This is a genomic window from Mycobacterium sp. MAA66, from assembly GCF_041261665.1.
Taxonomy (GTDB): Bacteria; Actinomycetota; Actinomycetes; order Mycobacteriales; family Mycobacteriaceae; genus Mycobacterium.
Window position 1 is genome coordinate 1 of the sequence record NZ_JBGCCC010000012.1, and the last position, 56,458, is coordinate 56,458.

Genomic DNA, 56,458 nt, shown 5'->3' on the forward strand with positions numbered 1-56,458 from the left:
ATGCCGACCCGCAGCCGGACCCGGGTGCAGGAACGCTCAGCGAAAATCCTGGCCGAACGCCACGCGAACCAGGAACGCCTCGACGAACAACGCCACCACGAACAACTCGCCGCAGCCAACGCCGAACCACCACCATTCTGATGGCCCACTCAAGTTCGGATGTGCAGCCGCTCGCCGTGCGGGCCGAAGATGGCAATGGCTTCCACCGGACCGTCGACGGTTCCGAACCAGTGCGGGGTCCAGGTCGAGAATTCCACGGCCTCACCGGGTTTGATCACAAAGTCGCGCCCGCCAAGAATCAGTCGCAATCGGCCGGACAACACGTACAACCACTCTTGGCCGTCATGCACCGGTAGTTCGGCAGGTGGGTTGCGGCGGCGCGCGCTGACCCGGATCTTGAAAGTGTGCAAGCCGCCTGCCGGGCCGCCTCGGGTCAGTGGCCAGTAGGTGATGCCGTCGCGGGTGTGCGAGGCGCCCCGTACCCGTGGATCGTCGGCCTCGGGTGTGCGCATCAGTTCGTCCGTGCTGATCGACAGTGCGGCGGCAAGTCGGGGCAGGTGGTCGAGGGCGAAACGGCGCTTGCCGGACTCCAATCGGCTCAACGTCGAGACGTCCATATCGGCCGCTCGCGCAACATCTTCCAGCGTCATGCCTCGCTGAGTGCGCAGCTCTCGCAGCCGCTGTCGTACTCGCGACTCGATGTCGTCGGCGGCATCGGCATTTGCCTGCATGGCAAATTAGCTTGGCATTCTTGAGCGGTGCAGGCAAGCTCGACGGCGTGGAGAACGAATGGGAATGCATCGTGATCGGCGGCGGCGCGGCTGGATTGAGTGCGGCGCTGGTGCTCGGTCGGGCCCGGCGCCGAACCTTGGTGGTCGATGCCGGCGAACCGAGCAATCGTGTGACGCATGGGATCGGCGGGCTGCTCGGCCAGGACGGCCGACCGCCGCAGGAGTTCTATGCGGCAGCTCGGGACGAACTTGCCAGATACGAATCGGTGCAGATCGTCGCAGGGCAGGTGACCTGCGCACTCGCAGAAGGTGATTCGTTCCGCCTGGAACTGACCGACGGCGCCGTTCACGGTGCCCGGCGGGTGCTGCTGGCCACCGGTATGCGGTACGAGTATCCCGATGTTCCCGGTCTGGCAAGTCTGTGGGGCAATTCGGTGTTCCACTGTCCGTTCTGTCACGGGTGGGAATCCCGGGATCAGCCGCTGGCTGTGCTCGCCGACGGTGACCGTGCGGTGCACATGGCCCTGCTGCTCACGGGCTGGACCGACGACATCGTGGTCCTGACCAATGGTCGCAGCGGTCTCACCGACGATCAACTTCGGCTGCTGATGGAGGCCGATGTGTCAGTCGACACCCGTAAGATCGCCGAATTCGTCTCTGCCGGTGACATATTGACCGCGGTCGCATTCACCGACGGAACCGAACTGAAACGCAGTGGCGCGCTGGTGGCCAGCAGCTTGCATCAGCGATCCACGCTGGCAACACAACTCGGGGTCCAGATTGCGCCGCCGGGTCCGGTCATCGCCGACGCCGTGGTGGTCGATCAGCTGTACCGCACCTCGGTGCCCGGCGTGTTCGCCGCCGGAGATGTCTGCGCGCAGATGCCGCAAGTCGCTTCCGCGATAGCGAGCGGTTCCACTGCGGCCGCGGCGATGGTGCAGAGCTTGCTCAGTGAGCGGGTCGGGCTACCGATTCCGTCATGGCCGACCGCACAGGAGAGAGAGACCGCGCATGCACACGGATGAAACGCCGCAGCAGCACTGGGAGGGCCGCTACGCCGAGAAAGATCGGATCTGGAGCGGACGGGTAAACGCTCACCTGCCGGGGGTGGCCGCTGGGCTGGTACCGGGCCGGGCGCTGGACCTGGGTTGCGGCGAGGGTGCCGACGCGGTCTGGCTCGCCGAGAACGGCTGGCAAGTGGTGGCGGTCGATATTGCCGAGACCGCGTTGGGCCGGGCGCGGGAGGCGGCTGAACAAGCGGGTGTCGAGGGCCACATCGATTTCCAGCAGCACGACCTGTCGGACAGTTTCCCGGGTGGCGGCTTCGATCTGGTGTCGGCGCAGTTCCTGCATTCCACCGTCGGGTTGGAACGCCCGCTGGTTCTGCGGCACGCGGCGGCCGCGGTGAATCCCGGCGGCACGCTGCTGATCGTGGACCATGGCGAGGCGCCACCGTGGGCCGGCGAGCACGTACAGCACCACGCTTTTCAGCCTGCTCACGAGGTTGTCGCCGAACTGGAACTGACCGATGAGTGGCGGCAGGAACACGCGGGCCCGGTGACTCGCGACACCGTCGGTCCCGATGGTCAGAAGGTGACGCTGATCGACAACCTGATCATCCTGCGGCGGCGCGCAACGGCGTAGTAGCCGATCGCATGGTCAGGTGGCACCACAATCCAGTACGGTGATCGGCGCGGACGAGTTGGCCGGGCGGCCGCGGCACTTCACGGTGTCGAGGAAAGTCCGGACTTCACAGAGCAGGGTGATTGCTAACAGCAATCCGAGGTGACTCGCGGGAAAGTGCCACAGAAAGCAGACCGCCGCACTGAGCTTTCGGGCCCAGGGCGGTAAGGGTGAAACGGTGCGGTAAGAGCGCACCAGCATTCCGGGTGACCGGAGTGGCTAGGTAAACCCCACCCGAAGCAAGGCCAAGAAGGCCACGCGAAAGCGTGGTCGCGCAGGTGCTCGAGGGCTGCTCGCCCGAGCTTGCGGGTAGGCCGCTTGAGGTACCCGGCAACGGAGTACCCAGATGGATGGTCGCCGCCTCGCCACCAGTCATGGTGGCGAGGAACAGAATCCGGCTTACAGGCCAGCTCGTCCGCCCCTACTTCGCCCGCCGCACCGCGTGGGCCAACCCCTTCAATGAATCGTCCAACTGGAGCCGTGCATACCCGGCGATCTCGGACTCCTGCTGGTACAGCACGCCATAGGTGAAGGTGTCCTCGCCGGCGGCGTGGGCGGCCTCGGCCTGGGTCAGCAGATGGGTTCGACTGACGTGGCTGTCCTGGTGATCGCCGAGCAAGGTCTGGATCTCTTTGGCCCGGTCGGCTACCCGCGACGCACCGGTTGCGGCGGCGGTGTACCGAAGACGCTTGGCGCTCTTGCGAATCCGATGCAGCGTCTCATCGGCATCCTCGGCGCCGGCATCCTCGGCGGCATGTGCTCGCTGCACCGCCTTGCGGACCCGGCGATAGGTGGCCTCGACGGTCACCGATTCCTCGCCCGCGGCCGACCATCCGGGATCGGCGACGATCGCGTCCAGTTCGTCGAGCAACTGGAAGTACCGTGCGGAGCGCATCGCGGTCACCGAACGGCGCAGCCCGGCGTCGTAGCGCCGCTGCGAGCCGTCGACCAGTCGCTCACGCACCGGTCCGCGGACCAGTTCGGGCGCCAGTCCGGACAACGCCTTCTCATAGCGTTGTGCGAGCACCTCGGCGTCGCGCGCGGCCCCGAGCACCCCGGCCAGCAGCTTCAGTTCGTCCAGCACCCAGGCCCGCTCGCCCAGTCCGCCGGTTTCTTGCAGCAGGCTGCGGATCTTGCGGATGGTCACCCGCATCTGGTGCACCGAGTCGAAGGTGTCGGAGCGCACCGCGCGGTCCCACTCGATCAGTTCGTCGACGTGTGCGGCGATGGCCCGGTGCACCGCGTCGGTCGGTTCGGGATTGGCCGCCTCGGGCTCGGCGGGCCGTCCCGCGGCGAGCACCTTGGCCAACTTCGACCCGTGCCCCGCAGGCCGCGCGCCGGCGTCGAACAACCGGTGGGCCAACCGGTCCAACAACTCCTCGTCGCTGACTCCGGGAGCCAGTTCCAATTCCCACTCCCGCCAGTTCTGCTCGGCGTCACCGGCCGAGGCCGTAACTCGGTCGTCGCAGAACTCGGCCAACTCGTCAGATCCGAACAGCGTCACCACGGTGCGCTGGGTCTCGATGCGGGCAACCGGCGCCAGCGGTTGGTCCCGCACGATCGCCAGCACGATGTCGCGCAACTCGTCGGGCACGCCCTCGCCGGCACCGTTGAGGGGCAGGCGCACTTCGGTGCGGGCGTCGGCGCCGGCCGGCAACTTCAGGTGCCAGCCCGCGTCGGTGCCGCCGGTGCGCCGCCGCAGGGTGATCTTGTGGGCCGCCAGGTCATGGCCCGCGGTGTCGAAATACACCGCGTCGAGGTGAGCAACCGGCGACTGCTCGACCCGCGTCACCGCCGACAGCCCGTCGAATGACGGCGACACCGTCTCATCGTCTACCGCGAACTTGCGCTCGATCTCGGTGTGACGGGACGGTTTGCGCTTATCGGCTGCCATGCCACAAGAATTCCATACCTGTGAGTGGCCCGGCGTTAGCTGGTGCGGCTGAGTTCGCCGGCCGCGTCCCACGCTGCCCGCTCGGCGCCGAATGCCTCGGACTGCTGCGCCCGGAATGTCGCGATTCCTTCGGCGTTTGCCGCCAGAAAATCCTGATAGCCGGCCAGCGAGAACTCGCCATCGGTGATCTCGACGTGGCCGCGGCCGGCGGCCATGTCGGCCCGCAGATCGAGCAGCTCCGCGGCGCTGACCGGATAGAAGTTGATCCGGTCGAAGAACCGCAGCAGCCAGGGGGTGCCCGGCTCGAAGGCGGCGGCGTCGGCCGGATGACAGTGGTTCCACACCTGTGTGGTGCGGCCGACGAACTGGTAGCCGCCCGGGCCCTCCATGCCGTAGATGCACATGTATGCCCCGCCGATACCGACCGAATTCTCCGCGGTCCAGGTGCGGGCCGGGTTGTATTTGGTGGTGACCAGCCGGTGGCGTGGGTCCAGGGGAGTGGCCACCGGTGCGCCGAGGTATACATCACCCAGGCCGAGCACCAAATAGTCTGCGCGGTAAACGGTTTCGTATACCTCTGACCGGTCGGCCAGACCGTTCACCCGGCGGATGAACTCGATGTTGTCCGGGCACCACGGGGCATCGGCACGCACTCCGTTCATGTACCGCTCGATGGCCTCATGGGTCGCTGGGTCGTCCCAGGACAGCGGCAGCCGAACAGCTCTGCTGGGCACCACGAGTTGATCGGAGGCCGGCAGATTCTGGTCGGTGACGGCGAGCAGTTCGACCATCTCGGACATGCTCAGCACCTCAGGATCGAACTGCACCTGCAGCGACCGCACACCCGGGGTCATTTCGGTGATACCTGGGATCTGATCGGCCTGCAGCTGCTCGTACAGCACGTGTACGCGGGCGCGCATCGCCAGGTCGAGCACCATCGGCCCGTACTCGACCAGGACGCCGCCGTCACCGGCCCGGCGCAGCGTGACCGCGGTGCCGTCGGCCGAGATAAATTGCGAGAGCACGCCGTCGTCACCGTCGCCACCGGTGGAGAAGACCTTGCCCAGCGAGGCCCGGCGGTCGTGGTCGATGGTGCGTGGTGACGGTGCCCGGTCGGCACGCACCGCGACGAATCGCACGGTGTCGCCGGGTGCCATCTGGCCCAGCTTCCACCGGTCGGCGCGCGCCACGGTCACCGGGCAGACGAATCCGCCGAGGCTGGGGCCGTCCGGCCCGAGCAGGATCGGGGTGTCTCCGGTGAAGTCAAGGGCACCAACGCAATATGCGTTGTCATGGATGTTCGACGGGTGCAGGCCGGCCTCGCCACCGTCGGTGCGGGCCCACTGCGGCTTGGGTCCTTCCAGCCGCACGCCGGTGCGGTCGGAGTTGAAGTGCACGGTGTAGTGCGTGCGCAGGATGGTGTCGATGTCGCTGCGAGTGAAGAATTCCGGGGCGCCGTGGGGACCTTCGGTCACGGCCACCTCCCAGTGGGTGCCGATGGCCGGCAGTTCGTCGATTGCCGCGCGCGCATCACGGTCCGGCCGCATCTGGTGCGGTCCACGGTCGGTGCCGGCGGTCAACACATCACCGCCGGCGAGCTTGCGGCCGTGGTGCCCGCCGAAGGCGCCCATGGTGAAAGTCGAAGTGCTGCCCAGATATTCGGTCTCGAGGAGTCCGCCGGCGACCAGCACATAGCAGCGCATGCCGGGCCCGTTGACCATCCCGACGTCGAGCACCCCACCGGCCGGTACGGTGATCGACTGCCACTGCGGAACGGGCACCCCGTCGACGGTGACGGTGACCGGCGCGCCTGAAACGCAGACGCGTCCGCCGTCCGGAAAGCGCAGGGCGGGGCCGCCTTTGGTGCACTCGAGACCGGCGGTGCCCTCGGGGTTGAGCAGTACCCGGTTGCCGATCCGGAAGGACAGGTCGTCCATCGGCCCGGACGGTGGGACGCCGATATTCCAGTAGCCGACGCGTCCGGGCCAGTCCTGCACGGTGGTCAGCATGCCGGGGCGCAGCACCTCGATCTGCGTCATCGGGAGATGACCATCTGCACTGGCGTCGGGTTGAAACCGTTGCACGGGTTGTTGATCTGCGGACAGTTCGACACCAGCACCAGGGTGTCGACGTCGGCGCGCAGGGTCAGGGATTTCCCCGGCGCCGACAGCCCGTCGACGATGCCAAGGGTGCCGTCCTGCTCGACCGGGACGTTCATGAAGAAGTTGACGTTCGGCACGATGTCTCGCTTACCCATACCCCACTTGATGGCTTCGGCCAGGAAGTTCTCGGCACACGCGTGCTGGTGCACGGTGTGGTGGCCATAGCGCAGGGTGTTGGATTCCTTGGAGCAGGCGCCGGCGATGGTGTCGTGGTTACCGACCTCGTCGGCGACGATGGTCATCAACGCAGTGCCGTCGGTGCCGCGCAACACCGATCCGGTGGTCAGGAAGATATTTCCCTGTGCCGCAACGGTGCTCTGGTAGTTGTACCGCAACAGTGGGTCCGGCCGGTCGTTGCGCACGCCCCAGAACAGGGTGTCGACGGCCTGGTTGCCGTAGGTGTCGATGATCTGCAGGGTCTGCCCGGCGCGCACGATCGCCGACCACGGTACGCAGGCAGCGACCGTCTCATCGGCGACGACGCGGGTGATGACGGGGTTGTTGTTCACGCTCAGGCCTTTCCGTTTTCGCTTGCCGCCCAGGTGCTTTCGGTGTTGAACAGGGCCCGCAGGTATTCGGGGTCGTCGTTGACCGGCGTGGTCAATTCGTCGTCTGCGCGCCAGGCCAGCACGTCCAGGTCGGTGTCGCCGGGGCTGGGGTCCAGCGGGTGGGCACCGTTGGCCAGCACCACGATCGCCGGAAGATGGATCAGCAGATCCACCGACGTGCCGGCGCCGGCCGAACCGGTGAACTGCAGCCCGCCGTCGTCGGCCACCTGCACCCCGCGGAAGAACGACACCGATGGGGCGACATCGCGGACATCCAGGCCGTGTTTGTGCGCACCGAGCAACAGCTTCGCGGCCACTTCGCGGCTGAAGCCGCACAAGGTGTCATGTCTGCCTGAGCTGTCGGCCACGATGGTGGCCAGGACGCGGCCCTGGTCGGTCAGCAGCGGATGGCCGGTGCCCAGGTATGCCTGCCAGGGCACCTTCATGGTGTCGGCGACGTTGAGGCGTTCCCATGGCGCGTCGGCGCGGAACAACTGCAGGTGTGCGCATGCGCTGCCACCGGTGTCGGTCAGCCGTAACCGGGTGCCACGGCCCAGCACCTTGGTGGCATACGAGCCGGCGGGGATGGCTTCGGCCCAGCGCAGCTCGGCCACGCCGTCGGGGGTTTGTGGTACCCGAAATTGGGCGCCACCGGCCTGTGCGCGAGCGTGGGACCGGGCGCCGTCCGTCGAGTTGGTGCTGGACATGTCGTCCTCTCCTGCGGGTGAATAACTTTCAATTGAGAGTTTTTAGGGGGGTCGTTTTCTGCTGGTGTCGCCGTTGTTACGGCTGAGTGACATTATCTGTCAGTCGATAGATAATAGGCCTGCGAAGAGTTCGGCCGCCAGTGCAGAATGGGCCCATGGCTACCGAAGGCCGGGGACGTCCCAGGCTGGAACAACCCCGGCGCCCCGGCGGCACCGCCCGCGAACAGATCCTCGACGCCGCCGCCGAACTGTTCACGACGCAGGGCTACGCCAACACCTCGACCCGGCGCATCGCCGAGGCGGTCGGGGTGCGGCAGGCGTCGCTCTATCACCACTTCGCCACCAAGGACGACATCCTGGACGCGCTGTTGGCCGGCACCGTGGACGAGCCATTGCGCCTGGCGGCCGAGCTGCTCGCAGAATCCGGCCCGGCGCCGCAGCGGCTGTACACCTTGGTGGTTGCCGACGTCAGCCACCTGTGCGCGAGCACCTGGAATCTGGGTGCGCTCTACCTGCTGCCCGAACTGCGGGTCGACAGGTTTGCGCAATTCCGTTCCCGCCGTGAGCAATTGCGTGGTCGTTATCGACAACTCGCGGACGCGGCCATCGCCGAATGTGCGGGTCCGCCCGCTGCGGCGGACCTGCCGTTCCGGCTCGTCGAATCGGCCATCAACACCCGCTCCGATGACCAGCACTGTCCGCCGGACCAGGCCTGGGTGGTGGCCGAAGGAGCGTTGCGCACCTTGGGATATCGCGGCGACTTCCAGCCGTTGCGTGACCGCTCAACCGAAAGGCTGGGTCGCAGGCCGGTCGTCACGGCCACCGGATAACGTCATCACCCATGACCGAATTCGAGACGCTGAAGTTCACCCAGTCGGGCACTGTCGTCAACATCGTGCTGAACCGGCCGGATGCGGCCAACGGCATGAACGACACCCTCACGCGTGAACTCGCCGCTGCGTCCGCGCGGTGCGACAACTCCTCGGTCAAGGTCGTCACGATCACCGGAGCCGGCCGTTTCTTCTGCGCCGGCGGCGACCTCAAGGCGATGGCTGCGGCGGCCGATCCCGGCGCCTTCGTCAAGGGCATCGCCAACGACCTGCATCGCGCCATGTCGACCTTCGCCCGGATGGATGCCGTGCTGATCACCGCGGTCAACGGCGTGGCCGCGGGCGCGGGCTTCCCGCTCGGGGTGTCTGGCGATCTGGTCCTGGCCGCCGAGTCGGCGTCGTTCACCATGGCGTACACCAAGGCCGGCCTGAGCCCGGACGGCGGTTCGTCGTACGTGCTGCCGCGGCTGATCGGTCTGCGCCGCACCCAGGAACTGATGATCACCAACCGGGTGCTGAAGTCGGCCGAGGCTGCGGACTGGGGCCTGGTGACCACGGTGGTCCCGGACGCCGAACTGCCCGACGCACTGGAGAAGTTGGCCACCGAGGTCGCCGGTCAGGCCCGTGGTTCGAATTCAGCGGTCAAGCAGCTGCTGTTGGGCACCTTCGGGGCCGACTACGAGACCCAGCTGGAGCGTGAAGGTCGCTTCATCGCCAAGTGCGCCTCGTCGGCCGACGGCGCAGAGGGCATCGCCGCGTTCCTGGGCAAGCGCGCCCCCGAGTTCGCCTGATGCCGAATGTGAGGGTTGTGCACGGATTTTCGCGTTTTTGCGTGCACAGCCCTCACGCTCGCGCCTAGTAGGAATGCTCCTCGGCGGGGAACACACTGGAGGCCACCTCGGCGGCGTATTGCCTTGCCGCCCGGCCTAATTCGGGGCCGACGTCGCCGAACCGCTTCACGAACTTGGCGGTCTTGCCGCTGGTCATTCCGGCCATGTCCTGCCACACCAGTACCTGCGCGTCGCAGTTGACGCCGGCGCCGATGCCGACGGTCGGGATGGTCAGCTTGCCGGTGATCTGGGTCGCCAGTTCGGCGGGCACCATCTCCAGGACGACGGCGATCGCGCCGGCCTCGGCCACCGCGATGGCGTCGTGGATGGTCTGATCGCCGGCATCGCCGCGACCCTGCACCCGGAAGCCGCCCAGGCTGTTGACGCTCTGCGGGGTGAAGCCGATGTGCGCGACCACCGGGATGCCGGCCGCGGTCAGCGCCGCGATGGTCTCGGCCATCCGCTCGCCGCCCTCGATCTTGACCGCGGCCGCGCCCGTCTCCTTCATGAAACGCGTCGCGGTAGCCAGGGCCTGGGTGGGTCCGGCCTCATAGCTGCCGAACGGCAGGTCAGCGACCACGAGCGCGTGCGGCGCGCCCTTGACCACAGCGCGGGCCAGCGGAATCAGCTCGTCGATGCTGATCGGCAGGGTGGTGTCGTAGCCGTACACCACGTTGGCCGCCGAGTCGCCGACCAGCAGGACCGGGATCTCGGCGTCGTCGAAGATGCGCGCGGTCGAATAGTCGTAGGCGGTCAGCATGGCCCACTTGTGGCCCTCGGCCTTCCATTTGGCCAGGTGGTGGGTGCGGACTTTGGTGCGGTTCGCGCCGTCGGCAGAAGTGCGCGGGGCGCTACAGGCAGGCTCCGTGGCAGCACCGTAAACAGACTGATCAGACATCATCGTCCTCAACTGGTTGGTCGGTTCGTACCTCGAGGCCCATGTCGGGTCCCCGGGTCGTATGACGTGGTCAAGTCTGCCACTCGCAGCACGCCGAGGTGAACACTGCGTGAAGTGGATTACCTCACACTGGTAACCACGGGCCGCATACGATCTCGGGCATGCCTGGATACCAACGGCTCAGCGGCTTGGACGCAAGTTTCCTCTACCTCGAGACCGCGGTGCAGCCGTTGCACGTGTGCTCGGTGCTGGAGTTGAACACCGCGACGATTCCCGGCGGATACACCTTTGACCGCCTGCGGGAGGCCTTGGGGCAGCGCATCCAGGCGATGCCGGAGTTCCGGGAGAAGCTGGCCGATTCGCCGTTCAACCTCGACCACCCGGTGTGGGTGGACGACGAGGACTTCGACCTGTACCGGCACGTGCACCGGATCGGGCTGCCCGCACCCGGTGGCCGCAACGAGCTGGCGGAGATCTGCGGCCACATCGCGGCACTGCCGCTGGACCGCACCCGTCCGCTGTGGGAGATGTGGGTGATCGAGAACGTCGCCGGAACCGACCCGTCGAGCGGTGGTCGGCTTGCGGTGCTGACCAAGGTGCACCACGCCGGCGTCGACGGCGTCACCGGAGCCAACCTGATGTCGCAGTTGTGCACCACCGAACCGGACGCGCCGGCCCCCGAGCCCGTTGCGGGCGTCGGAACGGCCTCCGAGCTGGAGATCGCGGTGCGCGGCGCGGTGAAATTCGTCAGCCGCCCGCTGAAGCTGGTCAACATGCTGCCGTCGACGGCCACCACCGTCATCGACACCGTCCGCCGCGCCGCCAAGGGTCTGACCATGGCCGCGCCGTTCGCCGCGCCCAAGACCGCGTTCAATGCCAACGTCACCGCGCATCGCAACGTGGCCTTCGCCCAGCTGGATCTCGAGGACATCAAGACCGTCAAGAACCACTTCAACGTCAAGGTCAACGACGTGGTGATGGCGCTGGTGTCCGGTGTGCTGCGGCGCTATCTGCTGGACCAGGATGCGTTGCCGGATTCCACGTTGATCGGCATGGTGCCGGTATCGGTGCATGGCCGCTCCGACCGTCCCGGCCGCAATCAGGTGTCTGGCATGTTCACCAAACTGGAGACCACCATCGAGGATCCGGCCGCGCGGCTACGGGCCATCGCCGACGCGAGTTCGGTTGCCAAGCAACACAGTTCGGCGATCAGCGCGACGCTGTTGCAGGACTGGTCGCAGTTCGCCGCGCCAGCGGTGTTCGGCGTCGCGATGCGGGTGTACGCCGCCAGCAAGCTGACCGAGGCCAAGCCGGTGCACAACCTGGTCATCTCCAACGTGCCCGGGCCGCAGGAGCCGCTGTACTTCCTGGGTGCGGAGGTGAAGGCGATGTACCCGTTGGGGCCGTTGTTCCACGGCTCCGGGCTGAACATCACCGTGATGTCGCTCAACGGCGGATTGGACGTCGGCCTGATCTCCTGCCCGGAGCTCATCCCGGACCTCTGGGACATGGCTGACGACTTCGCCGTAGAACTCGCCGATCTGGTCGCCGCTACCGGTCGGTGACCTGCGCCGGACCGGTCCCATGGCAGCATGGTCGACCATGAACTTCAGACGGGGGAGCCTCGCGGCTGCGATGGTGTTAATGCTCGTGACGGGCTGCAGCACCGTGGTGGACGGAAAGGCCATGCGCGCCGTGCCTCCTGTCGGTACCGCGATCGCCTGGTCGGCCTGCCCCGCGACCAATCAGGACGGTTCGCTGCCGATCCCCAAGACCGCCCAATGCGGCATGCTGTCGGTCCCGGTCGACTACTCCAAGCCCGACGGCGACGTCGCCCAGCTGGCGATGATCAAGTTCAAGGCGACCGGAGACAAGATCGGTTCGCTGGTGATCAACCCGGGCGGCCCGGGTGAGTCGGGTATCGATGCCGCGGTCTCGCTGCTGGACTCGATCCCGGCGAGCGTCCGGGCCCGATTCGACCTGGTGGGCTTCGATCCACGCGGTGTCGGTCTGTCGCGGCCGTCGTTGTGGTGCAACTCCGATGCCGACAACGATCGGCTGCGGGCCGACCCGCAGGTCGACTATTCGCCGGCCGGCGTCGCGCACATCGAGTCCGAGACCAAGGCCTTCGTGCAGCGCTGCGTCGACAAGATGGGCAAGGAGTTCCTGGAGAACATCGGAACCGCAAGTGTGGCCAAGGATCTCGACGGCATCCGGCAAGCGCTCGGCGATGACAAGCTGACCTACCTGGGGTACTCGTACGGCACCCGGATCGGTTCGCAGTACGCCGAGTACTTCCCGGACAAGGTCCGCGCGATGATCCTCGACGGCGCGGTCGACCCGAACGCCGATCCGATCCAGTCGGACATCGACCAGGCCGCGGCGTTCCAGACCGCGTTCAACAACTACGCGGCGGACTGCGCGACCAGCCCGGACTGCCCGCTGGGTACCGACCCGACCAAGGCCACCGACGTGTTCCACGGCATCGTCGACCCGCTGGTGCAGAATCCCGCGCACACCACCGACCCGCGAGGACTGAGTTACGGCGACGCGGTGGTCGGCACCATTCTGCCGCTCTACACGCCGAATCTGTGGAAGAAGCTGACCGAGGGTCTGACCGATCTGAAGAACGGCAACGGCGACCTGATGCTCAAACTCGCCGACCTGTACATGGGCCGGGATGCCGATGGGCACTACAACAATTCGACCGATTCCCGGGTTGCGGTGAACTGTGTGGACGAGCCACCGGTGACCGACCGCGCCAAGGTGATCGACGAGGACAAGCGTTCCCGGCAGGTTTCGCCGTTCATGAGCTACGGCCAGTTCACCGGCGATGCCCCGTTGAGCACCTGTGCCTTCTGGCCCGTGCCGCCCACCAGCACGCCGCACGAACTCTCGATCAAGGGGCTGCCGCCGACGTTGGTGGTGTCGACCACCCATGATCCGGCCACGCCCTACCAGGCCGGGGTGGACCTGGCCAAGGAGTTGGGCGGCAGCCTGTTGACCTTCGACGGCACCCAGCACACGGTGGTGTTCCAGGGCAATCAGTGTGTCGACGACATCGCCGCCAAGTATCTGATCGACGTGACCGTGCCGCCGCCCGGCACGAAATGCTGAGTGGCACTCCAGATCACGGATCGGGCGCTGCATAACCGGTTGGTCACCGTCTGATTACCGGGTAATCACCGCGCCCGCCCACGAGGGTCCCGGGTGTTTCGCCGTGCGACCATGATCGCCATGCGCACAGGCAGAATTGCGGGACTTGCCGGGGCGCTGTTGGTTCTCGGTGCGCTGACAGCTGCGCCGGCCGGGGCGGTGCCGGGCAGTGGTTCGCTGGAGAGTTACTACGAACAGGCGCCCGCCTGGGGCGGTTGCGACCGATTCGTCGGCGACATCACCGACATCCCGACCGCCCGGTGCGCCACCGTCAGCGTCCCGTTCGAATACGCCAATCCCGGTGGGCCACAAGCGAAACTTGCCGTCATTCGGATACCGGCATCGGGACCGCGCATCGGCGTGCTGCTGGTGAACCCGGGTGGGCCGGGGGCCTCTGCGGTCGACACCGTGGCCGGCATGGGGGCATTGCTCAGCCAGTCCGAGATCGGCCGCAGCTTCGATCTGGTCGGGTTCGATCCGCGCGGCGTCGGGCATTCCACGCCGCAGCTACGGTGCCGCACCGATGCACAGTTCGACGACTACCGGCGCGATCCGATGGTGGACTACAGCCCCGCCGGCGTCGCACACATCGACGGTGTGAATCGTCAACTGGCACAAGATTGTCTGCAGCAGATGGGCCGCGGCTTCCTGGCCAACGTCGGTACCTCTTCGGCGGCCAGGGACATGGATGTGGTGCGCGCCGCACTCGGCGAGACCCAGATCAACTATTTGGGCTTCTCCTACGGCACGGAGCTGGGTGCGGCCTATGCGGACCGCTACCCGCAGCGGGTGCGGGCCATGGTGCTCGATGGCGCGGTCGACCCCAACGCCGATCCGATCACCGAGAATCTGTTGCAATTGTCCGGATTCCAAACGGCTTTCAACGACTACGCGGCGGATTGCGCGAATTCGCCCGGTTGCCCGCTGGGGCAGGACCCCAATCAGTTCGTCGCGCGGTACCACCAGTTGGTCGACCCATTGGTGCAGCGGCCCGGGCCGACCCCCGGTGACCCACGTGGCCTGAGCTACCAGGACGCGATCACCGGCACCACCAACGCGCTGTACACCAAGAAGTACTGGAAGTTCCTCACCAGCGGACTGCTGGGGCTGCAGCGTCGCACCGATGCCGGCGACCTGCTGCTGCTGGCCGACGACTACCAGCATCGTGACAAGGACGGGCGTTACGCGCCGTTGCAGGACGCGTTCACCGCGATCCGGTGCGTCGACGGGCCGTTCCCGACCGACTCGGCGACCTGGGCCGCGTCTGATCTGAAGGCGCGCCAGGCGGCGCCGTACATGGCCTACGGCAAGTACACCGGTTACGCACCTCGCGACGTCTGCGCGCTGTGGCCGGTGCCGCCGACGTCCACACCGCACCAGGTGGCCTCGCCCGGACCGGGCAAGGTGGTGGTGGTGTCGACGACCCACGACCCGGCCACGCCGTATCAGGCCGGGGTCGAGCTGGCCCACGAACTGGGCGCCTCGTTGATCACCTTCGACGGCACCCAGCACACCGTGGTGTTCAACGGCAACGAATGCGTCGATTCGGCGGTGGTGGCCTTCCTGACTGAGTCGAAAGCGCCTGAGACCGGTTTGCGTTGCTGAGAATCAAAGGCGTGTTGGTAACACAGATTTAACAGCCGCTGCCTACGCTGCGGACATGGATCGCCAGAAGGAATTCGTGTTGCGCACGCTGGAGGAACGGGACATCCGCTTTGTCCGGTTGTGGTTCACCGACGTGCTCGGATACCTCAAGTCTGTGGCGATCGCGCCGGCCGAGCTGGAGGGTGCTTTCGAGGAGGGCATCGGCTTCGACGGGTCCGCCATCGAAGGTTTCGCCCGCGTCTCCGAGGCCGACATGGTGGCCCGGCCCGATCCGTCCACCTTCCAGGTCCTGCCGTGGACCACCAAGAGCGCCGGCAAGCACTACTCGGCCCGGATGTTCTGCGATATCACCATGCCCGACGGTTCGCCGTCCTGGGCCGACTCCCGGCACGTGCTGCGTCGTCAGCTGGCCAAGGCCAGCGATCTCGGCTTCTCCTGCTACGTGCACCCGGAGATCGAGTTCTTCCTGTTGCAGCCCGGCCCGAATGACGGAACCGTGCCGGTACCGGCCGACGACAGCGGCTATTTCGATCAGGCCGTTCATGATTCGGCACCCAACTTCCGCCGGCACGCCATCGACGCACTGGAGTCGATGGGCATCTCGGTGGAGTTCAGCCACCACGAGGGTGCGCCGGGCCAGCAAGAGATCGACCTGCGCTATGCCGATGCGCTGTCCATGGCCGACAACGTGATGACCTTCCGGTATCTGGTCAAAGAGGTCGCGCTCAACGAGGGCGTGCGGGCGTCGTTCATGCCCAAGCCGTTCAGCCAGTACCCCGGTTCGGCCATGCACACCCACATGAGCTTGTTCGAGGGCGATACCAATGCCTTCCACAGCGCCGACGATCCGCTGCAACTGTCCGACGTCGCCAAGTCGTTCATCGCCGGGATCCTGGAGCACGCCAGCGAGATCAGCGCTGTGACCAACCAGTGGGTGAACTCCTACAAGCGTCTGGTGCACGGCGGCGAGGCGCCGACCGCCGCGTCCTGGGGCGCGGCCAACCGCTCGGCCCTGGTGCGGGTGCCGATGTACACCCCGCGCAAGGCGTCGTCGCGGCGCGTCGAGGTGCGCAGCCCGGATTCGGCATGCAACCCGTACCTGGCGTTCGCGGTACTGCTGGCCGCCGGTCTGCGCGGCATCGAAAAGGGCTACCAGCTCGGACCGCAGGCCGAAGACAACGTCTGGACGCTGACCCCCGAAGAGCGGCGCGCCATGGGCTACAAGGCACTGCCGTCCAGCCTCGGTGTGGCACTGGGCGAGATGGAGAAGTCCGAGCTCGTCGCCGAGGCGCTGGGGGAGCACGTCTTCGACTACTTCCTGCGCAACAAGCGCACCGAGTGGGAGAACTACCGCAGCCACGTCACGCCGTTCGAACTCAAGGAATACCTGGCCCTGTAACGTCAGGGCGTGCCCAACCCCGCGACACAACGCCCGACTCAGCCCAGCGTCGGCCGGCTCGGGCTGGTGGCGCCGTCCGCGCGCGCGGACCTCGACCGCTTGGGTTGGAACACCGACGGACACGTCGAGCTGTTGTGGTCGCTGTCCCGGGCACCAGAGGCCGATGGCGCGCTGCGCGCCATGGTTCGGATCGCCGATGCGCTCGGGGATGACTGGGCTGAGCTGAACCGCGCCCTCGTCGTTGACAAGTCGCTGCGTGGGCGGTTGTTCGGGGTGTTGGGAACCTCGTTGGCGCTCGGCGATCACCTTGTGGCGCACCCCGTTTCGTGGCGACTGCTGCGGGGGCAGGTGTCGCTGCCGGCGCGCGAGGAGTTGCTGGCGGACTTCGAGCGATTGGCCGCGGAGGTCGCGGGCACTCCGGCGGCGGGATCGGCCTTGCGTGTGCTGTATCGGGATCGGATCCTGGTGCTGGCGGCACTGGACAGCGCGCCCACCGTGGAGAACGAGCCGGTGCTGCCGTTCGTCACAGTGGGGCAGCACCTGTCGGATCTGGCAGACGCGGCGCTGGCGGCGGCATTGGTGGTCGGTGTCCGGACCGTGTGTGGAGCCGACGGGGTGGCGCCGCGGCTGGCCGTGATCGCGATGGGCAAATGTGGTGCACGCGAACTGAATTACGTCAGCGACGTCGACGTGATCTTCGTTGCCGAGAATGCGGATTCGACCACCACCCGAGTGGCGGGCGAACTGATGCGGTTCGCCGGCGAAACCTTCTTCGAAGTGGACGCGGCGCTACGGCCCGAGGGCAAGGCGGGCCAATTGGTGCGCACCCTCGAGTCGCACGTCGCGTACTACGAGCGGTGGGCCAAAACCTGGGAGTTCCAAGCGCTTTTGAAGGCCCGGTGGTCGGTGGGTGACGCGGACTTGGGCGAGCAGTACATCGCCGCGCTGATGCCGATGGTCTGGACCGCTTGTGACCGTGAGGATTTCGTGCCCGACGTGCAAGCCATGCGGCGGCGGGTGGAGGAACTGGTTCCTGCTGGGGTGCGCACCCGTGAACTCAAATTGGGCACCGGCGGACTGCGCGATGTCGAATTCGCCGTGCAGCTGCTGCAACTGGTGCACGGTCGAAACGACGATTCACTGCATGTGGCCTCGACTGTGGATGCCCTGGCGGCACTGGGGTCCGGCGGTTACATCGGGCGGGACGACACCGCGAATCTCACTGCGTCGTATGAGTTTTTACGGCTGCTGGAGCACCGGCTGCAGTTGCAAAGGCTCAAGCGCACGCATCTGCTGCCCGAAGACGGTGACGATGAGGCGTGGCGCTGGCTGGCCCGGGCCTCGCACGTCCGTCCCGACGGCCAGCACGACGCCCTGGGTGTGCTGCGTGAGGAACTCAAGCGGCAGCACGTGCGGGTGTCTCGGCTACACGCCAAGCTGTTCTACCAGCCGCTGCTCGAATCCGTCGGGGCCGATTTCGGTCCGGGGCTGACCACCAACGCGGCCGAGCGACAGTTGGCCGCTCTGGGATACGAGGGACCACAGAGCGCACTGACCCATTTGGCGGCGTTGACCAGTCAGAGTGGCCGGCGCGGCACCGTGCAACAGGTGCTGCTGCCGACGCTGTTGGATTGGCTGTCCGATACCCCCGATCCCGATGCAGGGCTGCTGGCCTACCGCCGGATCAGCGATGAACTATCGGACCAGCGGTGGTTCTTGGCCACGCTGCGTGACGAAGGTGCGGTGGCCAAACGCCTGATGCACGTGCTCGGCACCTCCGCCTATGTGCCGGCCCTGTTGATGCGGGAGCCTGAGGTGATCCGGCAGTACGCCGATGGACCGCAGGGGCCGAAACTGCTTGAGGGGCAACCGGATACGATCTGTCGTGCATTGGTGGCCTCGGCCGGCCGGCACCCGGACCCGGTGCGGGCCATCGCGGCGGCCCGCACTCTGCGTCGTCGGGAATTGGCCCGGGTGGCCTCGGCCGACCTGCTGGGAATGCTCTCGGTGACCGATGTTTGTCAGGCCCTTACCGCCGTGTGGGTGGCGGTGCTGCAAGCCGCGCTGGACGCGGTGGTCCGCGCTCGCTCTGGTCCGGACGGACCGATGGCCTCGATCGCGGTGATCGGGATGGGCCGGCTCGGGGGTGGGGAACTGGGCTACGGGTCCGACGCCGACGTGATGTTCGTGTGCGAACCGGTTGCCGGCGTTGAGGATTCGACGGCCGTACGGTGGGCGATCGGGGTGGCTGAGCAGGTGCGGACACTGCTGGGGCAGCCCAGTGCCGATCCGCCGTTGGAGGTCGACGCGGGGCTGCGGCCCGAGGGCCGAAACGGCTCGCTGGTAAGGACGTTGGCGTCTTATGAGGCGTACTACGCGCAATGGGCTCAACCCTGGGAGATCCAGGCGTTGCTGCGTGCGCACCGGGTGGCCGGTGACCTGGAACTCGGCGAGCGGTTCCTGCTGATGGCGGATAAGACCCGCTACCCGTCCGGTGGGGTGTCGGCCGATGCGGTGCGCGAGATCAGGCGGATCAAGGCCCGCGTGGAGGCTGAGCGCCTGCCCCGCGGCGCCGATCCGAACACCCACACCAAGCTGGGCCGCGGTGGGCTGGCCGACGTCGAGTGGACCGTGCAACTGCTCCAATTGCGTTACGCGCACGAGGTTCCCGCGCTGCACAACACTTCGACGCTGCAGTCCCTCGATGTCATCGCGGCGGCCGGGCTGGTGCCCGCGGACGAGGTGGACATGCTGCGGCAGGCCTGGCTGACCGCCACCCGGGCGCGCAATGCACTGGTGCTGGTGCGCGGCAAGCCCACCGACCAGCTGCCCGGCCCGGGTCGCCAGCTCAACGCCGTCGCGCTGGCCGCGGGTTGGGACAGCGACGACGGTGGGGCATTCCTGGACAACTACCTGCGCGTCACCCGGCGCGCAAAGACCGTGGTACGTAAGGTGTTCGGCGAGTGAGCGAGTCAACCAGAGATTTTCCGTTCGATCTGATCAGTGACGACGAGTACGCGCGCCAGCGGGCGATGTACGAGCCGTTCACCGACGCGGTGCGGCGGCTGGTCGACGCCGGTATCCGAACCGGTGTGGACGCGGCCACCATCGCCGATGCGCAGGCGGAGATCGAGGCCGTCACCGCGCGGTTGATGTCGGTCCAGCACGCCAGCACCACCACGCTGCGGCACGTAGGCACCGGCCGGCCGCTGGCATATGCCAATCCCGCGGTGGGACTGCGCAATGCGATCGCCCCACCGATGGACATCACCCACGAGGGGCCCGATGGCCGGTGCTGGGCCGAGTTCGAGCTGGGGCTGCCCTACGAAGGCCCGCCGGGGCTGGTGCACGGCGGCATCTGTGCGTTGGTGCTCGACCACATACTGGGTGAGGCGGCCAGTGACGGACTGACCAAGCCGCACTTCACCGGCACCATCACCCTGCGGTATCTGCGCGGCACGCCACTGGGCCGGATCCGTACCGAGGCCTGGATCGATCGCGTCGACGGTGTCAAAACCTTTGCCCGAGGGACGATCTCGGATGCCTCCGGAATCACCGTCGAGGCCGACGGCATCTTCATCCGGCCGTCCTGGGCGCGGGCTGCGCAGTGAGGTTCTACGTCAGTCTGGCGTTCCTGGATGTCGGCGAAGTGGTGGAGATCGCCAGGGCAGCAAACGAACTCGGCTACGACGGGATCGCCATCCCGGACCATGTGGTGAACCTGGAGACCTTGTCCACGCCCTACCCGTATACCCCCGACGGTCAGCGGCGCTGGGGACCGTTCACACACTGGCCCGACCCGTGGGTGCTGGTCGGTGCGCTGGCGCAGGTGACCAGTCGGGTGAAATTCGTGACGACGGTGTACATCCCGGGTATGCGGGATCCGTTCTCGGTCGCGAAATCTGTCGGCACCGCGGCGTGCCTGTCCGGCGGCCGCGTCGAGTTCGGCGTTGGTGTCGGTTGGTGCCAAGACGAATTCGCGCTCATGGGACAGGCTTTCGAGCGTCGGGGTAAGCGCACCGACGAGATGCTGGAATTGATCCGGCAGTTGTGGCAGGCGGGCTGGACCTCCTTTGACGGTGAGTTCTACCAGGTTCCGCGCTTGGAGATGGAGCCCACGCCACCGGCCATTCCGATCTACGTCGGCGGCCTCAGCGAAACCGCGCTGCGCCGGGCGGCGCGCCAGGACGGCTGGATCGGGGACTTGATCACCGTCGATCAAGCGGTCGCGTCGGCCACCCGGGTGCGCGAGCTGCGTACCGAAAACGGTTTGCCGCTAGACGGTTTCGAGATCATCACCCCGCTGGCCGACGCCTACCTGCCGGAGCATTTCCAGCGCGCAGAGCGGGCCGGCATCACGGGGAACGTGACGATGCCGTGGATGTTCTACGCCGGTCCGCAGGCCACCACTGCCGAGAAGATCGACGGGATGAAGCGGTTCCGGGTGGATATGGGACTGGACCGCTAGCCCCGGCGCAGAGTGTCCAGTGCGATGATGCCGCCACCGGTGAAGACCAGCAGGAACAGCGCGAAGCAGTAGAGCACGGATAGTTCGCCGCCGTTGGCGATGGGCAGCAGGCCCTTGGGCTGGTGCGCCATGAAGTAGGCGAAGGCCATCTCGCCGGAACCGATGAAGGCGGCGATGCGGGTGGCCAGGCCGGTGAACACCAGGATGCCGACGACCAATTCGATAGCGCCCGCGTACCACCCCGGGAAAGTACCGAATGCCGGTGTGCCCATGCCGGTGTCGACGGGCCAGGCGAACAACGTGCAGGACCCGTGCACCGCGAACAGGAATCCGATCACCATCCGGAAGATCGACAGGACGATGGGGGCGACTGCGTCGAGCCGGGATTCGATGTCTAGCTGAGCCATGGGCTCGATCCTAGGGGTGGCAAGGCTGTTACCCACGCATCGAAACTTCGCTTTGTGACGGATTTCGACCGATATTCATCACAAGGCGATGTTTCGGCGGGCGAGGGCCTAGACGCGGACGACCGATTGGATGGTGATCTCGCGGCTCTGGCAGTGCCGACAGGTCAGAGCGCGAATCTTCAAGCGCAGGTTGGCAATTCGCAGGGATTGCTGGCACATCGGATAATGGCAACCGCAGGACAGCCGCACCCACCAGGTCGCGGGATGTTCGTCGGGGTTGCAGAACTTCTTCGATACGCAGGGGATGACCGCATCGAAGTCCAGGTCCGCCAGGGATGCTTCGAGCGCCGCTGTCATAAGGGCTAACGCTAAAGCAGAGGTTGAGGCTTGGCCGGGAGGCGCGCGGTGTGGTCGCGCTGCATCACGCCTTTCCGCGCATCGAATCCAGCGCGTACGCGCCCCCGCCGATGAACACCAGCAAGAAGAAGGCGAAGCAGTACAGCACGGCGAGTTCGCCGCCGTTCTCGATGGGCAGCAGGCCCTGGGGTTGGTGCTGGGTGAAGTACGCGAAGGCCATTTCGCCGGACGCGAAGAAGGCGGCGATCCGGGTGAACAGGCCGGTCAGGATCAGCAGCCCCAACACGAACTCGAGGATGCCGGCGTACCAGAACGGCCAGACGCCCGCCGGGACCGCGGGGCCGACGAGCTCGCCGGCCTGGTTGGGCATTCCGACCGGCCAGGCGAACAATTTTTGTGCTCCGTGGGTCGCCAGCAAGAACCCTGTCACGACGCGGAACAGACTGATGACAGCGGGCGACAGCGCGCCCAGGCGGGTGTCCAGTTGAGTCGTCATGAGCTGACGGTACGAGCGGGAGTGGGTACCGGGCACCGTTCCGGTGCGGCGTTATCGGACCGTCATCGGGTTGGTGCCTGGCGTGAATCCGTGACGCCAACTATATTCAACCGATAGGTATAGAACTGAATGGTTGAATAAGGAGCGAGGATGGCGACAGACCAGCTGAGCCGCACCTTCGCCGCGCTCGCGGACCCGACCCGTCGGAGCATGCTCGCGCTACTGGCCGACCGGGAACGAACAGTCGGTGAGTTGGTCGAGCCGTTCGACATGTCATTCGCTGCGGTGTCCAAGCACCTGCGGGTGCTGGAGGCCGCTGGGCTGGTCCGGCGAAGTCGCACGGCGCAGTATCGGCCGGCCGCGTTGAACCCCGAACCCCTTGCGGCAGTGTCGGAATGGATTGCCGAGTACGAGAAATTCTGGAGCCAGAACCTGGACTCGATGGGTGAGTTGTTGGCCCGGCTGCAGCACGACAAAGGAGAAGATGAATGAGCGATTCGGTGACCTTGGTGCGGACCTTCGATGCGTCCCCGGAACTGGTGTATTCGATGTTCGTCACGCCCGAGTACTTCGCGACGTGGTTCGGCACCGATCAGGTCGAGGTGCCCATGGATACCTTCGAGATGGATGCCCGGGTTGGCGGCCAATGGCGTGCCGTCATGCACCTGCCCGACGGCACGCTCAAGCACTGGGCGGGCAGCTTCCGCGAGCTCGAACCACCCCACCGGGTGGTGTTCGACCTGACCGATGAACCGGAGAATCCGGATCGGATGCCGGTGACGGTGACCCTGCGGCCGGTCGATGGCGGCACAGAACTCACGCTGGTCCAGCAGACGCCCGGCTGGCCCGCCGAGGGCCGCGCGGCACTCGAGCATGGCTACAACGCGTTCCTGGACTCGATGGCCGCTCTGTTGCAACGACTTTGATGTCCGAAGCTCCGCCGAGATGGCAACTTTTGGCACTTTCAGGGTGATTCTTGGCCAAAAGTTGCCAGCTCGATGCGGTGAGTAGATGCGAAAGCCCCCTAAATCGTGAGATTTAGGGGGCTTTCGCTTCGGCGGAGCCGACTCAGCAGTCGCCGACTCAGCAGTCGTAGTACAGCGAGAACTCGTACGGGTGAGGACGGATCTGCACCGGCAGGATCTCGTTCTCGCGCTTGTACGAGATCCAGGTCTCGATCAGGTCCTCGGTGAACACGCCACCCTCGGTGAGGTAGTCGTGGTCCTCTTCGAGCTTGTCGATGACGCTGGCCAGCGAGGTCGGGGCCTGCGGGATGTTGGCGGCCTCGTCCGGCGGCAGCTCGTAGAGGTCCTTGTCGACCGGGGCCAGCGGCTCGATCTTGTTCTTGATGCCGTCGATACCGGCCATCAGCATCGCCGAGAACGCCAGGTACGGGTTACCCGAGCTGTCCGGGCAACGGAACTCCAGGCGCTTGGCCTTGGGGTTGTTGCCGGTGATCGGGATACGCACACACGCCGAGCGGTTGCGCTGGCTGTACACCAGGTTGATCGGGGCCTCGTAGCCCGGCACCAGACGCTTGTAGGAGTTCACCGTCGGGTTGGTGAACGCCAGCAGCGACGGGGCGTGGTGCAGGATGCCGCCGATGTAGTGGCGTGCCATGTCAGACAGGCCCGCGTAGCCGGACTCGTCGTGGAACAGCGGCTTGCCGTCCTTCCACAGCGACTGGTGTGCGTGCATGCCCGAGCCGTTGTCACCGAACAGCGGCTTGGGCATGAAGGTGACGGTCTTGCCGTTCGCCCACGCGGTGTTCTTGATGATGTACTTGAACAGCAGTACGTCATCAGCCGCGGCCAGCAGCGTGTCGAACTTGTAGTTGATCTCGGCCTGGCCGGCGGTGCCCACCTCGTGGTGACCGCGCTCCAGCGTGAAGCCCGCGTTCTGCAGGTTGGTCGACATCTCGTCGCGCAGGTCGACGTAGTGGTCGTACGGCGCCACCGGGAAGTAGCCGCCCTTGGGGCGAACCTTGTAACCACGGTTGGCCGAGCCGTCAGCCTCGAAGGGCTCGCCGGTGTTCCACCAGCCCGACTCGGAATCGACTTCGTAGAAGGTGCCGTTGATCTTCGAGTCGAAAGCGACCGAGTCGAAGATGTAGAACTCGGCCTCGGCACCGAAGTACGCGGTGTCCGCGATACCGGTGCTCTTGAGGTAGTTCTCCGCCTTGCGGGCGACGTTGCGCGGGTCGCGCGAGTAGGCCTCGCGGGTGAACGGGTCGTGCACGAAGAACGACAGGTTCAAAGTCTTGGCGGCGCGGAACGGATCGATGCGCGCGGTGTTGGCGTCCGGCAGCAGCATCATGTCCGACTCATGGATCGACTGGAAGCCGCGGACCGACGAACCGTCGAACGCGAGGCCGTCCTCGAAAACGCTCTCGTCGAAGGCCGAAGCCGGGATCGAGAAGTGCTGGACGACACCGGGCAGATCGCAGAAGCGAATGTCGACGTACTCGACATTCTCATCCTTGATCAACTTGAAGATGTCGTCAGGCGTCTTGTCTGCCACGTAAGTGATCTCCTTTACTGGTCTTACCCGCGGTTGAACCTAGGGACACGATGTTGCACAGCCGTCAACCGTATGTTGCGTGGACGTTACGCGATCAGCGAGGGTCGACCCCGCAAGCGACCGGACGTGCGCACCTATCCTGACACTATGTCCCGAGCGATGGGTTCCTGGTTGTCCGGACCCGAACCTGAACACCCCGACGACGGTTATCCCGGCGAGTCGCTGGGCTTTCCGCAGGAGGGACCGGGGTCGCTGGCATTCACCGGCCGCCGACTGCTCGCGTTGTTGGTCGACTGGTTGATCGGCTACGGCCTGGCCGGCCTGGCGCTGAAATTCGGACTTATCTCGATGCCGATGTTGTCGACCGCGGTGCTCGCAGCGTGGCTGGTGCTCGGCGTCGTCTCGGTGCCGCTCTTCGGTTTCACGCCGGGGCAACTGGCACTGGGGTTGATCGTGGTGCCGGTCGACGGCGCCAAGCGGGTCGGATTTCTGCGGGCACTGGTGCGCGGTCTGTTGGTGGCGCTGGTCGTCCCCGCGCTGTTCACCGACGCCGACATGCGGGGCCTGCAAGACCGCGTCACCGGCACCGCCGTGGTCCGTCGCTAGCCGTCGGCCTCGCGTCACACGTGGCCGAACGGATATGTGGATCTACTTGCGACGCGCAGTGCGCTGCATGCCCTTCATCTTGGCGCCGGCGGGCAGCGGGCCCTTCGGGATACCGGCCGGGCCCAGCTTGGAGCCCAATGCGGCCATCTTCGACTCCAGCGAGTCCATCTGCTTGGCGGTGATGTTGGCCGGCAGCTTGGTCAGGTGGCGTTCCAGCTTGGCCAGCGGCACCTGATCCTCGTCGTTCCCGACCACGATGGTGTAGATCGGGATCTCGCCGACCAGCCGAGCGGCGCGCTTCTTCTCCTGGGCCAGCAGCGGCTTCAGCCGTTGCGCTGAGCCCTCGCCGACGAAGATCACACCGGGCCGACCGATCACCCGGTGCACGGCGTCGAAGCTGCCGGTCGCCGCCACGCCTTGGGTGACCCGCCACTGCCCACGCATGTTGTCCAGTGCCCACGCCGCGGCGCCGGTCTGGCCCTCGGCCTTGCTGTACACCGACTTCTGGGCTCGGCGGCCGAAGATCACGAACGCCACCAGTGCGCCGAGCACCACGCCCAGCGGGATCAGCGTGACCATGGTGAACGTGCTGCCCCAGATCACCGCGACCGCCACGGCGATGGCAACGATCAGGACAAAGGCGCCGACCATGTACGGCAGCAGCCGCGTGTCCTCTTTGCGCTGAATCTGGAACGCCTGCCACAGTTGGCCACGACGTTCCTTGGCCGCGGCCTTGCGCTTGGCCTTCGCCTCGGCCTTGGCGGCCTTCATAGCGGCAGGGTTACGGGTCTTCGCCATGGCAACCAGGATAGGTTCAGGACACCGGAGGCCGTAATCGGGCAGCTTGGGCGTACAGTCGCCCGGCCCGATAGGAGGACCGGACCAGCGGTCCGGCCAGCACTCCGGCGAAGCCGAGCGACTCGGCGAACTGCTGGTGTTCGACGAATTCCTCGGGCCGCACCCAGCGCTCGACCGGGTGATGACGCGGCGATGGCCGCAGGTACTGGGTGATGGTGACGATGTCACAACCCGCGTCGTACAGATCCTGCAGCGCAGCGCGGATCTCCTCGGGCGTCTCGCCCATGCCCAGGATCAGGTTGCTCTTGGTGACCAGGCCATAGTCGCGGGCGGCGGTCAGGACGTCCAGGCTGCGCTGGTAGCGGAACGCGGGGCGGATCCGTTTGAAGATCCGCGGCACGGTTTCGACGTTGTGCGCGAACACTTCGGGGCCAGACTCGAAGACTTCCTGCAGCAGCGCGGGCACCCCGTTGAAGTCCGGCGCCAGCAGCTCGACACCGGTGCCCGGGTTGAGTGCGTGGATCTGACGGACCGTCTCCGCGTACAGCCAGGCGCCGCCGTCGGGTAGGTCGTCGCGGGCCACCCCGGTCACCGTCGAGTACCGCAGGCCCATGGCCTGCACGCTCTCAGCGACGCGGCGCGGCTCGTCGCGGTCCAGCTCGGCCGGTTTGCCGGTGTCGATCTGGCAGAAGTCACAGCGCCGGGTGCATTGCTCGCCGCCGATCAGGAAGGTGGCCTCGCGGTCTTCCCAGCATTCGTAGATGTTGGGGCAGCCGGCTTCCTCGCACACGGTGTGCAGGCCCTCGCGGCGTACCAGGCTTTTGAGTTCCTTGTATTCCGGGCCCATCTTGAGCGTGGTCTTGATCCACGGCGGCTTGCGCTCGATCGGAGTCTCCGCGTTGCGGACCTCCAAGCGCAGCAGCTTGCGGTTACCGGGATCCACGCTCATGGTGTCGATGTTAGTGCCGCGGCGCTGAGCGCCTCATCTGCCGCGGCGCTGAGCGCCTCATCTGCCGGAGCGCCGAGGGCATCGCACACTGCCGAGGCCACCCGGTCCATGACGTCCTCGGGGGTGATCTCCCGGCCCAGTTCCTGGGTCAGAGACGTCACTCCGGCGTCGGCGATACCGCACGGCACGATGCCCCCGAAGGCGCGCAGGTCGCAATTGCAGTTCAGGGCGAACCCGTGCAGCGTGGTGGCGCGGGCCACCCTGATGCCGATGGCGGCGATCTTGCGTTCCGGCCGCACGTCGTCGGCGGCCAGCCAGACCCCGGAGCGGCCGTCTACCCGGATGGTTTCCAGACCCAGGTCGGCGCACACGTCCATCAGCGAATCTTCAAGCAGCCGTACGAATTTCACCACGTCGAGCGGTTGGGACAGTCCGATGATCGGGTACCCCACCAATTGACCGGGGCCGTGCCAGGTGATCTTGCCGCCGCGGTCGGTGTCGACCACGGGTGTGCCGTCGACCGGGCGTTCGTGCGACTCGGTACGCCGGCCCGCGGTGTAGACCGGCGGGTGCTGCAACAGCAGCAGGGTGTCGCCGCCGGTGCCGTCGGCGCGGGCCTCGGCCAGTCCACGCTGCAATTGCCAGGCGTCGTGATAGTCGACGGTGCCCAGGCGGCGCACCTCTACCGGGCCACGGGCCGATCGGATGGTCACCGACCCGACGCTACCCCTGCAGCGATCACGCGGCGTTGGGGGCGGTGACGTAGGACAGCGCCTCGCCGATGGTGCGTTGGTGGAACTCGAATCCGGCTTCTTCGAGCACTGCCGGAATGGCCCGCTGACCGCCCAGGAGGCCCTCGTCGGCGAATTCGCCCAGCGCCGCACGTAGCGCAAAGCCCGGCACCAGCAGCGGGGTGGGTCGGTGCAATGCCCGGCCGAGTGCCTCGGTGAACTCACCGTTGGTCACCGGCGCCGGTCCGGTCAGGTTGACCGGACCGGACAGCTCGTCGTGGGACAACGCGAACAGCAGCGCGCGGACCTCGTCCTCCAGGGTGATCCACGGGATGTATTGCCGGCCACTGCCCAGCCGGGCGCCCAGCCCCAATCCGAAGATCGGGCGCAACCGGGCCAGCATGCCGCCCGCCGGTGCGAGCACCACCCCGCTGCGCGCCAGCACCACCCGCACGCCGGCATCGACGGCCGGCCTGGTCGCGGCTTCCCAGTCCGTACACAACTGGGCCAGAAAGCCCGATCCGGAATGCGTGGTCTCGTCGGTGACGCGGTTGCGGGTGTCGCCGTAGAAGCCGACCGCGCTCGCGTTGATCAGCACCGGCACCCCGGCATCTACGGCCGCGTCGGCCAGCATCTCGGTCGGCTCGATCCGGCTGTCCCGCAGACTCTGTTTGAACGCACCGGACCACCGCTTGGACCCTATGCTCACGCCGCACAGGTTCACCACCGCGTCGACGTCTTGCAGTACGCGCCAATCGAATTGGCCGGCTTCGGGGTTCCAGGACACCTCGTCGGCGTTGGCCGGCGTGCGGCGCACGAGGCGCACCACCCGGTGGTCGGTGGCGCGCAGCGTCGACACCAGCGCCGAGCCGATCAGACCCGATGAGCCCGCGATGGCAATGACCGGGCGAGTCATCGGGTTACAGCCCCAGGTCGGCCTCGAACGCACCCTCTTCGAGACGACGTTTGATGGTGGTCACGAATCGGCCGGCGTCGGCGCCGTCGATCAACCGGTGGTCGTAGGTCAGCGGCAGGTAGCAGACGGACCGCACACCGATCGACTCGTTGCCCGCCTCGTCGAGCACGACCCGTGGCCGCTTGACGATGGCGCCGGTGCCGAGCATGGCGGCCTGCGGCGGCACCAGGATCGGGGTGTCGAACAGGGCGCCCTGGCTGCCGATGTTGGTGATCGTGAAGGTGCCGCCGGACAGTTCGTCGGGCCGCAGGTTGCCGCTACGGGCGCGGTCGGCGATGTCGACGATCGCGCGGGCCAGGCCACCCAACGACAGATCACCGGCGTTGTGGACGACCGGGGAGAGCAGGCCCTGCTCGGTATCCACCGCGAAGCCGAGATGTTCGGCGTCGTAGTAGGTGATCTCCTTGGTGTCCTCGTTGTAGCTGGCGTTGACGTTCGGATGCGCCTTGAGTGCGTCGATGACGGCCCGCGTGATGAACGGCAGGTAGGTCAGGTTGACCCCTTCGCGCTCGGCGAACGAGTTCTTGGCCTTGGCGCGCAGTGCCACGATGCGGGTCATGTCGACCTCGTGGGTCTGGGTCAGCTGCGCCGTGGACTGCAGCGACTCGCGGGTCTTCTTGGCCGTGATCTGGCGGATCCGGGTCGCCTTCTGCGTGGTGCCACGCAGATGGTCCAGTGCGGGTGCAGGAGCCGCGGGCCTTGCGACTGCCGGGGCCGGGGCGGCCGGTGCAGCGGCGGGTGCAGCCGGAGCCTTGGCAGCCTCGGCGGCGGCCAGCACGTCCTGCTTGCGGACACGACCACCAACGCCGGTGCCCTTGACCGTCGTCAGGTCAACGTTGTTCTCTGCGGCCAGCTTTCGCACCAACGGAGTGACATACGGGCTGGCATCGCCGGCCGGTGCCGCAGTCGCGGCCGGAGCGGCCGCTGGTGCCGGAGCCGGAGCGGGTGCCGGAGCTGCGACAGGTGCTGGGGCTGGGGTGGGTGCCGGGGCCGGAGTAGGAGCCGGGGTGGGTGTCGGGGCCGGAGTAGGAGCCGGGGTGGGTGTCGGGGCCGCCGCGCCGGCAGCGCCGACCTTGGCCAGCTCACCACCGACGGCGACCACATCGTCCTCTTCGGCGGTGATGGCCAGCAAGACTCCGGCTACGGGAGACGGAATTTCGGTGTCGACCTTGTCGGTGGACACCTCGACCAGTGGCTCGTCGACGGCAACCGCGTCGCCGACCTTCTTCAGCCAGCGCGTCACGGTGCCTTCGGTGACCGACTCGCCGAGCTCGGGCATCGTCACCGAGGTGGCTTCGCCGGCGGCGGCAGGCGCAGCGGCAGGTGCCGGCGGTGCGGCTGGGGCAGGGGCTGCAGCCACCGGGGCGGCGGGGGGAGGCGGAGGCGTCGGTGCCGGGGCGGCGGGAGCAGGTGCCGCGGCGGGTGCCGGTGCGGCCGCGGGGGCGGGCGCCTCACCGGCTTCACCGATCACCGCAAGCTCACCACCGATCTCCACGGTGTCGTCCTCGTGCGCCACGATCTTGGTCAACACGCCGGCGACCGGTGACGGAATTTCGGTGTCGACCTTGTCCGTCGAAACCTCCAGCAATGGCTCGTCCACCGCGACGGTGTCGCCTTCCTGCTTGAGCCATCGGGTGACGGTTCCTTCCGTCACGCTCTCACCGAGTGCGGGCATCTGGACAGAGATGGCCATTGCGTTGACTCCTCGAAAAGGTCGCTCGTCGTGGGCGATTGCCGAAGCCCATCCTGTCATGCCCCGGTCGTGCGGTCGCTGTAGACCGGGACACTTTGTCGGGTCCGGAACCATCGGCCTCGCCCTCACGTTGAAATCGCAGGTGACAGCACCGGAAGGAGAGGTTCACAGGTGACGCTCTTTGACATGTTCCGCAATACGACCAGTGGCCTCGACCGTGCTGGTGACCTCGACTATCTGCGTGCGTGGGTCGCCGGCCATTACGGAGTCGAGGCCTTCGTCGAGCCCAAGACCACCGTCACCGACGTCACCGTGGTGCTGGTGGCAGCCGACGGCGAGTGGACCCGGCGTCGCACCGGGGGATATGCCGGGGCGCGCAAGCTCAATGCCGAGTTGCAGATCCCCGTCTATGACGTGCAGAAGGTCGGTTATCCGCAGCGTATGCGCGACCACGACGCGCGGCGACGGATCGAACGGCAGCGGGTGCTGCGCCGCGAACTCGAAGAGAGCTGACAACGCCTGCCTTGACACCCGCAATTCCGCCGGGCAGGGTCGCATAGTCGGTACCGCGGGTACGGGGTACTTGCGGTTGCAGCAATTGGAGGATTCATGCGGTTGATCGACAGCGCGGACGGCACGCGAATCGCGGCCTACGAAGAGGGCAACGCGGACGGCCCGACGGTGGTGCTGGTGCACGGCTGGCCCGACTCGCACGTCATGTGGGACGCCACCGTGCCGTATCTGGCCGACGACTACCGCATCATCCGGTACGACAACCGTGGCTCACGCAATTCTGGTGTGCCCAAAAAGATTTCGGCGTATTCCATGACGCGCTACGCCGACGATTTCGCCGCCGTGATCGGCGCGCTGGCACCGGGGGAAAAGGTGCACGTGCTGGCCCACGACTGGGGCTCGGTGGGCATCTGGGAGTACCTGTCGCGCCCGGAGGCAGCCGACCGCGTCGCGTCTTTCACCTCCACATCGGGGCCCAGCGCCGACCACACCCGTAGGTTCATCATGGACGCGCTCAAGCGCCCGAATCGGCCGGCTCAGTTCCTCAAAGGGGTGTCGCAGTTTCTGCGCCTGACCTATCAGGCCGCTTTCTCCATCCCGGTGCTGTCCCGGGTGGCGGTCCGGGCCACGGTGCCCACGGTCATCCCGCAGATGTTGAAACGTCATGACGGCATGACGGACAATCAGATTCGGCATTCGGACACCTTCGCCACCGACGCCGCCAACAGCCTCAAGGTGTATCCGGCCAACTATTGGCGGACTCTGGTCAAGGGCCGTCGCGACCACTACGTCGATGTGCCGGTGCAGGTGATCGTCAACGCCGGCGACCAGTTCGTCCGGCCGTACCTGTACGACGAGACGCCGGAGTGGGTGCCGCGACTGTGGCGCCGGGACATCGCATCCGGCCACTGGTCGCCGATGTCGCATCCGGACCTGTTGGCATCCTCGGTGCGGGAGCTCGCAGACCACCTGGCCGGCGGCGAACCCGTGCCCGCCCTGTCGCGGGCCCAGGTCAGCTTCTCGGCCTAGCCGACTTCAGCCGTTCTGTGCGATGTCCTCCAGCACCGCGAACATGGTGCGGGTGGGCACGCCGGTACCGCCCTTGGCGGTGTAACCCCAAGGGCCACTGGTGTTGTAGGCCGGGCCGGCCACGTCCAGGTGCGCCCATTGCACACCGTCGGCGACGAACTCGCGCAGGTACACCCCGGCCACCAACATGCCCGCGTAGCGCGCACCGCTGACGTTGGTCAGATCTGCGACCGTGGACTTCAGGTCGTCCTTGAGCTCATCGGGCAGCGGCATCGGCCAGCCGTTCTCACCGACCTGCTGGGACAATGCGGCCACCCGGTCGCGGAACTCGTCGCTGCCCATCACGCCCGGGGTCCGGGAGCCCAGCGCGACGGTCTGCGCACCGGTCAGGGTGGACGTCTCGATCAGGTAATCCGGGTTGTCCTCGCAGGCCCGCACGATGCCGTCGGCCAGGATCAGCCGGCCCTCGGCGTCGGTGTTGAGCACTTCGACGGTGATGCCGCCGTACTGGGTGAGCACGTCGCCGGGGCGCTGAGCCTTGTCCGACGGCATGTTCTCGGCCATCGGGACGGTGGCGATGACGTCGATCGGCAACTGCTGCTTGGCCGCGAGCACGATGGTCGCGATGACCGCCGCGGCGCCGCCCATGTCGGAGGTCATCTGATGCATGTTGGTGGCCGGCTTGATCGAGATACCGCCGGTGTCGAAGGTGATGCCCTTGCCGACCAGCGCCACCCGTTTGGCCTTCTTGCCCTTGCCGCCGAAGTAGCTCAGACGTACCAACCGCGGTGCACGCGATGAACCCTTACCCACCCCGACGATGCCGCCGAAGCCCGCTTCATCCAACTCCTTGCGGTCGAGCACCTCGACCTCCAGGCCGACCGACTTACCCAAAGCCTTTGCGCGCTTGGCGAATTCAGCCGGAAATAGGTGGCTCGGCGGAGTGTTCACCAGATCGCGGGCGGTGGCCACGGCGGTGGCGATGTCGACGCCGCGGGCAGCCTTGGCGGCGGCATCCTCGGCAGTGGCCAGCGCGACGATCTTGCTCAGGCCCGGTTCCTTCGGCGCGGTCTTGGCGCTGCGGAACTCGGTGAATCGGTAGGCGCCCAGGATCAGGCCCTCGACGGTCGCCTCCACGTCGAGTTCGGACAGCGTGGTGACCGCCGTCTCGGTGCCGTTGAGTGCGCGCGCGGCCACCCCGGCGGCCCGTCGGATGACATCGGCCGGCCACTCGTCGCGGCCGGACCCAAGGCCCACGGTCAGCACGTTGGCCACCGGGAGTGACGGCACGACCACTCGGGTCAGTTGCTCGACCGAGCCTTTGGCGCTCAGAGCGCGCAGCGCGACCTCGATCTCGCCGGTCGCCTCGGCATCCAGGAACGGATTGGCGACCACCTTGGCTTCGTCGTTCTCGCCGGTGATGACCGGCACGATCAGGACCGCGGACGCCAGATCCTCGGGCAGGTCTGCAGTGACGGTGACGGCGGGGGACTGGTAACCAGGTGTGCTGCTCACACCAATCACCCTAACCATCTGCGGCGACTCAGTCCGGGCCGCACACCTCGTACGCGGCGATAGGCTCGTCGAAACCCTTGAGTTCCATGGGGTCTTGTGCCGTGATGGGCCAATTTCCCGGCATGTCATACCACGGCGCGGCCACCAGGATCTGTCCCGGACGCGCCACCGCAACCAGCCGGGCGGCCAGGTTGACAGGGTTACCGAAGTAGTCGCCGCCGGTGGCCAGCACCGACCCGAAGCTCAGCCCGGCACGAACCTTGAGCTCGGATTCGCGGGCCCGCGGATGGTGCACCAGGTCCAGCGCGGCCTTCGCCAGATGCTCCGGTGTCGCACTCACCCACATGACCGCGTCGCCGATGAACTTGACCACGCGGCCGCCGTCTGCGTGCACCACGTCGGCCGCGATACCGCTGAATTCGTTGAGTAGCTTGGACAATTCGGCCGGCGAGAGCAGCTGGGTGAGGGTGGTGAAGCCGGACAGGTCGGCGAAACCGATGCCGCAATCCACTGTCGACGACTCGTGGTGGATCACGCCGTCGAAGTAGGTGCGCGCGGCGGCGAGGTGGTGCCGGTGGACGGAATCGATCATCGCGCCGATGCGGGGGATGAACTCGGCCGCGGCTCGGTAGGCCCGGGCCGTGACCAGTTCATCGTGGGTGTGGCCCAGGTCCAGGTCGGGCATCTGGGCGCGGGTCATGGAGGACTCCGCTTCGGCCAGCCGGGCCATCGCCGCACCGATGGCCCGCAGGAACCCCAGCGCGGCATCACCGCCCACGGCGGGCCGCATCTCGGCCCAGGTGCGCAGTGCCTCGACGTCGGCGTCGGTCAGTAACTTCTGGTCCGGATCGGCGACTGTCAATCCGAGCACCGCCCACGCCTGGAGGACCTCAGGAAACGGCACGCCGATCGCCTCGGCCGCCGACGTCAGGCTCTGCGTCGGCCCGCCCGACCACTGCACGATGTCGCCGGCCAACCCGAACAATCGGCCGCGTCGCTCGGCGTCGACCATGTCCTGCACCGAGAAGCCCAGGCTCGTCAGATACTCGAGCAGCGGCGCGCGCCGTCGTGCATCGGCGATGCCAGCGGCTTCCAATGCGTCGAAATCGAGCACATGTCGAGTCTGCCAGCTACGACACGCTCGCGCGGCCGCTCCGGTTAGGCTTTCGTGCCGTGAGTGAACTGCTGCAGGGCCCGCTGGAAGACCGTCACCGCGAACTCGGCGCGAGTTTCGCCGAATTCGGCGGCTGGCTGATGCCGGTGTCCTACGCAGGCACCGTCGCCGAGCACAACGCCACCCGCGACGCCGTCGGACTGTTCGACGTCAGCCACCTGGGCAAGGCGCTGGTGCGCGGCCAGGGTGCAGCCGAGTTCGTGAACTCCGCGTTCACCAACGACCTGCGCCGGATCGGCCCGGGCAAGGCGCAGTACACGTTGTGCTGCAACACTTCTGGCGGGGTGATCGACGACTTGATCGCCTACTACGTCTCCGACGACGAGATCTTCCTGGTGCCCAACGCGGCCAACACCGCCGCGGTGGTCGCCGAACTGCAGCGACTGGCTCCGCCCGAACTGACCATCACCGACGAGCACCGGTCCTACGCGGTGCTGGCCGTGCAGGGGCCGAAATCCACCGAGGTGCTGACCGCGCTGGGCCTGCCGACCGACATGGACTACATGGGCTACGCCGACGCCGTCTACGACGGCGTGCCGGTCCGGGTGTGCCGCACCGGCTACACCGGCGAACACGGCTACGAACTGCTGCCGGAGTGGGACCGCGCGCAGGTGGTGTTCGACGCGCTGGTCTCGGCGGTCAAGGCGGCCGGCGGTGAGCTGGCAGGCCTGGGTGCCCGCGACACCCTGCGCACCGAGATGGGCTACCCGCTGCACGGACATGAACTGTCCCTTGATATTTCGCCGTTGCAAGCGCGCTGCGGCTGGGCCATCGGCTGGAAGAAGGACGCCTTCTGGGGTCGCGACGCCCTGCTGACGGAGAAAGCGGCAGGACCCAAGCGGACGTTGCGGGGCCTCAAGGCGGTCGGGCGCGGCGTGCTGCGTGCGGACCTGACCGTGTTGGACGGGGACACCCCGGTGGGCAGTACCACGTCAGGGACCTTTTCCCCCAGCCTCAAGGTCGGCATCGCCCTGGCGCTGCTGGACACCGCGGCCGATATCGCCGACGGCGCTCGGGTGACGGTCGACGTGCGCGGCCGTGCGTTGGAGTGCGAGGTCGTCGCGCCGCCGTTCGTGGTCGCGAAAACGCGGTAAGGGCGAGCGGAGCGACGGGGATATGCGTTGAAGGGCGAGCGGAGCGACGGGGAAACACGTTGAAGGGCGAGCGGAGCGACGGGAAAACACGCTAGTCACGGGCGATACAATCGTCATATGACCTCTGGCCCCCTCGAATTCACTGTTGCCCGTTCGGATAACCCGACGAGCGACGAGGTAAGGGATCAGGTTCTGGCCGACCCCGGATTCGGGAAGTTCCACACCGACCACATGGTCGCGATCGACTACACCGCCGATCGCGGCTGGCATGACGCCCGGGTCACCCCATACGGCCCGATCGAGCTGGATCCGTCGGCCATCGTGCTGCACTACGCACAGGAAGTCTTCGAGGGGCTCAAGGCCTACCGGTGGAACGACGGTTCGATCGTCTCGTTCCGGCCCGACGCCAACGCCGCCCGGATGCGCCGGTCGTGCGATCGGCTGGCCATCCCGGAGCTGCCCGACGACGTCTTCGTCGAATCGCTGCGGCAGCTGATCGCCGTCGACGCGGACTGGGTGCCCGCCGCAGGCGGGGAGGCCTCGTTGTACCTGCGGCCGTTCATCATCGCCACCGAGCCCGGGCTGGGGGTGCGGCCGGCCAACGAGTACCGCTACCTGGTCATCGGTTCGCCGGCCGGCGCCTACTTCAAGGGCGGCATCAAGCCGGTGTCGGTGTACCTGTCCACCGAGTACGTGCGGGCCAGCCCCGGCGGCACCGGCGCGGCCAAGTTCGGCGGCAACTACGCGGCATCGCTTCTGGCCCAGGCTCAGGCCGCTGAGCAGGGCTGCGATCAGGTGGTCTGGCTGGACGCCATCGAGCGCCGGTACGTCGAAGAAATGGGTGGCATGAACCTGTTCTTCGTCTTCGGCAGCGGCGGCTCGGCACGGTTGGTCACCCCGGAACTGAGTGGCTCGCTGCTGCCCGGCATCACCAGAGATTCGTTGCTGCAGTTGGCAATTGACGCGGGCTTCGCCGTCGAGGAACGCAAGATCGACATCGACGAATGGCAGAAGAAGGCCGCCGCGGGGGAGATCACCGAGGTGTTCGCCTGCGGTACCGCCGCCGTCATCACCCCGGTCGCCCACGTCAAGTACGGCCAAGGGGAATCCGCCGGCGAGTTCACCATCGGTGACGGTCAGCCCGGCGAGGTGACGATGGCCCTGCGGGACACCCTGACCGGCATCCAGCGCGGCACCTTCGCCGACACCCACAACTGGATGACCCGGCTGGGTTAGCGCACCGCCAACCCCAGCGCGGTCAGCGTCGTCGTCAATTCCACTGCGGCGCCCAGCACATCACCGGTGATCCCGCCGAACCGGCGCACACAATGCGCCACCAGCAGCACCGTGATGCCCAGCGCCGCCACCACGACGACCGGGCCCTGCCATGGCCGCGTCGTGGCGAAAACCGCGGCACCGGCCAGGATCATCGTCCAGCTCGCGACCGCCCACGCCGGCTGGCTACCGGCGACCATCGCGCCCAGCGTGCTGCCGGGCGCGGGCGGTACGGACCGGCGGCAGGCCAGCACCACCGCCACCCGGCCGGCCGCCACCGCGACGACGACCGCCGCCGGGGTCAACGCTGAAAAGGTCAGGGCCTGAATGCCGACGGCAATCACGATGGCCGCCACCCCGAACGGGCCGGCGGTGCCGCCACGCATCACCGCAAGCGCCCGCTCCGGAGGTCCGTAGCATCCGAGTGCGTCGACGGTGTCGGACAGCCCGTCGATGTGCAGGCCGCGAGTCGAGAGCAACAGCGCCGCCACCGCCAGTAATCCGACCAGTGGGCCGGGCCCGAACAGGTGCGAGGCGCCCCACGCCACCGCGGCCGCGACGCCGCCGAGCACCGCGCCCACTATCGGAAGCGCGGTCAGCGTGCCACCGCCGAACGGATGCCGGCTCCGTATCGGCAGCACCGTGGCGAACGCGAAAGCCGAAGCGAGCGGACCGATCACGAGCTCTTGTCTGAGACGTTGGCCTCGCCGAACGTCGCCATATCGGCCAGGGTGGCCACCGCTGCCCGCAGGATCGGCAGCGCCACCGCAGCTCCGCTGCCCTCGCCCAGGCGCATGCCCAGGTCGAGGATCGGGGTGAGCTGCAGGCGTTGCAGAGCGATCCGGTGCGCCGGCTCGGTCGACAGATGACCGGCCTGCCACCATTCCCGCGCACCGCGGGCCATCTCGTTGGCCACCAGGGCGGCGGCCGTCACCACAACGCCGTCGAGCAGCACCGGCGTGCGACGCATCGCGGCCTGGGCCAGGAATCCGGCCATCGCCGCGAGGTCGGCGCCGCCGCACACCGCGAGCAAGGCCACCGGATCGGCCCTGACCTCGCGGGCGCGGAACAACGCGTCGCGGATGGCTGCGGTCTTACGGATCCAGCCCTCGTCGTCGATGCCGGTGCCGCGACCCACCACCGACACCGGCTCCGAACCGGTGAGCGCTGCGATCAAAGTGGTTGCCGGGGTGGTGTTTCCGATACCCATGTCGCCGGCGATCAGCAGATCTGCGCCGCCGTCGACCTCCTCGTCGGCGATCGCCCGGCCGGCCGCCACCGCGGCCGCGGCCTCCTCGGCGCTGAGCGCGTCTTCGACGGCGATGTTGCCGCTGCCGCGACGCACCTTGTGCGCACCGATCGCCGCGGTCAGCGGCTCACTGTCGACCGCGATGTCAGCCACCCGCACGCTGGCCCCGGCCACCTGCGCGAGCACGTTGATGGCTGCACCGCCGGCGTTGAAGTTCGCCACCATCTGGGCGGTCACCTCGGACGGAAACGCCGACACGCCCGACGCGGTGACGCCATGATCGCCGGCGAACACCACCACCCGAGCCCGCTCGAATTGTTTTGGCGGACAAGCACCCTGGCAGGACGATACCCACACCGACAGCTCTTCGAGGCGTCCGAGCGAGCCCGGCGGCTTGGTCAGCGTGCCCTGCCGGGTCCGCGCTTCGAGGCGCGCCGCCTCGTCCGGTTTGGTGAGGTCGAGGAACTGTGAGCGCGGGTCGGTCATCTGGGCTCCTTGATGGTCAGGGGCTGGCCGGCAACGACCAGCACCACCCGATCGCACACGGCGGCGAGTTGTTGGTTGAGTGTGCCGAGCTCGTCGGCGAACAGGCGGCCCGACGCGGTGGCCGGTACCACCGTCAGTCCCACCTCGGGGCTGACCAATGCCAGGGGAGCATCGAAATCGGCTACTGCAGAGGTCAATTCGGTGACGTCGGAGCGTACCGAGCCACCGTCCCAGGCGTTCTGACGATCCATCGTGGCCACCAGCCAACCGCCGATGTCATCGATCAGGGTTGGGGTGGGTGCAGCACGCAATTCGGTTGCCACCTCGGCTGTTTCGACCGTCGACCAGTGTGCCGGACGGCGATCCCGATGGACACTGACCCGGGCCGCGAACTCGTCGTCGGAATCCGACCGGCCGGTGGCCACATAACGGACCTGGTCGCACCCGGCCAGCAACCGTTCGGCCCACTGCGACTTGCCCGACCGGATGCCGCCGAGCACCAGCGTCCGCACGCCCGTTCAGTCGATCTTGGTGCCGCGGGTGACCTGCGGCCGCGGCACCCGCATCTTGCGCAGTTGGGAGGCCCGGCTGGCGGCGTAAAAGCCGATTTTCCAACCACTTTCGATGTTGTCCGGGAACTTCGCGGCGACGAGTTTGTTGACCTTTCGGCCGATCAGCACGCCGTCGATGGCCATCACGACCATCAGCACCAGCATGGCGATCGACAGGATGCCCTGGGTCTGCACCTGGGGCAGCGCCATCATGAAGAACACCATGGCCAGCGCCGACGGCATGAACAGGCCCAGCGCGCTGCGCCGGGCATCGACGATGTCGCGGACGTACCGCTTGACCGGGCCCTTGTCGCGCGGCAGCAGATAGTCCTCGTTGCCGGACATCATCTTGTCGCGGCGCGAGTCCATGTCGGCGCGACGAGCCAGCCGTTCGGCCTTGCGCTCTTCTTTGGTCTGGGAGCTGCGTAGCTCCTTGCGGCGCTGCCGCGCCTCGGCGGAGGTCAACGGTGCCGGGGCGACCGGGCCGCGCTTGGTATTTCGCTTGGGTGTCGGCCGACCCTTGGGTGCCGTGGTGCCGGCCGCGGGATCGGCGGTTTCGGCGACCTCGGCGGCAGCGGCGCCCTGGTCGTCTGCGTCGGAGTTGTCCTTGTTGCGGCCCAGCAGTTTCACGTAGCTCAGGTTACTTGTCGTCCGCCCTGCGGCCGAACCGGCGGCGGCATAACCTGCCGGAATGACTGCCGGTTCGCTTCACGTGTTGATCGCGCCCGACTGTTACGGCGACAGTCTCACCGCCCCGCAGGCGGTTGAGGCCATCGCCGGCGGATGGGGAAGGGCCCGCCCGGCCGACATCCTGGTGGCGGCGCCGCAGTCCGACGGCGGTCCGGGGTTTGTCGAGGTCCTGGCGACCCGGCTCGGCGAGGTCCGGTCGGCCCGGGTGCGCGGGCCACTGGACATCGACGTCACCGCACGCTGGGTCTGGGACTCGGGCACCGCCTACATCGAATGTGCGCAAGCCTGCGGCCTGGCGCTCCTCGGCGGGCCGCCGACGGTGCACACCGCGCTGGCCGCACACAGCACCGGCGTCGGCCAGCTGATGGGCATCGCGCTGCAGGCCGGCGCCGGCCGCATCGTCGTCGGCCTGGGCGGCAGCGCCTGCACGGACGGCGGCCGGGGCCTGGTCGACGCTCTGGGCGGGCTCGAGGTCGCCGCCCGGAAGTTGGCAGGTGTCGAGGTGATCGTGGCCTCCGACGTCGAACACCCGCTGCTTGGGCCGATGGGCGCCGCCCCGGTGTTCGGACCGCAGAAGGGCGCTGATCCGGAGACTGTCGAGGTGTTGGCGAAGCGACTCGCGGACTGGGCCGAGGAGCTGGATGCCGGCGCGGGCCGGCAGGTGAGTGCGGAGCCGGGGGCCGGCGCGGCCGGCGGCATCGGCGCGGCACTACTGGCTCTCGGCGGGCGGCGGGCGGCGGGGGCGGCGGTGATCGCCGAGCACACCGGACTGGTCGACGACATCGCCGCCGCGGACCTGATCATCACCGGTGAGGGCAGGTTCGACGATCAGTCGTTGCACGGCAAGGTGATCAGTGCGCTGGCCGCCGGGGCCGCCGATCGAGCGATCCCGGTACTGGTGCTGGCCGGGCAGGTGCAGCTCGGCGGCGACGAGTTGCGGTCCGCCGGGATCGCGGCGGCCTATGCGATCGTCGACCAGGCCGGATCGGTCGAGCTGGCGATCTCCGACGCCGCGAATCAACTCACCGCATTGGCCACTCGGATTGCTTCCGAGTGGCGACACGACTGAGGGAATAGCGGCCGGACAGGGTACCGTTATGACAACTGGAATTTTCCAGGTAGGCAAGCGCGCATCAGGGAGAAACAATGACTGTTGAGGAAGCCACCAGCACCGAAACTCACGGCGTGGTTCTGTCCGACGCCGCGGCTGTCAAGGCCAAGGCGCTGCTCGAGCAGGAGGGTCGCGATGACCTGGCACTGCGCATCGCTGTACAGCCGGGCGGCTGCGCCGGCCTGCGCTACAACCTCTTCTTCGACGATCGGACCCTCGACGGGGACCTGACCGCCGTCTTCGAAGGCGTCAACCTCACCGTCGACCGGATGAGCGCTCCGTACGTGCAGGGCGCCACCATCGACTTCGTCGACACCATCGAGAAGCAGGGCTTCACCATCGACAACCCGAACGCCACCGGCTCATGCGCCTGCGGCGATTCGTTCAACTGATCGGCCGATAGCCGTCAGAAGCCTGCCTCGTCGGACTCCTACTCGGAATCCGACGGGCGGGGCAGGTACGAACACACCAGGGACTCGCCGGGCTGTACCAGTAGCTGGGCCACCGCCTGGATGTCGGACCTGGTCTGAGAACCGCGCAGGGCCCGGCCCGATGGAGTAACTTTCATGGTGAAAAGTACCTGTGCCTGATTCGGCGACAGCATGATGATCTTGTCGATCGACGTCACCTCGGCGCTGCCGAACTGCCTGCGAAACGCGTCGCTGGCCAAATTCGCCACGGTCAGATCGGTGCTGCGATCCTTGACGCCGTCGTACAGGCCGCACAGGGCGTGGCGGGCCACGGTTTCTTTGTCTTGATGCAGCAGGGCGTCCAGATATCCCTGGATGGTCGACCTCGCAGTGGTCGCGGATAACCCACGTTCGCCGGAGCCGACTGCGTAGAGCACGCCCCCGACGATCAGCGCGAGTACGATGACCAGCGCCGCCACGATCAGTAGCACCCGAGTGCCGACCCCGCGTTGCGGTGCCGGATAGGGCACTGGCGGGGGCAGGGCCGAGGGGTAGGGCGGCGGCAGTTGTTCGGGGTATGGCAATGGCTGGCCGCCCTGGAAATTGCCGGGCATGGGCGGGAACGATTCGGGGTGCGGATTTGCGCCATCCATGTTGGCCTCAGGCTAGCGCACCGGGGCCTGACGACCGGAAAATGCCGATCTGGCCTGCTTAGGTAAGCTCAGCTAACCAGCTTGACCGGATGAGACCCCAAAGGATGACGCTTCGTGACCATCGCCGTGACCGGATCCATTGCCACCGACCACTTGATGCGCTTTCCGGGCCGGTTCGCCGAGCAACTGCTCGCTGAGCACCTGCAGAAGGTTTCGCTGAGCTTCCTGGTCGACGACCTGGTGGTGCACCGCGGCGGCGTCGCCGGCAACATCGCCTACGCCATGGGTCTGCTGGGCGGCAACCCGACGCTGGTCGGCGCGGTCGGCAAGGACTTCGACGACTACCGCAGCTGGCTCACCACGCACGGCGTGGACTGTTCGCAGGTGCTGGTGTCCGACACGGCATACACCGCGCGGTTCGTCTGCACCACCGACGAGGACATGGCCCAGCTGGCGTCCTTCTACCCGGGAGCGATGTCCGAGGCGCGCAACATCAAGCTGGCGGACCTGGTGTCGGCCAAGGGCGAGCCGGAGCTGGTGATCATCGGCGCCAACGATCCCGAGGCGATGTTCCGGCACACCGAGGAGTGCCGTGAACTCGGACTGGCCTTCGCCGCCGACCCCAGCCAACAGCTGGCGCGGTTGTCCGGCGAAGAGATCCGCAAGCTGATCGACGGCGCGGCCTACCTGTTCACCAATGACTACGAGTGGGATCTGCTGCTGCAGAAGTCGGGCTGGTCGGAGGCCGAGGTGATGAGCCAGATCCAGTTGCGCGTCACCACGCTGGGGGAGAAGGGCGTCGACATCGTCGGCCGGGACGGCACCTTCATCCACGTCGACGTGCTGCCCGAGACCCACAAGACCGACCCCACCGGTATCGGCGATGCCTTCCGCGCCGGCTTCCTGACCGGCCGCGGTGCCGGACTGTCCCTGGAGCGGGCCGCACAGCTGGCGTCGCTGGTGGCCACCCTGGTGCTCGAGGCCCCCGGCCCACAGGAATGGACCTGGGACAAAGACGGTGCGCTGCAGCGTCTTTCGGCCGCCTACGGGGCCGACGCGGCGAGCGAGATCGCGGCCGCGCTGGCCTAGAGCTCGACGGGGTAGGTGGGCTCGCTGATCTCCGGTATGACAGTGCCCTCGATGAAGATGGCGTGCCACAACATGAAGATCAGCACCGTCCACAGCCGTCGGCTGTGATCGGTGACGCCGGTGCGGTGCTCCTCGAGCATCTGCCGCACGGCGTCGCGATTGAACAGGTAATCGGTCTGCGAGGCGTTGATGGTGGCCTGCGCCCACTCCAGCAGCTCGCCTGAGCGCAACCAGTGCCGGATCGGCACCGGGAAGCCCAGTTTCGCCCGGTTCAGCACGTGGGCCGGAACAATCGGCTCCAGCGCACGCCGGAGTGCGTACTTGGTGGTCGTCCGGGTGATCTTCTGGTCGTACGGCAGCCGGGACGCGACCGCGAAGACCTCGGGATCGAGGAACGGCACCCGCAGTTCCAGTGAGTTGGCCATGGTCATCTTGTCGGCCTTGACCAAGATGTCGCCGCGCAGCCAGGTGAACAAATCCACGTGCTGCATGCGTGCCACTGGGTCCCAGCCCGCCGACTCGGCATAGATCGGTGCGGTGACGTCGGTGTGCGTCCAGTCCGGGTTGAACCGGGCCAAGGTGGCGCGCAGCTGATCGTCGGAGAAGCTGCGGGCATTGCCGTAGTACCGCTCCTCGAGTGTCAGTGACCCGCGGTGCAGCAGGCTCTTGCCGCGCATGCCCTCGGGCAGTGACTTGGACGCCTTGCCGAGCCCGCGCCGCAGTCCACGGGGGACGCGGTCGAAAGCCTTGAGCGACAACGGCTCTCGATAGATGGTGTAGCCGCCGAACAACTCGTCGGCGCCCTCGCCGGAGAGCACCACCTTGACGTGTTTGCGGGCCTCGCGGGCGATGAAGAACAACGGCACCAGCGCCGGGTCGGCCACCGGCTCGTCCAAATACCAGACGATCTGCGGCAGCGCCTCGACGAACTCGGCCTGGCTGACCACCTTGGTCACGTGCCGAGCGCCGATCGCTTCGGCCGACGCCACTGCGACGTCGACCTCGGAGAAGCCCTCGCGCTCGAAACCGGTGGTGAAGGTGATCAGCTTCGGGTTGTGCCGCATCGCCAGCGCCGCGATGGCCGTCGAGTCGATGCCGCCGGACAGGAACGCGCCCACCGTGACGTCGGCGCGCATGTGCTTGGCGACCGAATCCTCGAGCACCGCGGTGATCTCGTCGTAGCGGCTCTGCTCTTGGCCGGCGACGAACGGCACCGCCGCGAACTTCGGCCGGAAGTACCGCGTCACCTCTGGCCGCTGTCCCGGCTGGATCCGGGCGTAGCTACCGGACTCCAGGCGGCGGATCCCGCGCTGCAGCGTCTCGGGCTCGGGGACATACTGCAGCACCGTGTAGTGCTGCACTGCGCGCTCGTCGATATCCAGATCGATCCCGGCGCGGGTGGCCAGATCCAGCAGACACTTCTTCTCGCTGGCCACGATGGTGCCGCCGGGGCCGGTCGCCATGTACAGCGGCTTGATGCCGAACGGATCACGCGCACAGAACAATTCGCGTTCCTGGGTATCCCAGAGGGCGAAGGCGAACATGCCGCGCAACCGGCTGAGCGCTTCGGTGCCCCAGTGGTGGTAAGCCGCGACGATCGTTTCGCTGTCGCCCTCGGTGGCGAACGTCGCGCCGAACTCGGCGTGCAGCTGTTCGCGCAACTCCAGGTAGTTGTAGATCTCGCCGTTGAACACCAGCTCGTAGCGTTCGGGGTTCTCCGGCGGCCCCCAGCGCAGTGGCTGGTGGCTATGGGCGATGTCGATGATCGACAGTCGGTTGAACCCGAAGACCACGGTTCCGTCCGACCAGGTTCCTGGTTCATCTGGGCCCCGGTGACGCATCAGATGCGTTGCGCCGGAGACCGCTTGGACAAGGTCAGCCGATGGTTCGGCGGAGGGGTCCGCCACCGGGGCAGCTAGGTAGGCCAGCAGTCCGCACACCGCGCCAGTATGCCTGTTGATCCGGGTGTCCACGGACGGGCCACGGCCGATCAGCAGGTGGTCGTACCTCGTCAGGTGGCGAATCGCCGGTCGCTTCGGTGTGCCGCATGGCGGTGGTCTACGCTGCGTAGTATTCGCCTAGCTTGACCGACTTCTAGGAGGGCCTCAACGTGACCGCTCGCGGGCTCCGTTTAGTGGCGTTGTCCGCCATTCTCGGCGCGTCGACGCTGCTGCTCAGCGGCTGCAGCTGGCAGACCGTATTCGGTCTGGGCTGGCCGGACGGCATCACCCCGGAAGCGCACGCGAACCGTGAGCTGTGGGTGTGGTCGGTCATCGCCTCGTTCGTCGTCGGCGCCATCGTGTGGGCGCTGATCTTCTGGTCGATCGCCTTCCATCGCAAGAAGAAGGGCGACACCGAGTTTCCGCGCCAGTTCGGCTACAACATGCCGCTGGAGCTGGTGCTGACCGTGGTGCCGTTCCTCATCATCTCGGTGCTCTTCTACTTCACCGTCGTGGTGCAGGACAAGATGCAGCACAAGGATCCGAACCCTGATGTGGTGATCGACGTCACCGCGTTCCAGTGGAACTGGAAGTTCGGGTACCAGAAGGTCGGCTTCATGAACTTCGACGGTGCCGATCACGTCCGCAAGGACGCCATGAAGTCCAAGCCCGAGGGCCTCGACGAGCACGGCGAGGAGCGCATCGGCGCCATCCGCGGCAGCAACCCCGAGGATCGCACCTACCTGAACTTCGACAAGGTCGAGACCGTCGGTACCAGCACCGAGATCCCGATCCTGGTACTGCCGCAGGGCAAGCGCATCGAGTTCCAGATCGCCTCGGCCGACGTGATCCACGGGTTCTGGGTACCGGAGTTCCTGTTCAAGCGCGACGTGATCCCGAACCCGAAGGCCAACCACTCGGACAACATCTTCCAGGTCACCGAGATCGAGAAGACCGGCGCCTTCGTCGGTCGTTGCACCGAAATGTGCGGCACCTACCACTCGATGATGAACTTCGAGGTGCGGGTGGTCTCGCCCGCGGACTTCACCAAGTACCTGCAGTTCCGTGTTGATCATCCGACCGCGACAAATGCCGATGCCCTGCAGTCGATCGGTCTGCCGCCCACCGCGGTGACCACCCACCCGTTCGACAGCCGTCGTGGCGAGCAGGTCGGCGTACCCGTCCAGGTCAGCAAGTAGGGATCACGTCATGAATATCGAAGCCCGGTTGTTTGAATTCCTGACCGCATTCTTCGCGCTGTGTGCTGTCGGCTACGGCGTCCTCACCGCGATGTACGCCAACGGCGGCATCGAGTGGGCCGGCGTCACGGCGCTGGTGCTCACCACGGGCCTGTCGCTGATCATCGGCACGTTCTTCCGTTTCGTCGCCCGGCGTCTGGACACCCGGCCCGAGGATTACGAAGAAGCCGAGATCTCTGACGGCGCGGGCGAGCTGGGCTTCTACAGCCCGCACAGCTGGTGGCCGATCCTGATCTCGCTGTCCGCAGCCACCACCGCGGTGGGCATCGCGCTGTGGCTGCCCTGGCTGATCGTTGCCGGCGTCTGCTTCGTTCTGGCCACCGTGGCCGGCTTGGTCTTCGAGTACTACACCGGGCCGGAGAAGCACTGACACCGCGTTGACCGGCAGGTCACAACCGTGCCTCAGTTGGTCAACGGCCGGCGTTCGTGTATCCGCAGCGCTGCCGGTTTGGGTACTGTGGCCCAAGCACGGTCTGCCGTAGCCACGGTTACGCCGCGCCCACAGAGCAGTCGAGAGGGATAGGCGTTAGGTGAGCGGGTCACAGTCCGAGGAGCCAGGCTCCGGTGAGTCGGCCCCGGAGGTATCGGCCACCGGCGAAACAGAGATCTACTCGCAGGCCTATTCGGCGCCGGAAGCCGAGCACTTCACCAGCGGTCCGTACGTGCCGCCGGAGCCCGGCCTATATGACTACGACAGCTACGAGGCCGGCGCCGCGGATGCGCCGACCGGCCCACCACCACGATGGCCGTGGGTGGTCGGCGTGGTCGCCATCGTCGCCGCGGTGTCGCTGGTGGCGGCGGTAGCCCTATTGGTCACCAAACACCCCAGCTCCGAAACCGTTGCGACGCCGCCGTCGACCAGCACGCCGACGACGCCGTTCCAGGACGAATTCACCACGACGACCCCGCCGCCGCCACCGCCACCGACTACGACGGAGCCCCCGCCGCCACCGTCGACCGTGACGGTCACTCAGCCGCCGCCCCCACCGCCGACCACGGAGGCACCGCCGCCCCCGCCGTCGACGACGGCTGCAGCAGCACCTCCCGCGCCGCCCACCACGTCGACGACACAGGCCGGCCCGAAGTACGTCACCTATCAGGTTTGGGGTACCAAGGCGCCGCTGGACCGCATCTCGGTGACCTACACCGACGCGTCCGGGCACCAGCGCACCCAGCAGAACGTCTACATCCCCTGGACACTGACAGTGACACCGATTTCCATGTCTGATGTCGGCTCGGTACAGGCATCGAGCCTGCTGCGATTGAGCCACCTGAACTGCTCGATCACCACCAGCGACGGTCAGACCATCACCTCGCAACAGAACAATGATTGGCAGACGAGCTGTTAATGCCTTACAACGCTGATTCAGAGACCCGCTCGCGGGTTACCGGCGGAATGCCCGACTCGTTGGACCGCATCCTGTTGGCGGTGTGCGCAGTGGTGTGGCTGGCTGCGCTGGGCGCCGGTGTAGCGGCCGTCGTCACGCTGGTGGACCTGGGTGACAAGCATTCGTCGGTCGGTCACGGCACGACCTGGCAGCTGTACGCGGTGATCGGGGTCTCGGCAGCCGTCATCATCGGTGCCATTCCGTTGCTGCTGCGCGCGCGGCGGGCCAGCAGCAAGCCGTCGGCGCAGATTTTCGGCGCCGATACCGCGGCCCCGGACTCCACCGAGGCACCGCCCGCGCCGGTGGGCAGAAATGTGGAGCCAGGTTTCGGCGAGGCCGAGACGACCAAGCTGCGTTCGTTCAACGACCCGGCAGTGCGCAGCTATGCAGCGTCGCCGGCGACCGGCATGGTGGGTTTCCCGGTGGCGGCGGTGGATCAGCTGTGGCTGCGGGCAACTGCCGGGATCGCCACCGTGTTGGGCGTGGCCATGTTGTTCTCGTTCCTGGGCACCTACATGATGGCCGATGCTCACGACGCGCTGTCCTGGACGCTGTATGGCCTGGCCGGGCTGTTCACCGTCGGCTTGCTGGTCGTCCCGTGGTACTGCCTGCGGGAGTTGCGGGCGGTACTGGCGTCGTCCGCCCAGTCCTCACACGCCGCCTGAGTCGCGTCAGCTGAGCCTCGGCTCGCGCAACCCCGGCGAATCGTCCAGGAAGACAGCGGCTTTCGTCCCCTCGTAACGCCACGCGGGCGAACGCACACCAACGCGTGGACATAGATGCGCACTCTGCAACAGGCGATTTGATCGATTTCACCGCGCCTCGTCCATGTCGCGGGCAGATACGATCCGTCCTGGGGAGACACATCAAAAAAAGGGGGCGCGTGATGTCTGGTCCTATCCAGCCGTCGGTTGATCAGTGGTCATCGGGTGCGGTGTCTGCCGTACCAAGTCAGCCACAGCCGGCGTATCAGCAGCAGTATCAATATCAACATCCGCAGTATCAGCAGCCGCAGTCATATCCGCCGCCTGCACACGACCCGATCTTCCAGATCACCACAATGACGCACACCGGGCTGATGGTGTTCTGGTTCAACCAGCGTCAGGTGGTCAGGGGGACGTACGCCCAGTGCGCCGCCGCGCTGCGCAGCGCTCAGACCCACAACCTCGTCCTGGGCTGGTGGAGCTTCCTGTCGATCCTGCTCATGAATTGGATTGCCATCAGCCACAATTCGAGTGCGCGCAAGAAGCTGGAGTCCGACGCGCAACAGGCGCAGGCATACGCGCAGTGGTGGCATCAATACGTCGGGCCGAGCCGAGCGTAGGGCTCGGTGGGGTAGGGGAGTGGACCGGCGTCGAGCATGAAGCTCGAGCCAGAACAGACAGAAACGGCCCGGGTCTGGTCGAAACCAGACCCGGGCCGCAGCTCAGATCCAACTAGTGGTGGCCGTTGGTCTCGGCCGGGGCGATGCTGTCCTGGTACTCCTTGACCGCTGCCATCGCCTTGTGCTCGGCAGCGTGGTGCGCCTCGACCAAGGCGGCCTGCTCGGCCGGCGAGTCGGCGAACAGGAAGCTGCCGGTACCGGGCTGACCGGCCGAACCCAGCTTGTTCATCCGCTTGGGCAGAGCCGCACCCTGGTACTCCAGCGGCAACGGGTGACCATGCTCGTCGACCGGGCCCAGCGGCTGGTGCAGCTCGACGTAAGCGCCGTGCGGCAGCCGCTTGATGATGCCGGTCTCGATACCGTGCTCCAGCACCGCGCGGTCGCTGCGCTGCAGGCCAACGCACCAGCGGTAGGTGATGTAGTACACGAACCCGGGCAGGACCACCATGCCGATACGGCCGATCCAGGTCGTCGCGTTCAGCGAGATGTCGAACTTCAGCGCGATGATGTCGTTCATCGCGGCCAGCGTCAGCACCATGTAGAACGCGATGGCCATGGCACCGATCCCGGTGCGGACCGGCACGTCACGCGGACGCTGCAGCAGGTTGTGATGAGCGTCGTCGCCGGTGACCTTCTTCTCGATGAACGGGTACGCGATCAACAGGGTGAAGACCAGGCCCATGATGACGGCAACGCCCATGACGGCCGGGATGGTGTGGCCGAACGGGTAGAACTCCCAGGCCGGCCAGATACGGGCCAGGCCCTCGGTCCACATCATGTAGAAGTCCGGCTGGCTACCGGCTGAGACCTGCGAGGGCTTGTAGGGGCCCAGCTCCCAGATCGGGTTGATCTGCAGCAGACCGCCCATCAGGCCCAGCACACCGGTGGTCAGGGCGAAGAAGGCGCCCGACTTGACTGCGAACACCGGCATGACCCGCACGCCGACGACGTTCTTCTCGGTGCGGCCGGGGCCGGGGAACTGGGTGTGCTTCTGGAACCACACCAACGCCATGTGGGCGCCGATCAGGGCCAGGATGATGCCCGGAATCAGCAGGATGTGCAGGGCGTACATCCGCGGGATGATGATCTGGCCCGGGAAGTCGCCACCGAACAGCGCCCAGTGCATCCAGGTGCCGATCAGCGGGATACCCAGGGTGATCGAGGACAGGGCGGCACGCAGACCGATACCCGAGAGCAGGTCGTCGGGCAGCGAGTAACCGAAGTAGCCCTCGAACATCGCCAGGATCAGCAGCAGCGAGCCGATGATCCAGTTGGCCTCACGCGGGCGGCGGAACGCACCGGTGAAGAAGATGCGCGCCATGTGCACCATGATCGCCGCGGCGAACATCAGCGCGGCCCAGTGGTGGATCTGCCGGACGAACAGGCCACCGCGCACCTCGAAGCTGATGTCCAGGGCCGATTCGTAGGCCCGGGACATTTCGATGCCACGCAGTGGCTGGTACACGCCGTGGTAGACGACGTCGGTCATCGACGGGTCGAAGAACAGCGTCAGGTACACGCCGGTGAGCAGCAGGACCAGGAAGCTGTACAGCGCGATCTCACCGAGTAGGAACGACCAGTGCGTCGGGAAGACCTTGTTCAGCTGGCGACGCACCGCAGCCGAGGGGTGGTACCGCGAGTCGATCGCGTCGCCCTGAGCAGCTGCGATGTCAGCCATCTTTGAAGACTGACTCTGTGGACTCATGATTGGCGCTCCCAGAATGCCGGTCCGACGGGTTCGATGAAGTCGCCGTTGGCGACCAGGTAGCCCTCTTTGTCAATCGTGATCGGCAGCTGCGCCAGCGCACGCGCGGCCGGTCCGAAGATCGGCTTGGCGAAGTGCAGCGCGTCGAACTGCGACTGATGGCACGGGCACAGGATGCGGTAGGTCTGCTGTTCGTACAGCGAGGCCGGGCAGCCCAGGTGCGAGCACACCTTGGTGAAGGCGAAGAAGTTGCCGAAGTTGAAGCTCTCCTGGCCCTGACGGTAGGTCACTCGACCCATGTCCTCGGGCTTGATGCGGATGAGCATCACAGGGTTCCGCACACCGAGAGCGATCTCGGACAGCTTCTCGTGCGACTCCAGCGTGACGCCGTCACCGTCGGACTCGCGCCACGGGAACACGGTCTCCATGCCGCCGGCGTCGATGTCCTCCGGACGCATCTTGACGTACGGCGACTCACCGGGCAGGCCGGTGGCGCGCGCCAGGTAGATGGTCTCGCCATGGAACCGTGGGGTCCAGCCCGAGGTCCACAGCACGGCCTTCTTGCCGTCGGCGGTCGGAACGACCGGCTTCCACGGGTTCTTGATCAGGCCGCCGATGAAAGCGACCGCGGTGCCCAGGCCGAACGCACCCAGACCGACGCCGAGCGACAGGCCGATCAGCTTGCGGCGCTTGAGGGTTGAGCCCTCCAGCGCATCGGTCAGGTTGGCCGCGACGGTGGCCCGGTGGATCTCGGGGGAGGCGCCGTCGTGGCGGTCCTGGATCGAGATCTCCTCGGGAATGAACTTCTTCTGGAAGAGCACCGCGCCGACGCCGATCGCCAGGATCGACAGGCCGAAGGTCAGGCCGTACAGCGGGGTGGCCAGCGAGTAGACGAACTCACCCTCGGAACCGAACGGCTGGTACTCCCACGGCCAGAACAGGAAGACCAGCAACAGTGCCAGCCCGGCCAGGCCACCGAACAGCAGCCAGGCGGCCACGGAGCGCTCGGCGCGCTTCTCGGCCTTGGTGCCCTCGACGGGCCAACGGGGCTCCTTGAAGACGGTCTGAACTCCGTCGATCTTGCCGCCGAGTTCGACTAGATCCTCGCGCGACATCTCGCGCAGCTCGTCGTCGCTCGGAACGTCCTGCAGGTTCTCGCTCATTCCGTTTCCCGTCGCTTCGCTCGCCTGGTCATGCGCGGGCTCCAACCCACATCGCAATGCCGATCACGGCGACCATTCCGATAATCCACATCGCCATGCCCTCCGGCGCGGGGCCGAAGCCACCGAGACCGTAGCCGCCCTGGCTGCGGGCATTGGCGGACTCGTGCACGTAGGCGACGATGTCGCGCTTCTCTTCCGACGTCAGCTGCCGGTCCGAGAATTTGGGCATGTTCTGCGGGCCGGTGAGCATCGCGGTGTACACCTGCGCGGGAACCTGGGCGGCCTCGCCCAGGTCGGGCGCGAACTTGCCGGACGACAGTGCGCCACCCTTGCCGGTGAAGTTGTGGCACGAGGCGCAGTTCAGCCGGAACAAGTCGCCACCGCGGGCGACGTTGTCGCCCAGGAACGAGTGCTGGTCGATGCGACCGTTGGCGTCCCGCGGGACCTCGGGGCCGCCGCCGATGGACTGGATGTAGGCACCCAGCGCGTCGGTCTGGTGCTCATCGAAGGCCGGAGGCTTGCGCTCGGCCTGAGCCTCGCCGCGCATCGCGGGCATACGGCCGGTGGAGACCTGGAAGTAGACCGCGGCGTCACCGACACCGATGAGGCTGGGACCGCGGTCCTGGACGCCCTGCAGGTTGGCGCCGTGGCAGCTGACACACGAGGTCTCGAACAGCTGCTTGCCGGTGCGCAGCAAGGCCAGCTGCGACTCATCGGCAACCGCGACCTGAGGACGCGGAGTCAGGGTGGCGGCAAGACCACCTGCGACTAGAAGTCCGATCAACAGCAGCATCGCTGCTGAGAGGCGTCGGGAGAGCCGCCGCCGGGCCTTGCTGGTCATCGAACCCCTTCTCATGAGACGCATCGGTGAGCCGATCAACGGACGAAGTAGATGGTCGCGAACAGCGCAATCCACACGATGTCCACGAAGTGCCAGTAGTAGGACACGACGATGGCAGCGGTGGCCTGGGCCGGGGTGAACTTGCTCATCCGGGTGCGGGCGAGCAGGAAGATGAAGGCGACCAGACCGCCGATGACGTGCAGGCCGTGGAAGCCGGTCGCGAGGTAGAACACCGATCCGTACGCACTGCTCGGGATGGTGGTGCCCTCTTTGATCAGCATCGTGTACTCGTAGGCCTGTCCGCTGACGAAGAACGCGCCCATGACGAACGTGATGACGTACCAGCGGCGCAGGCCGAAGACGTCACCGCGCTCGGCGGCGAACACGCCCATCTGACAGGTGAACGACGATGCGATCAGCACCAGCGTCACCGGCACGGCTTCCCACAGGTTCAGATGTGTGGGATGCGGCGGCCAGTCGCCAGCTGCTTGGGCGCGTGCAGTGAAATACATTGCGAACAGCCCAGCAAAGAACATCAGCTCACTGGAAAGCCACACAATGGTGCCGACACTGACCATATTTGGCCGGTTCAGCGAATGCACACGCGACGTGATCGCGGTTCCCGAGGTGCCTACTGCGCTCGTCACAGCGGTAAGTATGACGCTTTGTAGTTGTTGAACTCCACCCGGGTGGCGAGATTGGCCATAATCGGTGCGTGCCAACCACTTCGTCGGGTCCCGAAATGTCCGCAGAATCCATCCTCTGGCCCCAGATTCTGGGCCGTCTGACCACAGGTCAAAACCTGGCTGTGGGACAGGCGGGATGGGCAATGGACCAGATCATGACGGGTGCGGCGACTCCGGCGCAGATTGCCGGATTCGCCGTCGCGATGAAAATGAAGCGTCCCACCGCCGCCGAGGTCACCGAACTGGCCGACGGCATGTTGCGACACGCCCGAAAGATGCCCGCCGAAGCTCTCGCCGCGATCGGCGACTGCGTGGACATCGTCGGCACCGGAGGCGACGGCTCGAACACGGTGAACCTGTCGACCATGGCGTCGATCGTCGTGGCCGCCTGCGGGGTGCCGGTGATCAAACACGGCAACCGGGCGGCGTCGTCGTTGTCCGGCGGGGCCGACACCCTGGAAGCCCTCGGTGTCCGCATCGATCTGGCACCCAGTGACGTGGCCCGCTGCGTGGCCGAGGTCGGCATCGGCTTTGCCTTCGCCCCTAACTTCCATCCGTCCTACCGGCACGCCTCCGCGGTACGTCGCGAGATCGGGGTACCGACGGTCTTCAATCTCCTTGGGCCGCTGACCAATCCGGCCGCTCCGCGGGCCGGCCTGATCGGGTGCGCCTGGGCGGACCTGTCGGAGGTGATGGCCGGGGTGTTCGCGGCCCGCGGTGCCAGCGTGCTGGTGGTCCACGGGGACGACGGGCTCGACGAGCTGACCACCACGACCACCAGCACCATTTGGCGGGTGCAGGCCGGCACCGTGGAGCGACTGACCCTGGACCCCGCCGCGTTCGGCTTCGCCCGTGCCGATCTGTCCGAACTCACCGGCGGCGACGCCGCAGTCAATGCGGCTTCGGTGCGTGCGGTGCTGGGTGGTCAGAGCGGCCCGGTGCGGGATGCGGTGGTGCTCAACGCGGCCGGGGCACTGGTTGCCCACGCTGGGCTATCCAGTAGCGCCCAATGGGTTCCGGCCTGGGAGGACGGCCTGGCCCGGGCCATCGCGGCGATCGACTCCGGGGCGGCCGAACAGTTGTTGACGCGTTGGGTGCGGTTCACCCAGAAGGTCTGACCGCTCGAGTTGTTCGGCGGCGCTGCGGGCCGAGCGGGCGGTCGCGGCCCATTCGGCGTACCGGCCCGCGGCGGCCACCGGTGTGCAGTATCCGGCTTCGGCCCGCACGATCCGCACTCCCGGGCCGGCCAGCCACCGGATGATCAGCGCGATCTCTTCGGTCAACGCTCCGCCCAGGGGCGCCTGCGAGGGCAGGATCACTTGTGCCGCAGCGCAAATCGCGTCGACGACCGGCATCGGCGGGACGCCGCGGCGGGCGTTGCCGGCGGCGGCCAACTGGCCGTGACGGATCACGATGAGCTGCCAGCCGCCGGCGCCGTCGGGCCGTGCGGCGACCAGTTCGGGCAACGCGGCCAGCGCCCGCAGCCGTTGACCGCGCCACAGTGCCTCGATGGTGGTCGCGGTGTGATCGCGCAGCCGGGCGGCCACCTCGTAGCGGCCGGTGCTGGACAGTTCCTCGATCTGCTGCAGGGCCGCTGTCAAGGGCGAAGCATCAAGGCCTGCAATGTGTTCGGCTGCGCGGTGGGGGATCGTTGCGTAATCGTCGGCGGTGGCGCCGTACGGTGCCGGGCACGGCGAGAGTTCGCGGTGCGGACACTGCGGCCCGTGCTGCGCGGTTGCGCCCAGCCGGCTGGTGCAGGTCCGCACCCCGGTGAACCGGGCCAGCAGTGCGGCGGCTTCGCCGGCCTCGGCGCGGGCCCGGAACGGCCCGACGGCACGGTCGAAATCGTGTCGCCGCACGGCGGTATCTGATTGTGGGGCCCGCACCACGGCGAACCGGGGGAACGCCTCGTCGGTCAGAACCACCCACCACCAGCGGTGCGGGGCCTTCGAGCGCCGGTTGTACGGCGGCGCATGGGCGGCCAGTAGACGTAGCTCCCGCACGCCGGCCTCCAGCTCGTGGGCACACTCGACGTGGTCGACCCGGGTGGCCAGCGACGCCATCTCTTTCATCCGGGCCCGCGGGTCGGCGCCGGTGAAGTACTGCCGGGCCCTGCGTCGCAGATCGACCGCGGTGCCGATATACAGCACCTCGTCGGAGGGGCCGCGGAACAAGTAGACACCGGGTCGGGCCGGCAGTGCGTCGGCCAGGTGGCGGTTGCGGCGTTGGGCGCCGCTGACGTCGGGCAGATAGCCGCGCAACTCGGCAAAAGTGTGCACGCCCTGGTTGCCGATCCGCGACAGCAGGCCGTGCAGCACGTCGACGGTGGCCCGGGCGTCATCGAGGGCCCGGTGCGTGGGAGTGGTTGTGGCACCGAACAGTTGGGCCAGCGCGGACAGGCGCACGCTGGGGGCCTCGTCGCGGGTCAGCACCCGGCGGGCCAGCTTGACCGTGCACAACACCGGCGGCCGTGGCCAGGGCAGTGCGGCATGCTCGGCGGCCGCGCGCAAGAAGCCGATATCGAAACCGGCGTTGTGGGCGACGAGTACCGCTCCGCGGCAGAACTCAAGGAAGGCGGGCAGTACCGACTCGATCCTGGGCGCGTCGCAAACCATGGCGGTGGTGATGCCGGTGAGTTGAACGATCTGTGGCGGGATGGCTCGGCCGGGGTCGACCAGGGTGGCGAGCTCACCGATCACCTGCCCGCCCCGCACCTTGACCGCGCCGATCTCGGTGATGGCATCGGCGCCGCGGCCGTCGGCGTCACCTTTGGCCCGGCTGCCGGTGGTCTCCAGGTCGACCACCACGA

The 56,458-nt window shown here is 67.0% G+C and carries 54 protein-coding genes, 1 other RNA gene and 1 pseudogene (1 of these 56 cut by a window edge); 28 read left to right on the forward strand and 28 right to left on the reverse strand.

Annotated elements, in window-relative coordinates:
* Positions 1–149 precede the first annotated feature (149 nt).
* Positions 150–731 carry a helix-turn-helix domain-containing protein gene (locus tag ABIA30_RS24045; protein ID WP_370070099.1) on the reverse strand — a complete coding sequence of 194 codons (582 nt, stop codon included), beginning with the start codon at positions 729–731 and terminating at the stop codon, positions 150–152.
* A 47-nt stretch (positions 732–778) separates the two neighbouring features.
* Between ABIA30_RS24045 and ABIA30_RS24050 the strand changes: the two genes are divergently transcribed.
* The 3 genes from ABIA30_RS24050 (at position 779) to rnpB (ending at position 2,832) form a co-directional block, all read left to right on the forward strand.
* Positions 779–1,756 carry an NAD(P)/FAD-dependent oxidoreductase gene (locus ABIA30_RS24050; RefSeq protein WP_370070374.1) on the forward strand — a complete coding sequence of 326 codons (978 nt, stop codon included), beginning with the start codon at positions 779–781 and terminating at the stop codon, positions 1,754–1,756.
* A complete protein-coding gene (locus ABIA30_RS24055; RefSeq protein ID WP_370070101.1) occupies positions 1,743–2,375 on the forward strand; it encodes a class I SAM-dependent methyltransferase in 633 nt (210 codons plus the stop codon). The genes ABIA30_RS24050 and ABIA30_RS24055 overlap by 14 nt, the downstream gene beginning before the upstream one ends.
* 54 nt (positions 2,376–2,429) lie before the next feature.
* An RNA gene (gene rnpB / locus ABIA30_RS24060) (RNase P RNA component class A) lies at positions 2,430–2,832 on the forward strand.
* Between the two features lie 3 nt (positions 2,833–2,835).
* On the opposite strand, the gene ABIA30_RS24065 is transcribed toward rnpB, so the two are convergent.
* From ABIA30_RS24065 to ABIA30_RS24080, 4 genes are read right to left on the reverse strand one after another with little or no spacing between them, the layout of a single operon-like run.
* Positions 2,836–4,308, reverse strand: coding sequence for a CHAD domain-containing protein (locus ABIA30_RS24065; protein ID WP_370070103.1), 1,473 nt, complete (start codon positions 4,306–4,308; stop codon positions 2,836–2,838).
* 35 nt (positions 4,309–4,343) lie between these two features.
* The gene (locus tag ABIA30_RS24070; protein ID WP_370070105.1) at positions 4,344–6,347 is read right to left on the reverse strand and encodes a 5-oxoprolinase/urea amidolyase family protein; all 2,004 of its coding nucleotides are present in this window, start codon (positions 6,345–6,347) and stop codon (positions 4,344–4,346) included.
* Entirely contained in the window at positions 6,344–6,979 is a 636-nt protein-coding gene (locus ABIA30_RS24075; RefSeq protein ID WP_370070107.1) for an urea amidolyase associated protein UAAP2, read from the reverse strand. The genes ABIA30_RS24070 and ABIA30_RS24075 overlap by 4 nt, the downstream gene beginning before the upstream one ends.
* Before the next feature lie 2 nt (positions 6,980–6,981).
* Positions 6,982–7,725, reverse strand: a complete 744-nt coding sequence (locus ABIA30_RS24080; protein ID WP_370070109.1) for a DUF1989 domain-containing protein — start codon at positions 7,723–7,725, stop codon at positions 6,982–6,984.
* Positions 7,726–7,880: 155 nt separating this feature from the next.
* Here ABIA30_RS24080 and ABIA30_RS24085 point away from each other — a divergent pair, with 155 nt between their 5' ends.
* Both ABIA30_RS24085 and ABIA30_RS24090 read left to right on the forward strand, forming a co-directional pair.
* Positions 7,881–8,555 (forward strand): TetR/AcrR family transcriptional regulator, encoded by a 675-nt coding sequence (locus tag ABIA30_RS24085; RefSeq protein WP_370070110.1) that lies wholly within the window; start codon positions 7,881–7,883, stop codon positions 8,553–8,555.
* An 11-nt stretch (positions 8,556–8,566) separates the two neighbouring features.
* Positions 8,567–9,346, forward strand: coding sequence for an enoyl-CoA hydratase/isomerase family protein (locus ABIA30_RS24090; RefSeq protein ID WP_370070112.1), 780 nt, complete (start codon positions 8,567–8,569; stop codon positions 9,344–9,346).
* Between the two features lie 64 nt (positions 9,347–9,410).
* On the opposite strand, the gene panB is transcribed toward ABIA30_RS24090, so the two are convergent.
* Positions 9,411–10,283 carry a 3-methyl-2-oxobutanoate hydroxymethyltransferase gene (panB, locus tag ABIA30_RS24095; RefSeq protein WP_370070114.1) on the reverse strand — a complete coding sequence of 291 codons (873 nt, stop codon included), beginning with the start codon at positions 10,281–10,283 and terminating at the stop codon, positions 9,411–9,413.
* 161 nt (positions 10,284–10,444) lie between these two features.
* Here panB and ABIA30_RS24100 point away from each other — a divergent pair, with 161 nt between their 5' ends.
* The 7 genes from ABIA30_RS24100 to ABIA30_RS24130 all read left to right on the forward strand — a co-directional run bounded on the left by ABIA30_RS24100 (position 10,445) and on the right by ABIA30_RS24130 (position 20,911).
* Entirely contained in the window at positions 10,445–11,848 is a 1,404-nt protein-coding gene (locus tag ABIA30_RS24100) for a wax ester/triacylglycerol synthase family O-acyltransferase (protein WP_370070116.1), read from the forward strand.
* Between the two features lie 19 nt (positions 11,849–11,867).
* Positions 11,868–13,400 carry an alpha/beta hydrolase gene (locus tag ABIA30_RS24105; protein WP_370070118.1) on the forward strand — a complete coding sequence of 511 codons (1,533 nt, stop codon included), beginning with the start codon at positions 11,868–11,870 and terminating at the stop codon, positions 13,398–13,400.
* A gap of 111 nt (positions 13,401–13,511) precedes the next feature.
* Positions 13,512–15,044, forward strand: a complete 1,533-nt coding sequence (locus ABIA30_RS24110) for an alpha/beta hydrolase (protein WP_370070376.1) — start codon at positions 13,512–13,514, stop codon at positions 15,042–15,044.
* Positions 15,045–15,099: 55 nt separating this feature from the next.
* Positions 15,100–16,443, forward strand: a complete 1,344-nt coding sequence (locus ABIA30_RS24115; RefSeq protein ID WP_370070120.1) for a glutamine synthetase family protein — start codon at positions 15,100–15,102, stop codon at positions 16,441–16,443.
* 9 nt (positions 16,444–16,452) lie between these two features.
* Positions 16,453–19,410, forward strand: a complete 2,958-nt coding sequence (locus ABIA30_RS24120; protein ID WP_370070122.1) for a bifunctional [glutamine synthetase] adenylyltransferase/[glutamine synthetase]-adenylyl-L-tyrosine phosphorylase — start codon at positions 16,453–16,455, stop codon at positions 19,408–19,410.
* A 65-nt stretch (positions 19,411–19,475) separates the two neighbouring features.
* Positions 19,476–20,054 (forward strand): PaaI family thioesterase, encoded by a 579-nt coding sequence (locus ABIA30_RS24125; RefSeq protein ID WP_370070378.1) that lies wholly within the window; start codon positions 19,476–19,478, stop codon positions 20,052–20,054.
* A complete protein-coding gene (locus ABIA30_RS24130; RefSeq protein WP_370070124.1) occupies positions 20,051–20,911 on the forward strand; it encodes a TIGR03619 family F420-dependent LLM class oxidoreductase in 861 nt (286 codons plus the stop codon). Before ABIA30_RS24125 ends, ABIA30_RS24130 begins: the two co-directional genes overlap by 4 nt.
* On the opposite strand, the gene ABIA30_RS24135 is transcribed toward ABIA30_RS24130, so the two are convergent.
* From ABIA30_RS24135 to ABIA30_RS24145, 3 genes are all read right to left on the reverse strand, one after another.
* A complete protein-coding gene (locus ABIA30_RS24135; protein ID WP_370070126.1) occupies positions 20,908–21,318 on the reverse strand; it encodes a DoxX family protein in 411 nt (136 codons plus the stop codon). The genes ABIA30_RS24130 and ABIA30_RS24135 overlap by 4 nt on opposite strands.
* Positions 21,319–21,426: 108 nt before the next feature.
* Positions 21,427–21,675, reverse strand: coding sequence for a hypothetical protein (locus ABIA30_RS24140; RefSeq protein WP_370070128.1), 249 nt, complete (start codon positions 21,673–21,675; stop codon positions 21,427–21,429).
* Positions 21,676–21,739: 64 nt separating this feature from the next.
* Entirely contained in the window at positions 21,740–22,171 is a 432-nt protein-coding gene (locus ABIA30_RS24145; protein ID WP_370070130.1) for a DoxX family protein, read from the reverse strand.
* Positions 22,172–22,321: 150 nt separating this feature from the next.
* On the opposite strand from ABIA30_RS24145, the gene ABIA30_RS24150 reads away from it, so the two are divergent.
* Positions 22,322–22,663, forward strand: coding sequence for an ArsR/SmtB family transcription factor (locus ABIA30_RS24150; RefSeq protein ID WP_370070132.1), 342 nt, complete (start codon positions 22,322–22,324; stop codon positions 22,661–22,663).
* Positions 22,660–23,097 carry an SRPBCC domain-containing protein gene (locus ABIA30_RS24155; protein WP_370070134.1) on the forward strand — a complete coding sequence of 146 codons (438 nt, stop codon included), beginning with the start codon at positions 22,660–22,662 and terminating at the stop codon, positions 23,095–23,097. The genes ABIA30_RS24150 and ABIA30_RS24155 overlap by 4 nt, the downstream gene beginning before the upstream one ends.
* A 157-nt stretch (positions 23,098–23,254) precedes the next feature.
* Here ABIA30_RS24155 and glnA read toward each other — a convergent pair whose 3' ends face one another.
* Positions 23,255–24,691, reverse strand: a complete 1,437-nt coding sequence (glnA, locus tag ABIA30_RS24160; protein WP_370070136.1) for a type I glutamate--ammonia ligase — start codon at positions 24,689–24,691, stop codon at positions 23,255–23,257.
* A 147-nt stretch (positions 24,692–24,838) separates the two neighbouring features.
* Between glnA and ABIA30_RS24165 the strand changes: the two genes are divergently transcribed.
* The gene (locus ABIA30_RS24165) at positions 24,839–25,297 is read left to right on the forward strand and encodes an RDD family protein (RefSeq protein ID WP_370070138.1); all 459 of its coding nucleotides are present in this window, start codon (positions 24,839–24,841) and stop codon (positions 25,295–25,297) included.
* 42 nt (positions 25,298–25,339) lie between these two features.
* On the opposite strand, the gene ABIA30_RS24170 is transcribed toward ABIA30_RS24165, so the two are convergent.
* The 5 genes from ABIA30_RS24170 to sucB are packed head-to-tail and all read right to left on the reverse strand — an operon-like array spanning position 25,340 to position 30,444.
* Complete coding sequence (locus ABIA30_RS24170) at positions 25,340–26,095, reverse strand: DUF4191 domain-containing protein (RefSeq protein WP_370070140.1); 756 nt, start codon at positions 26,093–26,095, stop codon at positions 25,340–25,342.
* A gap of 16 nt (positions 26,096–26,111) precedes the next feature.
* On the reverse strand, positions 26,112–27,044 hold the full coding sequence (gene lipA, locus ABIA30_RS24175) for a lipoyl synthase (RefSeq protein ID WP_370070142.1): 933 nt from the start codon (positions 27,042–27,044) through the stop codon (positions 26,112–26,114).
* On the reverse strand, positions 27,041–27,757 hold the full coding sequence (gene lipB / locus ABIA30_RS24180) for a lipoyl(octanoyl) transferase LipB (protein WP_370070144.1): 717 nt from the start codon (positions 27,755–27,757) through the stop codon (positions 27,041–27,043). Before lipB ends, lipA begins: the two co-directional genes overlap by 4 nt.
* A 25-nt stretch (positions 27,758–27,782) precedes the next feature.
* Positions 27,783–28,691, reverse strand: a complete 909-nt coding sequence (locus ABIA30_RS24185) for a TIGR01777 family oxidoreductase (RefSeq protein WP_370070146.1) — start codon at positions 28,689–28,691, stop codon at positions 27,783–27,785.
* A 4-nt stretch (positions 28,692–28,695) separates the two neighbouring features.
* A complete protein-coding gene (sucB, locus tag ABIA30_RS24190) occupies positions 28,696–30,444 on the reverse strand; it encodes a 2-oxoglutarate dehydrogenase, E2 component, dihydrolipoamide succinyltransferase (protein ID WP_370070148.1) in 1,749 nt (582 codons plus the stop codon).
* A 171-nt stretch (positions 30,445–30,615) separates the two neighbouring features.
* On the opposite strand from sucB, the gene ABIA30_RS24195 reads away from it, so the two are divergent.
* Positions 30,616–30,957 carry an oxidoreductase gene (locus ABIA30_RS24195; RefSeq protein WP_370070150.1) on the forward strand — a complete coding sequence of 114 codons (342 nt, stop codon included), beginning with the start codon at positions 30,616–30,618 and terminating at the stop codon, positions 30,955–30,957.
* A 96-nt stretch (positions 30,958–31,053) separates the two neighbouring features.
* Positions 31,054–31,986 (forward strand): alpha/beta fold hydrolase, encoded by a 933-nt coding sequence (locus ABIA30_RS24200; RefSeq protein ID WP_370070152.1) that lies wholly within the window; start codon positions 31,054–31,056, stop codon positions 31,984–31,986.
* A gap of 6 nt (positions 31,987–31,992) precedes the next feature.
* Here ABIA30_RS24200 and ABIA30_RS24205 read toward each other — a convergent pair whose 3' ends face one another.
* The gene (locus ABIA30_RS24205) at positions 31,993–33,519 is read right to left on the reverse strand and encodes a leucyl aminopeptidase (protein WP_370070153.1); all 1,527 of its coding nucleotides are present in this window, start codon (positions 33,517–33,519) and stop codon (positions 31,993–31,995) included.
* Positions 33,520–33,529: 10 nt separating this feature from the next.
* On the reverse strand, positions 33,530–34,615 hold the full coding sequence (locus tag ABIA30_RS24210) for an adenylate/guanylate cyclase domain-containing protein (protein ID WP_370070154.1): 1,086 nt from the start codon (positions 34,613–34,615) through the stop codon (positions 33,530–33,532).
* Between the two features lie 59 nt (positions 34,616–34,674).
* Here ABIA30_RS24210 and gcvT point away from each other — a divergent pair, with 59 nt between their 5' ends.
* The gene (gene gcvT, locus ABIA30_RS24215; protein ID WP_370070156.1) at positions 34,675–35,769 is read left to right on the forward strand and encodes a glycine cleavage system aminomethyltransferase GcvT; all 1,095 of its coding nucleotides are present in this window, start codon (positions 34,675–34,677) and stop codon (positions 35,767–35,769) included.
* A 117-nt stretch (positions 35,770–35,886) separates the two neighbouring features.
* A complete protein-coding gene (locus ABIA30_RS24220) occupies positions 35,887–37,005 on the forward strand; it encodes a branched-chain amino acid aminotransferase (RefSeq protein ID WP_370070158.1) in 1,119 nt (372 codons plus the stop codon).
* Here the strand turns inward: ABIA30_RS24220 and ABIA30_RS24225 are convergent.
* From ABIA30_RS24225 to ABIA30_RS24240, 4 genes are read right to left on the reverse strand one after another with little or no spacing between them, the layout of a single operon-like run.
* Positions 37,002–37,724: an adenosylcobinamide-GDP ribazoletransferase gene (locus ABIA30_RS24225; protein WP_370070160.1), complete on the reverse strand. Its 723-nt coding sequence runs from the start codon at positions 37,722–37,724 to the stop codon at positions 37,002–37,004. The two genes, ABIA30_RS24220 and ABIA30_RS24225, sit on opposite strands and share 4 nt — an antisense overlap.
* A complete protein-coding gene (gene cobT / locus ABIA30_RS24230) occupies positions 37,721–38,779 on the reverse strand; it encodes a nicotinate-nucleotide--dimethylbenzimidazole phosphoribosyltransferase (protein WP_370070162.1) in 1,059 nt (352 codons plus the stop codon). Before cobT ends, ABIA30_RS24225 begins: the two co-directional genes overlap by 4 nt.
* Complete coding sequence (locus ABIA30_RS24235; RefSeq protein WP_370070164.1) at positions 38,776–39,291, reverse strand: bifunctional adenosylcobinamide kinase/adenosylcobinamide-phosphate guanylyltransferase; 516 nt, start codon at positions 39,289–39,291, stop codon at positions 38,776–38,778. Before ABIA30_RS24235 ends, cobT begins: the two co-directional genes overlap by 4 nt.
* A 6-nt stretch (positions 39,292–39,297) precedes the next feature.
* Complete coding sequence (locus ABIA30_RS24240; RefSeq protein ID WP_370070166.1) at positions 39,298–39,960, reverse strand: DUF3043 domain-containing protein; 663 nt, start codon at positions 39,958–39,960, stop codon at positions 39,298–39,300.
* 61 nt (positions 39,961–40,021) lie between these two features.
* Between ABIA30_RS24240 and ABIA30_RS24245 the strand changes: the two genes are divergently transcribed.
* Together ABIA30_RS24245 and ABIA30_RS24250 are read left to right on the forward strand one after the other, a co-directional pair.
* Positions 40,022–41,089 (forward strand): glycerate kinase, encoded by a 1,068-nt coding sequence (locus ABIA30_RS24245; RefSeq protein WP_370070168.1) that lies wholly within the window; start codon positions 40,022–40,024, stop codon positions 41,087–41,089.
* 77 nt (positions 41,090–41,166) lie between these two features.
* Entirely contained in the window at positions 41,167–41,523 is a 357-nt protein-coding gene (locus ABIA30_RS24250; RefSeq protein ID WP_370070170.1) for a HesB/IscA family protein, read from the forward strand.
* 38 nt (positions 41,524–41,561) lie between these two features.
* Here ABIA30_RS24250 and ABIA30_RS24255 read toward each other — a convergent pair whose 3' ends face one another.
* Positions 41,562–42,194 carry a hypothetical protein gene (locus ABIA30_RS24255; protein WP_370070172.1) on the reverse strand — a complete coding sequence of 211 codons (633 nt, stop codon included), beginning with the start codon at positions 42,192–42,194 and terminating at the stop codon, positions 41,562–41,564.
* 114 nt (positions 42,195–42,308) lie between these two features.
* Here ABIA30_RS24255 and ABIA30_RS24260 point away from each other — a divergent pair, with 114 nt between their 5' ends.
* Positions 42,309–43,283, forward strand: coding sequence for a carbohydrate kinase family protein (locus ABIA30_RS24260; RefSeq protein ID WP_370070174.1), 975 nt, complete (start codon positions 42,309–42,311; stop codon positions 43,281–43,283).
* On the opposite strand, the gene asnB is transcribed toward ABIA30_RS24260, so the two are convergent.
* Complete coding sequence (asnB, locus tag ABIA30_RS24265) at positions 43,280–45,223, reverse strand: asparagine synthase (glutamine-hydrolyzing) (protein WP_370070176.1); 1,944 nt, start codon at positions 45,221–45,223, stop codon at positions 43,280–43,282. The genes ABIA30_RS24260 and asnB overlap by 4 nt on opposite strands.
* 170 nt (positions 45,224–45,393) lie before the next feature.
* Between asnB and ABIA30_RS24270 the strand changes: the two genes are divergently transcribed.
* The 5 genes from ABIA30_RS24270 to ABIA30_RS24290 all read left to right on the forward strand — a co-directional run bounded on the left by ABIA30_RS24270 (position 45,394) and on the right by ABIA30_RS24290 (position 49,194).
* Positions 45,394–46,422, forward strand: coding sequence for a cytochrome c oxidase subunit II (locus tag ABIA30_RS24270; protein ID WP_370070178.1), 1,029 nt, complete (start codon positions 45,394–45,396; stop codon positions 46,420–46,422).
* Between the two features lie 10 nt (positions 46,423–46,432).
* Positions 46,433–46,852, forward strand: coding sequence for a cytochrome c oxidase subunit 4 (locus ABIA30_RS24275; RefSeq protein WP_370070180.1), 420 nt, complete (start codon positions 46,433–46,435; stop codon positions 46,850–46,852).
* A 160-nt stretch (positions 46,853–47,012) separates the two neighbouring features.
* A complete protein-coding gene (locus ABIA30_RS24280; protein WP_370070182.1) occupies positions 47,013–47,831 on the forward strand; it encodes an MmpS family transport accessory protein in 819 nt (272 codons plus the stop codon).
* Positions 47,831–48,535 (forward strand): DUF2561 family protein, encoded by a 705-nt coding sequence (locus tag ABIA30_RS24285; RefSeq protein WP_370070184.1) that lies wholly within the window; start codon positions 47,831–47,833, stop codon positions 48,533–48,535. The genes ABIA30_RS24280 and ABIA30_RS24285 overlap by 1 nt, the downstream gene beginning before the upstream one ends.
* Positions 48,536–48,756: 221 nt before the next feature.
* On the forward strand, positions 48,757–49,194 hold the full coding sequence (locus ABIA30_RS24290; protein WP_370070186.1) for a hypothetical protein: 438 nt from the start codon (positions 48,757–48,759) through the stop codon (positions 49,192–49,194).
* A 112-nt stretch (positions 49,195–49,306) separates the two neighbouring features.
* Here ABIA30_RS24290 and ABIA30_RS24295 read toward each other — a convergent pair whose 3' ends face one another.
* The 4 genes from ABIA30_RS24295 to ABIA30_RS24310 are packed head-to-tail and all read right to left on the reverse strand — an operon-like array spanning position 49,307 to position 53,610.
* Positions 49,307–50,959 (reverse strand): cytochrome bc complex cytochrome b subunit, encoded by a 1,653-nt coding sequence (locus ABIA30_RS24295; protein WP_370070188.1) that lies wholly within the window; start codon positions 50,957–50,959, stop codon positions 49,307–49,309.
* Positions 50,956–52,122, reverse strand: coding sequence for a ubiquinol-cytochrome c reductase iron-sulfur subunit (locus tag ABIA30_RS24300; RefSeq protein WP_370070190.1), 1,167 nt, complete (start codon positions 52,120–52,122; stop codon positions 50,956–50,958). The genes ABIA30_RS24295 and ABIA30_RS24300 overlap by 4 nt, the downstream gene beginning before the upstream one ends.
* Before the next feature lie 28 nt (positions 52,123–52,150).
* The gene (locus tag ABIA30_RS24305) at positions 52,151–52,963 is read right to left on the reverse strand and encodes a c-type cytochrome (protein ID WP_370070192.1); all 813 of its coding nucleotides are present in this window, start codon (positions 52,961–52,963) and stop codon (positions 52,151–52,153) included.
* 35 nt (positions 52,964–52,998) lie between these two features.
* Positions 52,999–53,610: a heme-copper oxidase subunit III gene (locus tag ABIA30_RS24310; RefSeq protein ID WP_370070194.1), complete on the reverse strand. Its 612-nt coding sequence runs from the start codon at positions 53,608–53,610 to the stop codon at positions 52,999–53,001.
* A 95-nt stretch (positions 53,611–53,705) separates the two neighbouring features.
* On the opposite strand from ABIA30_RS24310, the gene trpD reads away from it, so the two are divergent.
* On the forward strand, positions 53,706–54,767 hold the full coding sequence (gene trpD / locus ABIA30_RS24315) for an anthranilate phosphoribosyltransferase (RefSeq protein ID WP_370070380.1): 1,062 nt from the start codon (positions 53,706–53,708) through the stop codon (positions 54,765–54,767).
* On the opposite strand, the pseudogene ABIA30_RS24320 reads toward trpD, so the two are convergent.
* Positions 54,705–56,458, reverse strand: a pseudogene (locus tag ABIA30_RS24320) (DEDD exonuclease domain-containing protein) (its annotated part continues 91 nt past the right edge of the window); the annotation flags it as partial. The gene trpD and the pseudogene ABIA30_RS24320 sit on opposite strands and share 63 nt — an antisense overlap.

Bases quoted from the DNA above. Each gene is read 5' to 3' on its own strand.
- ABIA30_RS24045 (WP_370070099.1), bottom strand. From the start codon at position 731: ATGCAGGCAAATGCCGATGCCGCCGACGACATCGAGTCGCGAGTACGA.
- ABIA30_RS24055 (WP_370070101.1), top strand. From the start codon at position 1,743: ATGCACACGGATGAAACGCCGCAGCAGCACTGGGAGGGCCGCTACGCC.
- ABIA30_RS24065 (WP_370070103.1), bottom strand. From the start codon at position 4,308: ATGGCAGCCGATAAGCGCAAACCGTCCCGTCACACCGAGATCGAGCGC.
- ABIA30_RS24070 (WP_370070105.1), bottom strand. From the start codon at position 6,347: ATGACGCAGATCGAGGTGCTGCGCCCCGGCATGCTGACCACCGTGCAG.
- ABIA30_RS24080 (WP_370070109.1), bottom strand. From the start codon at position 7,725: ATGTCCAGCACCAACTCGACGGACGGCGCCCGGTCCCACGCTCGCGCA.
- ABIA30_RS24085 (WP_370070110.1), top strand. From the start codon at position 7,881: ATGGCTACCGAAGGCCGGGGACGTCCCAGGCTGGAACAACCCCGGCGC.
- ABIA30_RS24090 (WP_370070112.1), top strand. From the start codon at position 8,567: ATGACCGAATTCGAGACGCTGAAGTTCACCCAGTCGGGCACTGTCGTC.
- panB (WP_370070114.1), bottom strand. From the start codon at position 10,283: ATGTCTGATCAGTCTGTTTACGGTGCTGCCACGGAGCCTGCCTGTAGC.
- ABIA30_RS24100 (WP_370070116.1), top strand. From the start codon at position 10,445: ATGCCTGGATACCAACGGCTCAGCGGCTTGGACGCAAGTTTCCTCTAC.
- ABIA30_RS24105 (WP_370070118.1), top strand. From the start codon at position 11,868: ATGGCAGCATGGTCGACCATGAACTTCAGACGGGGGAGCCTCGCGGCT.
- ABIA30_RS24110 (WP_370070376.1), top strand. From the start codon at position 13,512: ATGATCGCCATGCGCACAGGCAGAATTGCGGGACTTGCCGGGGCGCTG.
- ABIA30_RS24115 (WP_370070120.1), top strand. From the start codon at position 15,100: ATGGATCGCCAGAAGGAATTCGTGTTGCGCACGCTGGAGGAACGGGAC.
- ABIA30_RS24125 (WP_370070378.1), top strand. From the start codon at position 19,476: ATGTACGAGCCGTTCACCGACGCGGTGCGGCGGCTGGTCGACGCCGGT.
- ABIA30_RS24135 (WP_370070126.1), bottom strand. From the start codon at position 21,318: ATGGCTCAGCTAGACATCGAATCCCGGCTCGACGCAGTCGCCCCCATC.
- ABIA30_RS24140 (WP_370070128.1), bottom strand. From the start codon at position 21,675: ATGACAGCGGCGCTCGAAGCATCCCTGGCGGACCTGGACTTCGATGCG.
- ABIA30_RS24145 (WP_370070130.1), bottom strand. From the start codon at position 22,171: ATGACGACTCAACTGGACACCCGCCTGGGCGCGCTGTCGCCCGCTGTC.
- ABIA30_RS24150 (WP_370070132.1), top strand. From the start codon at position 22,322: ATGGCGACAGACCAGCTGAGCCGCACCTTCGCCGCGCTCGCGGACCCG.
- ABIA30_RS24155 (WP_370070134.1), top strand. From the start codon at position 22,660: ATGAGCGATTCGGTGACCTTGGTGCGGACCTTCGATGCGTCCCCGGAA.
- ABIA30_RS24165 (WP_370070138.1), top strand. From the start codon at position 24,839: ATGTCCCGAGCGATGGGTTCCTGGTTGTCCGGACCCGAACCTGAACAC.
- ABIA30_RS24170 (WP_370070140.1), bottom strand. From the start codon at position 26,095: ATGGCGAAGACCCGTAACCCTGCCGCTATGAAGGCCGCCAAGGCCGAG.
- lipA (WP_370070142.1), bottom strand. From the start codon at position 27,044: ATGAGCGTGGATCCCGGTAACCGCAAGCTGCTGCGCTTGGAGGTCCGC.
- ABIA30_RS24185 (WP_370070146.1), bottom strand. From the start codon at position 28,691: ATGACTCGCCCGGTCATTGCCATCGCGGGCTCATCGGGTCTGATCGGC.
- sucB (WP_370070148.1), bottom strand. From the start codon at position 30,444: ATGGCCATCTCTGTCCAGATGCCCGCACTCGGTGAGAGCGTGACGGAA.
- ABIA30_RS24200 (WP_370070152.1), top strand. From the start codon at position 31,054: ATGCGGTTGATCGACAGCGCGGACGGCACGCGAATCGCGGCCTACGAA.
- ABIA30_RS24205 (WP_370070153.1), bottom strand. From the start codon at position 33,519: ATGGTTAGGGTGATTGGTGTGAGCAGCACACCTGGTTACCAGTCCCCC.
- ABIA30_RS24220 (WP_370070158.1), top strand. From the start codon at position 35,887: ATGACCTCTGGCCCCCTCGAATTCACTGTTGCCCGTTCGGATAACCCG.
- cobT (WP_370070162.1), bottom strand. From the start codon at position 38,779: ATGACCGACCCGCGCTCACAGTTCCTCGACCTCACCAAACCGGACGAG.
- ABIA30_RS24245 (WP_370070168.1), top strand. From the start codon at position 40,022: ATGACTGCCGGTTCGCTTCACGTGTTGATCGCGCCCGACTGTTACGGC.
- ABIA30_RS24250 (WP_370070170.1), top strand. From the start codon at position 41,167: ATGACTGTTGAGGAAGCCACCAGCACCGAAACTCACGGCGTGGTTCTG.
- ABIA30_RS24255 (WP_370070172.1), bottom strand. From the start codon at position 42,194: ATGGATGGCGCAAATCCGCACCCCGAATCGTTCCCGCCCATGCCCGGC.
- ABIA30_RS24275 (WP_370070180.1), top strand. From the start codon at position 46,433: ATGAATATCGAAGCCCGGTTGTTTGAATTCCTGACCGCATTCTTCGCG.
- ABIA30_RS24285 (WP_370070184.1), top strand. From the start codon at position 47,831: ATGCCTTACAACGCTGATTCAGAGACCCGCTCGCGGGTTACCGGCGGA.
- ABIA30_RS24290 (WP_370070186.1), top strand. From the start codon at position 48,757: ATGTCTGGTCCTATCCAGCCGTCGGTTGATCAGTGGTCATCGGGTGCG.
- ABIA30_RS24295 (WP_370070188.1), bottom strand. From the start codon at position 50,959: ATGAGTCCACAGAGTCAGTCTTCAAAGATGGCTGACATCGCAGCTGCT.
- ABIA30_RS24300 (WP_370070190.1), bottom strand. From the start codon at position 52,122: ATGAGCGAGAACCTGCAGGACGTTCCGAGCGACGACGAGCTGCGCGAG.
- ABIA30_RS24305 (WP_370070192.1), bottom strand. From the start codon at position 52,963: ATGACCAGCAAGGCCCGGCGGCGGCTCTCCCGACGCCTCTCAGCAGCG.
- trpD (WP_370070380.1), top strand. From the start codon at position 53,706: ATGTCCGCAGAATCCATCCTCTGGCCCCAGATTCTGGGCCGTCTGACC.